This window comes from Nonomuraea muscovyensis (assembly GCF_014207745.1).
GTDB lineage: Bacteria > Actinomycetota > Actinomycetes > Streptosporangiales > Streptosporangiaceae > Nonomuraea > Nonomuraea muscovyensis.
The window spans coordinates 225,099-280,164 of sequence record NZ_JACHJB010000004.1; the positions used below are offsets into that span (position 1 = coordinate 225,099).

At 73.1% G+C, this 55,066-nt stretch carries 54 protein-coding genes (2 of these 54 only partly in view); 26 read left to right on the plus strand and 28 right to left on the minus strand.

All coding sequences use genetic code 11. The features are described from left to right. The 3 genes in view from FHU36_RS38955 to FHU36_RS38965 are tightly spaced (each overlapping or abutting the next) and all read right to left on the minus strand, a layout consistent with a single transcriptional unit that may run on beyond the window. Window positions 1-1,021, minus strand: partial view of an acyl-CoA dehydrogenase family protein gene (locus tag FHU36_RS38955; protein WP_185089138.1) — the 5' portion only. It extends 38 nt beyond the left edge of the window; 1,021 of the gene's 1,059 nt are visible here — the first part of the coding sequence; it begins with the start codon at window positions 1,019-1,021; its stop codon lies beyond the left edge, outside the window. Continuing rightward, window positions 1,018-2,199 carry an acyl-CoA dehydrogenase family protein gene (locus FHU36_RS38960; protein WP_312892143.1) on the minus strand — a complete coding sequence of 394 codons (1,182 nt, stop codon included), beginning with the start codon at window positions 2,197-2,199 and terminating at the stop codon, window positions 1,018-1,020. The genes FHU36_RS38955 and FHU36_RS38960 overlap by 4 nt, the downstream gene beginning before the upstream one ends. After that, complete coding sequence (locus tag FHU36_RS38965; RefSeq protein WP_185089139.1) at window positions 2,196-3,398, minus strand: acyl-CoA dehydrogenase family protein; 1,203 nt, start codon at window positions 3,396-3,398, stop codon at window positions 2,196-2,198. The genes FHU36_RS38960 and FHU36_RS38965 overlap by 4 nt, the downstream gene beginning before the upstream one ends. 105 nt (window positions 3,399-3,503) lie before the next feature. On the opposite strand from FHU36_RS38965, the gene FHU36_RS38970 reads away from it, so the two are divergent. Further along, window positions 3,504-4,082, plus strand: a complete 579-nt coding sequence (locus FHU36_RS38970) for a GNAT family N-acetyltransferase (protein WP_185089140.1) — start codon at window positions 3,504-3,506, stop codon at window positions 4,080-4,082. 64 nt (window positions 4,083-4,146) lie between these two features. Then, a complete protein-coding gene (locus tag FHU36_RS38975) occupies window positions 4,147-6,648 on the plus strand; it encodes an nSTAND1 domain-containing NTPase (RefSeq protein ID WP_185089141.1) in 2,502 nt (833 codons plus the stop codon). Between the two features lie 174 nt (window positions 6,649-6,822). Here FHU36_RS38975 and FHU36_RS38980 read toward each other — a convergent pair whose 3' ends face one another. Continuing rightward, window positions 6,823-7,416 carry a TetR/AcrR family transcriptional regulator gene (locus FHU36_RS38980; RefSeq protein WP_312892144.1) on the minus strand — a complete coding sequence of 198 codons (594 nt, stop codon included), beginning with the start codon at window positions 7,414-7,416 and terminating at the stop codon, window positions 6,823-6,825. A 100-nt stretch (window positions 7,417-7,516) separates the two neighbouring features. On the opposite strand from FHU36_RS38980, the gene FHU36_RS38985 reads away from it, so the two are divergent. Then, window positions 7,517-8,791: an FAD-dependent monooxygenase gene (locus FHU36_RS38985; protein WP_185089142.1), complete on the plus strand. Its 1,275-nt coding sequence runs from the start codon at window positions 7,517-7,519 to the stop codon at window positions 8,789-8,791. On the opposite strand, the gene FHU36_RS38990 is transcribed toward FHU36_RS38985, so the two are convergent. From FHU36_RS38990 to FHU36_RS39000, 3 genes are all read right to left on the minus strand, one after another. Then, entirely contained in the window at window positions 8,694-9,563 is an 870-nt protein-coding gene (locus FHU36_RS38990) for a DMT family transporter (RefSeq protein WP_246503225.1), read from the minus strand. The genes FHU36_RS38985 and FHU36_RS38990 overlap by 98 nt on opposite strands. Window positions 9,564-9,674: 111 nt before the next feature. Next, window positions 9,675-10,049 carry a VOC family protein gene (locus tag FHU36_RS38995; RefSeq protein ID WP_185089144.1) on the minus strand — a complete coding sequence of 125 codons (375 nt, stop codon included), beginning with the start codon at window positions 10,047-10,049 and terminating at the stop codon, window positions 9,675-9,677. Window positions 10,050-10,103: 54 nt separating this feature from the next. Further along, window positions 10,104-10,544, minus strand: a complete 441-nt coding sequence (locus tag FHU36_RS39000; RefSeq protein WP_185089145.1) for an Lrp/AsnC family transcriptional regulator — start codon at window positions 10,542-10,544, stop codon at window positions 10,104-10,106. A gap of 80 nt (window positions 10,545-10,624) precedes the next feature. On the opposite strand from FHU36_RS39000, the gene FHU36_RS39005 reads away from it, so the two are divergent. Further along, window positions 10,625-11,380: an AzlC family ABC transporter permease gene (locus FHU36_RS39005; protein ID WP_221497281.1), complete on the plus strand. Its 756-nt coding sequence runs from the start codon at window positions 10,625-10,627 to the stop codon at window positions 11,378-11,380. Next, window positions 11,373-11,699: a branched-chain amino acid transport AzlD family protein gene (locus tag FHU36_RS39010; RefSeq protein WP_185089146.1), complete on the plus strand. Its 327-nt coding sequence runs from the start codon at window positions 11,373-11,375 to the stop codon at window positions 11,697-11,699. Before FHU36_RS39005 ends, FHU36_RS39010 begins: the two co-directional genes overlap by 8 nt. A 69-nt stretch (window positions 11,700-11,768) precedes the next feature. On the opposite strand, the gene secA2 is transcribed toward FHU36_RS39010, so the two are convergent. Both secA2 and FHU36_RS39020 read right to left on the minus strand, forming a co-directional pair. Continuing rightward, window positions 11,769-13,919: an accessory Sec system translocase SecA2 gene (gene secA2 / locus FHU36_RS39015; protein ID WP_312892145.1), complete on the minus strand. Its 2,151-nt coding sequence runs from the start codon at window positions 13,917-13,919 to the stop codon at window positions 11,769-11,771. 231 nt (window positions 13,920-14,150) lie between these two features. Further along, complete coding sequence (locus FHU36_RS39020) at window positions 14,151-15,038, minus strand: DMT family transporter (RefSeq protein ID WP_185089147.1); 888 nt, start codon at window positions 15,036-15,038, stop codon at window positions 14,151-14,153. 255 nt (window positions 15,039-15,293) lie between these two features. On the opposite strand from FHU36_RS39020, the gene FHU36_RS39025 reads away from it, so the two are divergent. Then, window positions 15,294-15,638, plus strand: a complete 345-nt coding sequence (locus tag FHU36_RS39025) for a PRC-barrel domain containing protein (RefSeq protein ID WP_185089148.1) — start codon at window positions 15,294-15,296, stop codon at window positions 15,636-15,638. Between the two features lie 54 nt (window positions 15,639-15,692). On the opposite strand, the gene FHU36_RS39030 is transcribed toward FHU36_RS39025, so the two are convergent. Next, entirely contained in the window at window positions 15,693-16,289 is a 597-nt protein-coding gene (locus tag FHU36_RS39030) for a nucleotidyltransferase (RefSeq protein WP_185089149.1), read from the minus strand. A gap of 166 nt (window positions 16,290-16,455) precedes the next feature. On the opposite strand from FHU36_RS39030, the gene FHU36_RS39035 reads away from it, so the two are divergent. Together FHU36_RS39035 and FHU36_RS39040 are read left to right on the plus strand one after the other, a co-directional pair. Next, a complete protein-coding gene (locus FHU36_RS39035; protein WP_185089150.1) occupies window positions 16,456-16,941 on the plus strand; it encodes a DUF1360 domain-containing protein in 486 nt (161 codons plus the stop codon). 140 nt (window positions 16,942-17,081) lie between these two features. Continuing rightward, window positions 17,082-17,231 carry a GPGG-motif small membrane protein gene (locus FHU36_RS39040; protein WP_175593845.1) on the plus strand — a complete coding sequence of 50 codons (150 nt, stop codon included), beginning with the start codon at window positions 17,082-17,084 and terminating at the stop codon, window positions 17,229-17,231. 146 nt (window positions 17,232-17,377) lie between these two features. Here the strand turns inward: FHU36_RS39040 and FHU36_RS39045 are convergent, their stop codons facing one another. Together FHU36_RS39045 and FHU36_RS39050 are read right to left on the minus strand one after the other, a co-directional pair. Continuing rightward, window positions 17,378-18,085: a metallophosphoesterase family protein gene (locus tag FHU36_RS39045; protein WP_185089151.1), complete on the minus strand. Its 708-nt coding sequence runs from the start codon at window positions 18,083-18,085 to the stop codon at window positions 17,378-17,380. 1 nt (window position 18,086) lies between these two features. After that, on the minus strand, window positions 18,087-18,335 hold the full coding sequence (locus FHU36_RS39050) for a BON domain-containing protein (RefSeq protein ID WP_185089152.1): 249 nt from the start codon (window positions 18,333-18,335) through the stop codon (window positions 18,087-18,089). A 225-nt stretch (window positions 18,336-18,560) separates the two neighbouring features. Between FHU36_RS39050 and FHU36_RS39055 the strand changes: the two genes are divergently transcribed. From FHU36_RS39055 to FHU36_RS39065, 3 genes are all read left to right on the plus strand, one after another. Then, window positions 18,561-18,815, plus strand: a complete 255-nt coding sequence (locus FHU36_RS39055; protein WP_185089153.1) for a hypothetical protein — start codon at window positions 18,561-18,563, stop codon at window positions 18,813-18,815. A gap of 2 nt (window positions 18,816-18,817) precedes the next feature. After that, window positions 18,818-19,891, plus strand: coding sequence for an SDR family oxidoreductase (locus FHU36_RS39060; RefSeq protein WP_185089697.1), 1,074 nt, complete (start codon window positions 18,818-18,820; stop codon window positions 19,889-19,891). A 123-nt stretch (window positions 19,892-20,014) separates the two neighbouring features. Further along, window positions 20,015-21,841 carry a transketolase gene (locus tag FHU36_RS39065; protein ID WP_185089154.1) on the plus strand — a complete coding sequence of 609 codons (1,827 nt, stop codon included), beginning with the start codon at window positions 20,015-20,017 and terminating at the stop codon, window positions 21,839-21,841. Window positions 21,842-21,962: 121 nt separating this feature from the next. On the opposite strand, the gene FHU36_RS39070 is transcribed toward FHU36_RS39065, so the two are convergent. After that, entirely contained in the window at window positions 21,963-22,349 is a 387-nt protein-coding gene (locus FHU36_RS39070; RefSeq protein WP_185089155.1) for a ChaB family protein, read from the minus strand. Window positions 22,350-22,410: 61 nt separating this feature from the next. Continuing rightward, the gene (locus FHU36_RS39075; RefSeq protein ID WP_185089156.1) at window positions 22,411-22,692 is read right to left on the minus strand and encodes a hypothetical protein; all 282 of its coding nucleotides are present in this window, start codon (window positions 22,690-22,692) and stop codon (window positions 22,411-22,413) included. Window positions 22,693-22,750: 58 nt separating this feature from the next. On the opposite strand from FHU36_RS39075, the gene FHU36_RS39080 reads away from it, so the two are divergent. The 3 genes from FHU36_RS39080 to FHU36_RS39090 all read left to right on the plus strand — a co-directional run bounded on the left by FHU36_RS39080 (window position 22,751) and on the right by FHU36_RS39090 (window position 25,304). After that, window positions 22,751-23,251: a shikimate kinase gene (locus FHU36_RS39080; protein ID WP_246503283.1), complete on the plus strand. Its 501-nt coding sequence runs from the start codon at window positions 22,751-22,753 to the stop codon at window positions 23,249-23,251. Continuing rightward, a complete protein-coding gene (locus FHU36_RS39085; protein ID WP_185089157.1) occupies window positions 23,251-23,805 on the plus strand; it encodes a GNAT family N-acetyltransferase in 555 nt (184 codons plus the stop codon). Before FHU36_RS39080 ends, FHU36_RS39085 begins: the two co-directional genes overlap by 1 nt. A gap of 128 nt (window positions 23,806-23,933) precedes the next feature. After that, the gene (locus FHU36_RS39090) at window positions 23,934-25,304 is read left to right on the plus strand and encodes a serine/threonine protein kinase (protein ID WP_185089158.1); all 1,371 of its coding nucleotides are present in this window, start codon (window positions 23,934-23,936) and stop codon (window positions 25,302-25,304) included. A gap of 148 nt (window positions 25,305-25,452) precedes the next feature. On the opposite strand, the gene FHU36_RS39095 is transcribed toward FHU36_RS39090, so the two are convergent. Then, window positions 25,453-26,253 (minus strand): hypothetical protein, encoded by an 801-nt coding sequence (locus tag FHU36_RS39095; RefSeq protein WP_246503284.1) that lies wholly within the window; start codon window positions 26,251-26,253, stop codon window positions 25,453-25,455. 110 nt (window positions 26,254-26,363) lie between these two features. Between FHU36_RS39095 and FHU36_RS39100 the strand changes: the two genes are divergently transcribed. Then, entirely contained in the window at window positions 26,364-27,191 is an 828-nt protein-coding gene (locus tag FHU36_RS39100; RefSeq protein ID WP_185089160.1) for a helix-turn-helix domain-containing protein, read from the plus strand. Window positions 27,192-27,276: 85 nt separating this feature from the next. Here the strand turns inward: FHU36_RS39100 and FHU36_RS39105 are convergent, their stop codons facing one another. Next, window positions 27,277-28,230, minus strand: a complete 954-nt coding sequence (locus FHU36_RS39105; RefSeq protein WP_185089161.1) for a LysR family transcriptional regulator — start codon at window positions 28,228-28,230, stop codon at window positions 27,277-27,279. Window positions 28,231-28,394: 164 nt separating this feature from the next. On the opposite strand from FHU36_RS39105, the gene FHU36_RS39110 reads away from it, so the two are divergent. Continuing rightward, on the plus strand, window positions 28,395-30,920 hold the full coding sequence (locus FHU36_RS39110) for a collagenase (RefSeq protein ID WP_185089162.1): 2,526 nt from the start codon (window positions 28,395-28,397) through the stop codon (window positions 30,918-30,920). Between the two features lie 145 nt (window positions 30,921-31,065). Here FHU36_RS39110 and FHU36_RS39115 read toward each other — a convergent pair whose 3' ends face one another. Both FHU36_RS39115 and FHU36_RS39120 read right to left on the minus strand, forming a co-directional pair. Beyond that, window positions 31,066-31,572 (minus strand): hypothetical protein, encoded by a 507-nt coding sequence (locus FHU36_RS39115; RefSeq protein WP_185089163.1) that lies wholly within the window; start codon window positions 31,570-31,572, stop codon window positions 31,066-31,068. A gap of 167 nt (window positions 31,573-31,739) precedes the next feature. Then, on the minus strand, window positions 31,740-33,116 hold the full coding sequence (locus FHU36_RS39120; protein ID WP_185089164.1) for a chymotrypsin family serine protease: 1,377 nt from the start codon (window positions 33,114-33,116) through the stop codon (window positions 31,740-31,742). Between the two features lie 132 nt (window positions 33,117-33,248). Between FHU36_RS39120 and FHU36_RS39125 the strand changes: the two genes are divergently transcribed. Next, window positions 33,249-34,424, plus strand: a complete 1,176-nt coding sequence (locus FHU36_RS39125; RefSeq protein ID WP_185089165.1) for a winged helix DNA-binding domain-containing protein — start codon at window positions 33,249-33,251, stop codon at window positions 34,422-34,424. On the opposite strand, the gene FHU36_RS39130 is transcribed toward FHU36_RS39125, so the two are convergent. The 3 genes from FHU36_RS39130 to FHU36_RS39140 are packed head-to-tail and all read right to left on the minus strand — an operon-like array spanning window position 34,395 to window position 37,395. After that, window positions 34,395-35,216: a carbohydrate ABC transporter permease gene (locus FHU36_RS39130; protein WP_185089166.1), complete on the minus strand. Its 822-nt coding sequence runs from the start codon at window positions 35,214-35,216 to the stop codon at window positions 34,395-34,397. The genes FHU36_RS39125 and FHU36_RS39130 overlap by 30 nt on opposite strands. Next, the gene (locus FHU36_RS39135) at window positions 35,216-36,145 is read right to left on the minus strand and encodes a carbohydrate ABC transporter permease (RefSeq protein WP_185089167.1); all 930 of its coding nucleotides are present in this window, start codon (window positions 36,143-36,145) and stop codon (window positions 35,216-35,218) included. Before FHU36_RS39135 ends, FHU36_RS39130 begins: the two co-directional genes overlap by 1 nt. Next, window positions 36,142-37,395 (minus strand): extracellular solute-binding protein, encoded by a 1,254-nt coding sequence (locus FHU36_RS39140; protein ID WP_185089168.1) that lies wholly within the window; start codon window positions 37,393-37,395, stop codon window positions 36,142-36,144. The genes FHU36_RS39135 and FHU36_RS39140 overlap by 4 nt, the downstream gene beginning before the upstream one ends. Window positions 37,396-37,517: 122 nt before the next feature. Here FHU36_RS39140 and FHU36_RS39145 point away from each other — a divergent pair, with 122 nt between their 5' ends. The 3 genes from FHU36_RS39145 to FHU36_RS39155 are packed head-to-tail and all read left to right on the plus strand — an operon-like array spanning window position 37,518 to window position 39,707. Then, entirely contained in the window at window positions 37,518-38,282 is a 765-nt protein-coding gene (locus FHU36_RS39145; RefSeq protein ID WP_185089169.1) for an IclR family transcriptional regulator, read from the plus strand. After that, entirely contained in the window at window positions 38,279-39,232 is a 954-nt protein-coding gene (locus FHU36_RS39150) for a sugar kinase (protein WP_185089170.1), read from the plus strand. Before FHU36_RS39145 ends, FHU36_RS39150 begins: the two co-directional genes overlap by 4 nt. A 7-nt stretch (window positions 39,233-39,239) precedes the next feature. Continuing rightward, complete coding sequence (locus FHU36_RS39155) at window positions 39,240-39,707, plus strand: cupin domain-containing protein (protein ID WP_185089171.1); 468 nt, start codon at window positions 39,240-39,242, stop codon at window positions 39,705-39,707. Here the strand turns inward: FHU36_RS39155 and FHU36_RS39160 are convergent, their stop codons facing one another. Beyond that, the gene (locus FHU36_RS39160) at window positions 39,708-40,190 is read right to left on the minus strand and encodes a DUF4232 domain-containing protein (protein WP_185089172.1); all 483 of its coding nucleotides are present in this window, start codon (window positions 40,188-40,190) and stop codon (window positions 39,708-39,710) included. It lies immediately after the preceding gene. A 408-nt stretch (window positions 40,191-40,598) separates the two neighbouring features. Between FHU36_RS39160 and FHU36_RS39165 the strand changes: the two genes are divergently transcribed. Beyond that, window positions 40,599-41,354 (plus strand): hypothetical protein, encoded by a 756-nt coding sequence (locus FHU36_RS39165; protein WP_185089173.1) that lies wholly within the window; start codon window positions 40,599-40,601, stop codon window positions 41,352-41,354. A gap of 364 nt (window positions 41,355-41,718) precedes the next feature. Further along, entirely contained in the window at window positions 41,719-43,143 is a 1,425-nt protein-coding gene (locus FHU36_RS39170; protein WP_185089174.1) for a PepSY-associated TM helix domain-containing protein, read from the plus strand. A 57-nt stretch (window positions 43,144-43,200) separates the two neighbouring features. Here the strand turns inward: FHU36_RS39170 and FHU36_RS39175 are convergent, their stop codons facing one another. After that, window positions 43,201-44,181, minus strand: a complete 981-nt coding sequence (locus FHU36_RS39175; protein WP_185089175.1) for a DsbA family oxidoreductase — start codon at window positions 44,179-44,181, stop codon at window positions 43,201-43,203. Window positions 44,182-44,257: 76 nt separating this feature from the next. Here FHU36_RS39175 and FHU36_RS39180 point away from each other — a divergent pair, with 76 nt between their 5' ends. Together FHU36_RS39180 and FHU36_RS39185 are read left to right on the plus strand one after the other, a co-directional pair. Beyond that, entirely contained in the window at window positions 44,258-44,818 is a 561-nt protein-coding gene (locus FHU36_RS39180; RefSeq protein WP_185089176.1) for a TetR/AcrR family transcriptional regulator, read from the plus strand. Between the two features lie 155 nt (window positions 44,819-44,973). Next, window positions 44,974-46,386: a glycoside hydrolase family 6 protein gene (locus FHU36_RS39185; protein ID WP_312892146.1), complete on the plus strand. Its 1,413-nt coding sequence runs from the start codon at window positions 44,974-44,976 to the stop codon at window positions 46,384-46,386. 166 nt (window positions 46,387-46,552) lie between these two features. On the opposite strand, the gene FHU36_RS45250 is transcribed toward FHU36_RS39185, so the two are convergent. The 5 genes from FHU36_RS45250 to FHU36_RS39210 form a co-directional block, all read right to left on the minus strand. Continuing rightward, the gene (locus FHU36_RS45250; RefSeq protein WP_246503228.1) at window positions 46,553-48,196 is read right to left on the minus strand and encodes an AbfB domain-containing protein; all 1,644 of its coding nucleotides are present in this window, start codon (window positions 48,194-48,196) and stop codon (window positions 46,553-46,555) included. 138 nt (window positions 48,197-48,334) lie between these two features. Beyond that, complete coding sequence (locus FHU36_RS39195; RefSeq protein WP_185089178.1) at window positions 48,335-49,243, minus strand: carbohydrate ABC transporter permease; 909 nt, start codon at window positions 49,241-49,243, stop codon at window positions 48,335-48,337. Continuing rightward, a complete protein-coding gene (locus FHU36_RS39200; RefSeq protein ID WP_185089179.1) occupies window positions 49,240-50,106 on the minus strand; it encodes a carbohydrate ABC transporter permease in 867 nt (288 codons plus the stop codon). Before FHU36_RS39200 ends, FHU36_RS39195 begins: the two co-directional genes overlap by 4 nt. 51 nt (window positions 50,107-50,157) lie before the next feature. Next, window positions 50,158-51,480 (minus strand): ABC transporter substrate-binding protein, encoded by a 1,323-nt coding sequence (locus FHU36_RS39205; RefSeq protein WP_185089180.1) that lies wholly within the window; start codon window positions 51,478-51,480, stop codon window positions 50,158-50,160. Window positions 51,481-51,521: 41 nt separating this feature from the next. After that, complete coding sequence (locus FHU36_RS39210; RefSeq protein WP_185089181.1) at window positions 51,522-53,102, minus strand: glycoside hydrolase family 43 protein; 1,581 nt, start codon at window positions 53,100-53,102, stop codon at window positions 51,522-51,524. A gap of 227 nt (window positions 53,103-53,329) precedes the next feature. On the opposite strand from FHU36_RS39210, the gene FHU36_RS39215 reads away from it, so the two are divergent. Both FHU36_RS39215 and FHU36_RS39220 read left to right on the plus strand, forming a co-directional pair. Next, a complete protein-coding gene (locus FHU36_RS39215; protein ID WP_185089182.1) occupies window positions 53,330-54,322 on the plus strand; it encodes a hydroxyacid dehydrogenase in 993 nt (330 codons plus the stop codon). Between the two features lie 69 nt (window positions 54,323-54,391). Further along, window positions 54,392-55,066, plus strand: the 5' portion of a protein-coding gene (locus tag FHU36_RS39220; RefSeq protein WP_185089183.1) for a LacI family DNA-binding transcriptional regulator. The gene runs 396 nt beyond the window's last position; the window shows 675 of its 1,071 coding nt (coding positions 1-675); its start codon is at window positions 54,392-54,394; its stop codon lies beyond the right edge, outside the window.

A 55,066-nucleotide genomic window follows, 5' to 3' on the forward strand; every position in this document is an offset into this window, starting at 1 on the left:
CCTCGCGGTGGTCGCCGGGCGTGCCGAACGCGATCTCGGCGGCCTTGGCCCGTTTGAGGAACAGATGCAGGGGGTGCTCCCAGGTCATCCCGATCCCGCCGTGCAGTTGCAGCGCCTCCTCGGCCACGTGGACGGCGACGCCGCTGTTCCACGCCTGGGCGACGGCCACGGTCAACGCGGACCCGTCGGTGGCGGCGGCGCGGGCGGCGGCCCTGGCCCTGACCACGTCGAGCCACAGGTCGGCCAGCCGGTGCTTGATCGCCTGGAAGGAGCCGATCGGGCGGGCGAACTGGCGGCGTTCCCTGACGTAGGCGAGCGTCGTGTCGAGGCACCACTCGGCCACGCCGAGCTGCTCGGAGGCCAGCAGTCCGGCCCCGTAGCGCAGCACCCCGGCCAGGTCCACGGCGCCGAGGCGGGTGGCGGGGGCGCCGGCGAACGTCACGGTGGCGACCGGCCTGGTCAGGTCGAACGACGGCGCCACCTCGATCCGCGCCGCCGCCGGGTCCACGCTGTAGAGGTTTCCGCCCGCGGGCACGAGCAGCACGTCGGCCACCTCGGCCCCGGCCACCCCCGACACGGTCCCGGACAGCCGCCCCTCCGCGGCGGTGACCGACGAGCCGCGCCCCGGCCGGTACGGCGAGGCGGCCAGCGACACGGCGAGCGCGGCCGTGGCGCGGCCCTCGGCGAGCCGCCCGAGCAGCTCACCGGCGCTGTCCCGGACCTCCAGCAGCGCCCGCGTGGCCAGCACCGCGCTGGTGAGGAACGGCACCGGCGCCACGCCGCGGCCGAGCTCCTCCAGCACGACCGCGGCCTCCCGCGCCGACGCGCCGGCTCCGCCGTGCTCCTCGGGGACGAGCAGCCCGGCCACGCCGATCTCGACCGCCAGCGTCTTCCACAGGCCCGGGTCGTAGGCGTCGGACTCGGCCCGCTCCAGCACCGCGGCAGGCGGGCAGCGGTCGGCGAGCAGGTCGCGCACGGCGGCCCGCAGCTCCTCCTCGACCTCCGAATACAGCAGCGTCATCGCGGCAGGTCCTTCCAGGGCACGTCCTTGTCGGCGCGGGGCTCGGCGGGCAGGCCGAGCACCCGCTCGGCGATGATGTTCCGCAGGATCTCGGAGGTGCCGCCCTCGATGGAGTTGCCCTTGGCCCGCAGGTAGCGGTAGCCGGGCCCGCGGCCGTAGAAGTCGACCGTGTCGGAGCGGCGGAAGGTCCAGTCGTCGTAGCCCAGCTCGCGCCGCAGCTCGACGTCGAGGCCGGACAGCGCCTGGTTGAGCCTGGCGAACGACAGCTTCATGCCCGAGCCCTCGGGCCCGGGCTGGCCCGCGGCGAGCTGCTCGCGCAGCCGCGCGCCGGACAGGCGGGTCACCTCCGCCTCCACCCACAGCGCCAGCAGCCGCTGGTGCAGGTCGTGGGTGCGCAGCTCGGGATGGGCACGCCAGGTGTCGAGCACGGCGCCGGCCATGCCGCCGCCCTGCCGCACGGGGGCCCCGCCGATCGCGACGCGCTCGTTCATCAGCGTGGTCTGCGCGACGCGCCAGCCGTCGCCCACCTCGCCCAGCCGCAGGTCGTCGGGAAGCCGCACGCCGGTGAGGAAGACCTCGTTGAACTCGGCCTCGCCGGTGATCTGCCGCAGCGGCCGCACGTCCACGCCCGGCGCGTGCATGTCGCAGACGAAGTACGTCATGCCGCGGTGCTTGGGCACGGCCGGGTCGGTGCGGGCGACGAGGATCGCCCAGCGGCTGTGGTGGGCGCCCGACGTCCACACCTTCTGCCCGTCGACCACCCACTCGTCACCGTCCCTGACGGCCCTGGTGGCGAGGGTGGCCAGGTCGGAGCCGGCACCGGGTTCGCTGAAGAGCTGGCACCAGATCTCCTCGCCGGTCCACAGCGGGCGCAGGAAGCGACGCCGCTGCTCCTCGGTGCCGAACGCCAGGATCGTCGGGGCGGCCATGCCGAGGCCGATACCCTGCACGCCGGTGTCGAGCTGCGGGGTGTGGGCCAGCTCGTGCTCGACCACCTGCTGCAGCTCGCGCGGCAGCCCGAGCCCGCCCAGCCCTTCGGGGAACCACACCCACGCCAGCCCGGCGTCGAACCGGGCCCGCAGCCACTCCAGCCGGTCGCCGCCGGGGTCGTGCCGGTCGAGGAGCGCCGCGACGCGCTCCCTCAGCCGCTGCTCGTGCACGAGATCCGCCTCTCTCACAGGTACTTCTTCAGCTCTCGGTAGGCCAGCGACCGCTTGTGCACCTCGTCCGGGCCGTCGGCCAGGCGCAGCGACCGCGCGCCCGCCCACAGCGCGGCCAGCGGGAAGTCCTGCGAGACGCCGCCCGCCCCGTGCACCTGGATGGCCTTGTCGAGGATCCACTCCACGGTGATCGGGGTGGAGATCTTGATCGCCTGGATCTCCGTGTGGGCGCCCTGGTTGCCGACGGTGTCCATGAGCCAGGCCGTCTTGAGCACCAGGAGGCGGAGCTGCTCGATGCGGATGCGCGACTCGGCGATCCAGTCCTGGACGACGCCCTGCTGGGCGATGGGCTTGCCGAACGTGGTCCGGCCGAGCGCCCGGCGGCACATCAGCTCGACCGCGCGCTCGGCCATGCCGATGAGGCGCATGCAGTGGTGGATGCGGCCGGGGCCGAGCCTCGCCTGGGCGATCGCGAAGCCGCCGCCCTCCTCGCCGACGAGGTTGTCGACCGGCACCCGTACGTCCTCGAAGACGATCTCGGCGTGGCCGCCGTGGTCGGCGTCGCTGTAGCCGAACACGTGCATGCCGCGCCTGATGTGCAGGCCGGGCGTGTCACGGGGGACCAGCACCATGCTCTGCTGGCGGTGTGAGGGCGCCTCCGGGTCCGTCTTGCCCATGACGATGAGGATCTTGCACTCGGGGTTCATCGCGCCGGAGATGTACCACTTGCGGCCGTTGATGACGTACTCGCCGCCGTCCCGGACGATCGAGGTGGCGATGTTGGTGGCGTCGGAGGAGGCCACGTCGGGCTCGGTCATCGCGAACGCCGAGCGGATCTGCCCGTCGAGCAGCGGCTGGAGCCACTCCTTGCGCTGCCACTCGCTGCCGAACATGGAGAGCACCTCCATGTTGCCGGTGTCGGGCGCGGCGCAGTTGGTGGCCACGGGCGCGATGTGCGGGCTGCGGCCCATGATCTCGGCCAGCGGCGCGTACTGGAGGTTGGTCAGCCCGGCCCCGTGCTCCCCCGGCAGGAACAGGTTCCACAGGCCGCGCTTCCTTGCCTCGTCCTTCAGGTCGGCCAGCAGCGGCGGCGCGCTCCAGCCGCTGGTGGCCACCTGCTCGGCGAAGGCGGCCTCGACCGGATGGACGCACTCGTCCATGAAGCGCAGCAACCGCTCGCGCAGGTCCTCGGTGACGGTGTCGAAGGCGAAGTCCATGCCGCGAGCCTACCGACCGGCCGGTATGAGGTCCACAGGTGGTCGCCCGCAAAAACGGACGTGTGGCACTCAACGTGACCGCTGGGCGTCCCTAGAGTGGCCGCCATGACCGCGAAGCTCCCCACGCCCGTGGTGCTCGAGAACGACGTCGTACGGCTCGAACCACTCGCCCTGTCCCACGTCCCCGACCTGTTCGCCGCCGGAGGCGGGGACGACGACGTCTGGCGCTGGCTCCCCGTCGCGACGCCGCGCAGCGAGTCCGAACTGGCGCAGATCGCCCGGGACCTGGTGGCCGACGACGCGCACGTGCCCTTCGCGGTCGTCGTCCGGGAGAGCGGCCGGGCCGTCGGCTGGACCGCCTACGCCGACGTGCCCGGCTTCGCCGAGAGCATCGAGATCGGCTGGACCTGGTACGGCCGGTCGGTCTGGCGCACCGCCGTGAACACCTCCTGCAAGCTCCTGCTGATCGACCACGCCTTCGACAAGCTCGGCCACAACAGGGTGCTCCTCAAGACCGACGTGCTCAACACCCGCTCGCAGGACGCGATCCGCCGCATCGGCGGCGTGCACGAGGGCACGCTGCGGCGCCACCGCAGGCGGCCCGACGGCACCTGGCGCGACACCGTCTATTTCGGCATCCTCGAAGAGGAGTGGCCCGGGCACCGGGCCCGGCTGGGCGGCTAGCCGCGAGGCCGAACCGTTAGCCGGCGGGCCGAACCGCCGGTCGGGAGGCGGCGTCCTAGTGGACATGACTGACCGGCTGGGAGGCTACTGGCTCGGCGCCCGGCTCGGCGGGCGCGCCCACGAGGTCTACGACGAGCCGGGCGTCCGCCGGGTGCTCACCCGGCTGTCCCCGCCCCTGGACGCCGGCGACCGCGCCGCGGTCGAGGCTGCCGGGCGGGTGCGCTCCCTGCGGGTCGCCGCGCTGACCGATTCCCTCCTGGACGGCGCGACCCCGTACGTGGTCGGCGAGTACGTCGAGGGGCTGAGCGTGCGGGAGGCGGTGGCCCGGCACGGGCCCTTCGCCGGCGACGACCTCTACCGGCTGGCCACCGCCACGGCCACCGCCCTGGCCGCCGTGCACGAGGCGGGCACGGCGCACGGCAGGCTCACGCCGGACCGGGTGCTGCTGACCGCCGAGGGGCCGCGGGTCGTCGGGCTCGGCGTCCCGCCCCGTGACCGTACGCCGGCTGACGACGTACGCGACTGGGGCGAGCTGATGCTCCGCGCCGCCGGCGACTCGGCGGTGCCCGACCGATTATGCGTCGAACGGGCGCTGTCCGAGCTGGTCATGGCGGCGCGCGGCGACGATCCCGCGTGGCGGCCGGACGCGCGCCGGCTGCTGGTGTCGCTGCTCGACGCGCCCTCGTCGCAGCAGGGCACGCTCCTTCCGCCCGAGCCGGTGCACGACCCGCCGCTGGGGGCCCGCGCGGAGACGGTGTACCTCCGGCTGGATCGGACGGAGCAGGACCTGGCGCCGGAGATCTTCCTGCGGCTGGTCGGCCTGGACGCCGCCGGGATCGAGGGCCGCCGGGCCGCCGCCCGCGCCCGGCTGGTCTCCGGCCGCACGCCCGACCAGACCGCCGCCGTAGACCGGGTGCTGGCGGCGTACGAGGAGGAGGGCCTGCTCACCCGGGCCGGACCGCCGGACCTCGACCCTCACCCTCACCTCCCCGACCGGCCGCAGGTCACGTCGCACGACGGGCGCGGTGATGGTGACGGGCAGGGTGACGGGCCGGTGGTGGTGGCGTACGGGGCGCTGCTGCGGGCCTGGCCGCGGTTGCGCGAATGGGTGGACGCCGAGCGCGCCGGCCTGCCCGTGCACGAGGAGCTGGCCGCGGCGGCGCGGCGGTGGGAGGGGGACGGGTGGCGGGAGGCGGACCTGTTCCGGGGCGAGGCGCTGGACCGGGCGCTGGACTGGGCCGCGAACGGGCGGCGGCGGTTGACGCTGACATCGGTGGAGCGGGCGTTCCTGGACGCCGGGCTGACCCGGACCCGGCGGCAGGGGCGCCGCCGGCGGACGGCCGTGACGGCGCTGCTGTCGGCGGCGCTGGTGGTGACGCTGCTGGCCGTGGTGGCCGCCGTCAGGCGGGGCGGCGCCGCCGAGGAACGGCTGGAGACCGCGATGGCCAGGGTGGCGGCGTCCCGCGCCGATGAGCTGCGGCCGGGTCACCCGGTGGCGGCGAGCAGGCTCGCGCTGGCGGCGTGGCTGCTGTCACCCGTCGCCGAGGCTCGCGGCGCGCTGGCCCGGGCGGCGGCTGATCCGGCCGTGGACGTGTTCGCCGACCCGTACGCCGGCTCGGGGTCGGTGTACGCGCTCAGCCTCGACGGCGGCCGGCTGGCGGCGCTGGGTGACGGCGTGGTGCGCGTGTACGACGTGCGCTCGCGCCGGCAGGTGGCGCGGGCGGCGGCGCCGGCGCAGAGCGTCAGGGCCATGGCGTGGTCGCCCGACGGGCGGACGCTGGCGCTCGTGGGCGTCGACCGGTCGTACCTGTGGGACACGGCCTCGGACGCCGAGGTCGGGCCGCCGTTCGGGCGCGGTCTCGGGCCGCCGGGGCAGCAGGCGGCGTGGTTCAGCCCGGGCGGCAGGCTGCTGTTCGCGGCGGCGCGCCAGTCGGGCGAGCGGTGGGGCTGGGACCTGCGGGCCCGGCGGGCGGCCTTCGCCGGCGAGTACGCGGTGGTGGGGCCGGACGACCGGGTGGCGCTGGTGTTCGCGGGCAGGCGCTCGCAGCTCAGGCGGCTCGACACGGGTGCCCGCGTGGAACGGGCGTGGCTGGACAGGATGCCGTGGGAGTACACGACATTCGCGCCCGACGGTGAGCGGGTGGCCATCGCCGAGGAGAGCGGGGTGCAGATCTACGGCCTGGACGGCGTTCCGGCGTTGCCGGCGCGGCTGCGCCCGTCGCCCGGGGTGCCGCGGTTCAGCCCGGACGGCCGGCTGCTGGCCGCCACCGACAGCGCCCGGGTACGGCTGTGGCGGATCGCGGACGGCACGCTGCTCGTCGACCGGCCGATCCCGCCCGCCGCCGCGGACCGCCCCGCCCAGGCCGCACCCACGGCGGACGGCCGGTGGCTGCGCGTACTCGCCGGGCGGGGCACGGTCCTCACGCTGGACGCGGCGCACGCCGTGGACACGACGGACCCGGCACGGGTGGCGGCCTCGCTCTGCGCCCGCCACGGCGGCCCCTCCCCCGCCGAATGGGCCCGCCATCTCCCGGAGCTCCCCCACCGCGAGGTGTGCGGCGGCTGACGAGGGCGACGCCTCGCAGGAGGCTCCCGCGGGCCGGGCGCGGACTCGGTGTCCCTTGGCCGAGGGGTTGCGGACCCGCCGTCCCCTGACCGGGGGGCTGCGGACCCGGCGTCCCCTGGCCGAGGGGCTGCCGACCCGCCGTCCCCTGGCCGAGGGGCTGCGGACCCGGCGTCCCTACGGACGGGTGGCGCGGCGGCCGCCCGTGTCCGGGTCGCGGTCGAGCATGCCGGACAGGAGTTCGCGCATGGCCTCGCGGAGGTCGGCCCTGGACGGCGTGGTGCCGGCGCCGGCGACCGCGTCGAACATCATGCCCTCGCCGAACGCCACCACCTGGCGCGCGTGCCGCGCCGGGTCGCGGGAGCCGGCGGCGGCGAGGAGGGCGACGGCGGGGTCGCGGAAGCGGCGGCCGGCCCGGTCGTAGATCGCGCGCAGCTCCGGCCGCCTCGTCGCCTCCAGGGCGAGCTCGTAGCGAGCCAGGGTGCGCCGGCGGTCGGCGATCTGGACGCGCACCGCCTCGGCCAGCACGTCGGGAAGCTCCTCGCGGGACGGCAGGCCGCCGGTCATGGCGGGGGCCAGGGCGCGTTCCTCCAGGGAGGTGAGGCGGGCCAGGGTGAGTTCGAGCAGGGCCGCGCGGGTACGGGCCAGGTTGGAGGTGGATCCCGGTGGCAGGCCGGCGGCCTCGTCGACCGCCCGGTGCGTCAGCCCGCGCATCCCCCGCTCGGCCAGCAGCGTGATCGCCGCCTCCGCGACCGTGTCTGAACGCTTCACGGGCACCGATCCTACGCGTTCGACTACACCCGTAGTGAGGGCGGACTACGGGTGTAGTAGCGTGGGCGTACTACAGGCGTAGTGAAGAGGAGGCAGGGACATGCCGGAAGCAGTGGTGATCGGCGCAGGTGTGGGCGGGCTCGCGGCGGGCGTCGCGCTGCGCCGCGCGGGCTGGGACGTGACGGTGCTCGAACGCGCCGGACGGCTGGAGAACGTCGGTTCCGGGCTCGCCGTCGCGGCCAACGCGCTGCGGGCGCTCGACACGCTGGGGCTGGGCGACCGGGTGCGTGAGCTGTCCCGGGTGCAGGGCGAGCTGGGGGTGCGCCGGTGGGACGGCCGGTGGCTGGTGTCCACCACGGAGGACAGGGCGCGCGAGCTCTACGGCGACTCGGTGGTCCTCATGCCGCGCGCCACGCTCGTCGGGCTGCTCGCCGAGGCGCTGGGCGGGGAGCGGCTGCGGCTCGGCGTCGAGGTGACGGGGGTGGACGCGGACACCGGCACCGTGCGCACCTCACCGGCCGAGGGAGCGGACGGCGGGCGGACGGATGCCGGGCGAACGAATGCCGGGCGTGCGGGTGCCGGGCGTGCGGGTGCCGGGCGTGGAGCCGCCGGACACGAGGGGGTGGGTGAGGTGCGGGCCGATCTGGTCGTGGCCGCCGACGGGATCCACTCGGCGACGCGGCGCGCGCTCTTCCCCGGCCATCCCGGCCCGGTGTACTCCGGGGTGACGGCCTGGCGCGGGCTCGTGCCGCGCCCGGACGTGCCGGTGGCCAGCACGGAGACCTGGGGACGGGGGCTGGTCTTCGGCGCCCACCTGCTCGCCGGCGACCTCGTCTACTTCTACGCCACCGACGTCTCGCCCCCGGGCGCGGTGCACGCGGACGAGCGCGAGGAACTGCTGCGCAGGTTCGGCGGGTGGCACCAGCCGATCCCGGCGCTGCTGCGCGCGAGCGAGCGGGAACGGATTCTGCGCAACGACGTCCACCACTTCGCCGCTCCCCTGCCCGCCTTCCACCGGGGCCGGGTGGCTCTGCTGGGCGACGCCGCCCACCCGATGACCCCGAACCTCGGCCAGGGCGCCTGCCAGGCCATCGAGGACGCGGTCGTGCTCGCGCACGTGGCGGGCGAGGGCCGGGGGCTGGCGGCCTACACGGCCGCCAGGCTGGACCGGACGGCGGCCATCACCCGGCGCGGGGTGTCGATCTGCCGGGCGACCCGGCTGCGCAACCCCGTGGCGGTGCGCCTGCGCGACACCGGCATGAGTCTGGCCGCGCGGCTCAGGCCCGATCTGATGTTGCGCTCAATGGACGAGGTGCTGGGGTGGCGTCCACCGGCTTCGGCTGCGAATGGTCGGGAGCCAGCCGGCCCAGCGTGATCGTGCCGCCGATGGTGAGCGCCCCGGCGAGCAGCGCGGGAACGGCCGTGGACGGGCTCGCAGGCAGGGGCTCGCCCAGCAGGATGGCGCCGGCCAGCACGGAGGTGATCGGGTCGATGACCTGGACGCCCGCGTAGGCGATGCCGAAGTAGCCGACCGCGTAGGAGCGCTGCAGCAGCACCACCGCGCAGACCAGCAGCACCGGCACGGCGAGGGTGAACCAGTGCAGCAGCCTCCCGAGGTCACCCTCCAGGCCGCCGCCCACCACGCGGACGAACGTGGACACGCTCGCCGTCGTGGCGCCCGCCCCCACGGCGAGCAGCAGCGCCCGGCCGGGCCCGTGCAGCCGGTTGGCGAGGAGCTGCGCGACCAGCACGATCACGCCGATCACGCCGACGAAGCCGAGTGCGGCGCCGTCGCTCAGGCGCGGCGTGACGTTGTGGGACGGCACCAGCAGCATGAGCCAGAGCAGCCCCACGGCCACGGCGACCGACCCCAGGATCTCCGCCCGGTACGGCCGGCGCCCGTACATGAACGCGGCCAGCGGCACCGCGAACACGAGCGTGGCCACGCTGATCGGCTGCACGGCGACCAGCGGCGCCAGGCTCAGCGCCACGGCGTGCAGGCAGGCCCCGGTGAACCCGATCGCCCCGCCGATCCACCAGCGGGGGCGCCGCACCAGCTTGAGAGAGGCGCCCTGCGCCACGGCCTCGTACTGCTGTAACGCCGCCCCGAGCGCGTATCCCAACGCGCCCACGAGGGCGATGAGCATGCCGGCCCACGTCATCGGCGGCCGCGCAGGGGCATGGATCCTTCCAGGAGCATTGCCCCAGCCTAGAGGGCAGACGGCGCCGGGGAATCATCCTTTAGGCTGAACGTCCCCTTACGACCGGTCAGGGCAGACGCAGATGAGATGGCCCTCCGGGTCCTGCAGCACGACCCACCTGACGCCCTCGTCGGTCACGCCGGGCTGGAAGTCGGGCCTGGTGGCTCCGAGCGCCACGTACTCCTCGACGGCCTGCTCCACGTCCGGGACCAGGACGTCGAGGTGGAACTGCTTGTCGTCGCTCGGCCAGGTCGCCGGCTTGCGGCCGGGGATGCGGCCGAAGTAGATGGACAGGGTGCCGTCGCCCACCGCGGCGTACTCGTCCTCGGCGTGCTGGATGTCCATGCCGAGGACCTGGTGGTAGAACTCGGCCAGTTTCTTGGGCTCCGCGCAGTCGAGGGAGACCGCGAGGAGCTTCGCCTTCGTCGTCATGCGACCAGCGTTCCAGCCGTACCTGCCACCTCCTGTCAGGTACGGCGGGGAAGCTCAGCGAGCCGGCTTGACGTTCTTCATCGTGAAGTGCGAGGTGATGCCCCGGACGCGCGGGATGGTCATGACGTGCCGGCTCAGGAAGGCCTCGAAGGCGGCCAGATCGGCCACGGCCACGCGCATGAAGTAGTCGGGATCGCCGAACAGCCGGCGCAGCTCGACGACCTCCTCGGCCCGCGCCAGGGTCTGCTCGAAGTGGTCGACGGTCGCCGCGTCCTGGGCGTCGAGGGTGAGGTCCACCAGCACCTCGAAGGACCGGCCCACGGCGGCGGGATCGATGACGGCCCGGTAGCCGCGGATGACGCCCTCGGCCTCCAGCCGTTGCACGCGCCGCAGGCACGGCCCGGTGGTGAGCCCGACCCGCTGGGCCAGCTCGACGTTGGTCAGGCGTCCGTCACGCTCCAGCTCGGCGATGATTGCTCTGTCTATCGCATCCACACGCAGAAGATTGCTGCATGAACCCGGTGGAGCGCAATTTCCGCAACCACATGGCGCGGCTTCTGAGAGACCATGGAGGGGTGCAACACCACGCTCCCACTCGACCGGTCGCGCCGGCTCCGATCCAGGCGCCGGTCACCCGGCGGCAGCGGATCACCGACGGCGTGCGCGACTCCTTCTCCGCCGGGCTGGGCATCTTCCCGCTGGGCGTCGCTCTCGGCCTGATGGTCGTCCAGGCGGGCCTTCCCTGGTGGCTCGCCCCCGCCCTGTCACTGGCCGGGTTCGCCGGCTCCCTCGAACTGCTGCTCGTCGGCATGATCGCCACGGCCACGCCGCTCGGCGCGGTCGCGCTGACCGTCCTGGTGGTCAACTTCCGCCACGTCTTCTACGCCTTCTCCTTCCCGTTGCACCTGATCAGGAACCGGTGGGCCAGGGCCTACTCCGTCTACGCGATGATCGACGAGGCCTTCGCCGTCAACGCCTCGCTGCCCGCTTCGCAGCGCTCGGCGCCCCGGGTGCTGGCGATGCAGGTCGCCTGCCAGACCTACTGGGTCGGTGGCGGCCTGGTCGGCGTCGCCGTCGGCGCGGCACTGCCCGCGCCGATCAAAGGGCTGGAGTTCGCCCTGTGCGCGCTGTTCACCGTGCTCACGCTGGACGCGTTCCGCACCCGCGGCGAGATCCCCTCGGTGCTGCTCGCCGGCGCGAGCGTGACCGTCGCCCTCCTCCTCACCCCGGACGTCGCGATGTTCACCGCGCTGCTGCTGTTCGTCGCCCTGCTGCTGGTCCGGCACGCGCTCACCGTCCACCGATCCGCCCCGGTGGCCGCCGATGCCTAGCATCACCTACCTCGCCGCCGTCCTCGCGATCGTCTTCGGCATCACCTTCGCCCTGCGCGCCGTTCCCTTCGCGGTGCTGCGCACCCTGCGCACCTCGGCGATCGCGCGGCGGCTGGCGGTCTGGATGCCGGTCGGCATCCTCGCCATCCTCGCCGTCACAGCCCTGCACGGCACCATCGCCGCCGACCCGCACGCGACGCTGTACGCGCTGCTCGCGGTCGCCGTCACCGCGGGGGTGCACCTCGCGTCCGGCCGCCGCGCCATCCTGAGCGTCGGGATCGGCACCGCCGTCTACGTCGCCCTCGTCAACGCCTTCTGACCGTGATGACGCGGCGGCATACCCACGGCGGGACGCGGGACGACTCGCCGGAGAGGACCCCGCGACGGGCTAGCGGCGGCGGGCGGCCGAGCCGACGCGCTTGATGATCCGGTCCCACTCCGTGCCGAACGGGTTGTCCTGCACCATGTACGTCCACGTGGCCGTGGGGCGGCCGAGGTCGGGCTCGGGCGCGTCGAACGCCGCCAGCGAGCGCCGCTCCACCTCGGCGAGCATGGCCTTGTACTCGGCCACGGCCTCCCGCTGGAACTCGTCGATCGGGCTCATCCGGCCCAGCGCCCGCAGGTGGATGCCCTCGCGCAGGTCGGTGAGGAAGGCCAGGTGCTCGGTCCAGCACCGGTCGATCGCGTGCAGCACGATCTGCCGGGCCGTCTCCTCGCGGGTGTCCTCGGGCAGCTCCGCCCAGCGCCGCGGGTCGCCCTCGGCCAGCGCCCGCGCGGCGGCGTCGCCGTGCAGCACCTTGTCGCGCCATTCCAGGATGAGCTCGCGCTGGTGCTCCAGCAGGCGGGTGTAGCGCCAGGTGTTGCGGTGGATCTGCAGGTTGACGCCCTCGGCGACGCGCTGCGCGTGACCGACGAGATAGGCGCCGCGGCGATGGCGGACCAGGCCGTCGGCGTCGGCGGCCGGCGGCCGCTCGTCGGGGACGAACTGGGTGACGAGGTCGTCCTGCATGCTGACGAAGAACACCGAGCCGCCCGGGTCTCCCTGGCGGCCCGCCCGGCCGCGCAGTTGGTCGTCCAGGCGGCTGCTGGCGTGCCGGCCGGAGCCGATCACGTACAGGCCGCCCAGCTCGGCGACGCCCTCGCCGAGGCGGATGTCGGTGCCGCGCCCGGCCATCTGCGTGGAGACGGTGATGGCGTCGCGCTCGCCCGCGCGGGCGATGATCGCGGCCTCCTCGGCGTCGTTCTTGGCGTTGAGCACGACCGGTTCGAGGCCGCGCCGCTGCAGCAGCTTGGCGAGGTTCTCCGACTCGGCCACGTCGAGGGTGCCGATGAGGATGGGCCGGCCGGTGGCGTGCACCGTCTGGATCTCCTCGACCAGCGCCGCGTCCTTGTCGGGCACCGTCGGGTAGACACGGTCGGGCTCGTCGATCCGGACGCACGGCCGGTTGGACGGGATGACCGCGACCTTCAGCCCGTAGAACTCGCCGAGCTGCTCGCTGACGGCCACGGCCGTGCCGGTCATGCCGCAGATCCGGGGGTAGCGGCGGACGAGGCCCTGCACGGAGATGGAGTCGAGGATCTCGCCCTTCTCGCTGGGGGCGAGGGCCTCCTTGGCCTCCACGGCCGCCTGCAGGCCGTTGGGCCAGCGTTGCAGCAGCGCGACCCGGCCGCGGGAGGCGTTGATGAGCTGCACCTTGCCGTCGCGCACGATGTAGTCGACGTCGCGGGTCAGCAGGGCGTGGGCGTGCAGGGCGAGGTTGAGCTCGATGAGGGTGCCCGGCTCGTTCTCGTCGTAGAGGTCGACGCCGAGCAGGTTCTCGACGGTGTCGGCGCCCTTGGGGGTCAGATAGACGTTGCGCGCCTGGTCGTCGATCTCGTAGTGGTAGCCGCGGACGAGCTGCCTGGCCAGCGCGGCCATCTCGGGCACCGCGTCGCCCGCGTCGGACGCCCCGGCCATCACCAGCGGCACCCGGGCCTCGTCCACCAGCACGGAGTCGGCCTCGTCGACCAGCGCCACCTCGGGCTCGGGAACGATGATCCGGCTCGCGTCGGTGCGCAGCCGGTCGCGCAGCACGTCGAAGCCGATCTCGCTGACCGCGCCGTAGGTGACGTCACTGGCGTAGGCTTCGCGCCGCTCCTCGAAGGTGGAGCTCTGCCCGACCCAGCCGACCGTGACGCCCATCGCCTCGTAGAACGGCGCCATCCACTCCGCGTCGCGCCGGGCCAGGTAGTCGTTGACGGACATGACGTGCACCCGCCTGCCCTGCAGGGCGTGGCCCGCCGCCGCCATCGCGCCGGCCAGCGTCTTGCCCTCGCCGGTGGCCATCTCGGCGATCTTGCCGTCCAGGAGGGCGAGGGTCCCGAGGAGCTGCGCGTCGTACGGCCTCAGCCCCAGCGTCCGGTCGGCCGCCTCGCGCGCGACGGCGCAGAAACGGGCCAGATCGTCCATCGGGGGCCTGGGCGGCTCGCCCAGCTTCCCGACCTCTCCGGCCAGCTCACCGGCCGCCTTGACGATCTTCTTGTACGGGCTAAGGCTCACCCCTCCTGGACGGTCCAGGAGGTTTCTGAGGATTCCGGTAATCGACGCCACAGTCCCTCCAACGCGCGCTCTGCCGGCACCGTTCCCCTCGTACCCCGCCGCTGGTCGGCACTGCTCGGTCCGCGGGAGCGGAGCGACGGTACGGCATGCGTCGCCGTACCGGACCCTAACCCATGCGGTGGGCCGGACGTCTCATGCGACCTCCGGCGCCGCCGCCCCGCTCCCGGACCGTCAGCCCTCGCCCGGCCGGACGGTGAGCACCACCACGGCGGCGATCAGCAGCGCGCACCCGGCCCAGGCCGTGAGCGTCAGCCGTTCGCCGAACAGCAGCACGCCCAGCACCGCCGCGCCGGCGGCCTCGCCGAGCGAGATGACCGACACACTCGCCGCGCTGAGCGTGGTGAGCGCGCGGAAGAACAGCGCGTAGGCGAGCGCCGTGGGCACCGCTCCGAGATAGATCAGCAGGGCCACGGACGACAGGCTGAACGCGGGCAGCGCCCCACCGGCCAGGGCGAACGGCGCCAGGCAGGCCGCCGCCACGACGAACCCGCCCACGGCCATGCCCTGGGGGTCGTCGCGGTGGCGCCGGGAGTAGAGCGTGACGGCGGCGTACCCGGCGGCCGACAGCAACGCGAACCCGATCCCGGCCCCGACCCCGCCGCCCGCGGGCCCGGTGGCGGAGCCGAGCAGGCTCTCGGAGGTCAGCAGGACCAGCCCGGCCAGCGCCGCGGCCAGGGCGGCCACGCCGGGCCGGCCCAGCCGCTCGCCGAGCACGAAACGGCTGCCCAGCGCGGTGATGACGGGGGTTGCGCCCATCGTCACCATGGTCGCCACGGCCACGCCGGAGCGGGCGATGGCGGCGAAGTAGGCGGCCTGGTAGACGGCCATCCCGACGCCCACGGTGACCACCCGCGGGTCGAGCCGGGCGGGCAGGCCGCCGGTGAGGCTGAGCAGGGCGAGCAGGAAGGCGGCGCCGAGCAGGTAGCGCCACAGGGACACGCCGACGGGGCCGAGGCCGCCCGACTGGAACAGCAGCAGGCCGGCGGTTCCGCCGGTGCCCCAGGCGGCCGCGGCCACGGACACGTAGAACGCGCCCCGCCGCGCGGAAACAGGGGTCATGACAGGTCTCTCCGATGGAGTGGTCGTGAAAAGGGCCCGGTGCGCGGGCAGCGACCACCCCCGGATCGGTCAGACCCGGAGTTCGTGCGACAGGCCGCCCGCTACGGGGCGGGCGGCGGGGAGCAGATCAGAAAGCGCGGCACGTCACCCACCCTAGCGACTGCGCTTCCGCCCGGGCGACAGGTTTGGGCGGCGTCGTGCGGGTAGCCGAGGGGATGCCCGGAACATGACGGAAGCAGAGAGGAGAGGAGCTCCATGGAGCTCTGGGACTATCGACCTGACGTCTACGCCCGTGGCAGCGGCCTGGACCTCGTGGGTTACCACGTCCAGGCGACCGACGGGAAGATCGGGACCGTGGACGAGGCGACGTACGAGGTGGGCGAGAGCTACCTGGTCGTCGACACCGGTCCGTGGATCTTCGGTAAGAAGGTCATGCTCCCGGCCAGGGTGGTGACCAGGATCGACCCGCAGGAGCGCGAGGTGCACGTCTCGCGGACCAAGGCGGAGATCAAGGACTCGCCCGAGTTCGACGAGGCACGGTTCAAGGAGCCCGAGTACCGGACCGTGATCGGCGACTACTACGGCCGGTTCACTTACTGATCCGTCGGAGACGAGGAAGGGCCGCGCCCCTCGGGGTGCGGCCCTTTCCGTCCGTCACGGCCAGGCCGGTTCGCCCTTCGGTGTGACGGGCGACTCAAGGACCCCGAGGCGTTCCAGGAGGGTGATGAAGGTGGCGGCGTACGGCGAGCCGGCCGTCACGGCGGCGACCCGCGCCCAGTCGACCTGCTCGCGCAGGGCCCGCACCTGGGGCAACAGGGCTCCGTAGTCGCAGGCGTGCTCCGACAACGGCAGCAGCCACGAGATCACCAGGTCGGTCGCCTCCAGCACGGGCACGATCACGGCCGAGGCCGTCATCGGCTCGGCCCGGTCGAGCAGTTCGTCCGTGATCGGCCGGTCGGAGACCCGGAAGATCAAATCGACCAGCCGGCCCTCGTCGAACGCCTTGACCAGCCAGTCCTCGGGGGGCTTGGCCGTCTCGAAGCCGAGTGAGCGCAGCGCCTCCAGCGCGGCGGGCACGTCGTGCTCGGTGATCACGAAGTCGACGTCGTGCAACGAGGGCGCCGCTCCCCGGGCGTAGGCCGCGCACCCGCCCGCCAGGGCGAACTTCACCCCGGCGTCCTTCAACCCCGAACTGGCACGTTTCAGTGTGTCGAGGATGGCATCGGTTACCGCATGACTGTGGCTGCTCATGAGACCGGGCTACCCGCAGGCGTGGCGAATAGGCGTTCCGCGGGCGCCTCCCACGGGCTTGCGCCCGCCCGGACGCGGCCCTGTCCGATCACGTCCAGGTCCGCCGCGCGAGCGCCCCTCGCCCGGCCGCGCGTAGGCCTCCTGCGCGGGGGTAGCGCCAGGCCGTATGACCGACTTCCTGGAGAAGACCGAGCAGGAGTACGCGGGCGAGCACGACCGGCCGATCCGCGGCTACCTGCGCATCCTGGCCGTGTACGGCGGAGCGGTGGCGGCGGCGGTGGGCGCGGCCGCGCTGACCGGGCGGCGCGCACCCGACCGCATCGCGCTGCTGGACCTGGCGCTGATGGCGGCGTGCACCCACAAGGTGTCGCGGCTGCTCGCCAAGGACCCGGTGACGAGCCCGCTGCGGGCGCCGTTCACCCGCTACGAGGGGGTGAGCGGGCCGGCGGAGCTGAAGGAGGAGCCGCGCAACCCGGTGGGCGAGCTGGTCTCCTGCCCGTTCTGCCTGGCGCAGTGGACGGCCACCGCCTACGCGGCCGGCATGGTGTTCGCGCCCCGCTTCACCCGGCTGGCCGGGGCCACCATGACCGCCGTGGCCGCCTCCGACTGGCTGCAACTGGCCTACGCCCGGCTCATGCAAAAGGCCTCCTGAGCACGAGCGGCTCGACGTGGCGCGGCAAAGAGGAAATGGCCGGATGCCGTCATGGGCGCCGGCTTCCCGCGGCCGCCGCAAAAACCGCAGGTCGTCCAGAAAGCATGTTAAATGCCTGCGGCCCGGGGCAGTAGCGGGTCATGGCTACTTTGCTTTGGATCATCGCAGTCGTTCTCGTCATCGCCGGGATCTACGTCATCCTGGCCCGTCGCGATCTCCTGTGGGGGATCGTCCTGATCGTCCTCGGTTTCCTCGTGGGGCCGGGCGGCGTCAGCATCTTCAATGTATAGCGGCGTGCTGAGCGCCTTTCCGTCGCGCCGGTTATGCACGGGGAAACGCGAAGTGTGATCGGCTCCTTTAACCATAACCGACCAGAGAAACGGCCGCTCCCGGAAGGGAGCGGCCGTTTCGTTTCCACGTATTCGCCGAGTGGTGCTCAGTCCAGGCAGTAGACCGCGTACGCCTTGCCGAGCACGGGCAGCGCCACGTTGCGCACGCGTATCCCGCCGGGGGTGAGGCCCTTCTCGCTGCCCTTGTGCGCGTGGCCGTGCAGGATCAGCTCGGCGCCGACGGTGTCGACGGCCTCGGCCAGCAGGTAGGAGCCGAGGAAGGGGTAGATCTCCAGCGGCTCGCCGTGCAGCGTCTCCTTGACGGGGGAGTAGTGCGACAGCACGACTTTGCGGTCGGCCTGTATCTCCTTCAGCGCCAGCTTCCACGCCTCGGCGATGGAACGGGTGTGCGCCACGAAGTCCTTGATCTCGCGCTCGCCGAACTCGCTGGCGCACTTGCCGGCGAACCCGCCGCCGAAGCCCTTGCCGCCCACGACGCCCAGCTTGGTCTCGCCGCAGTCGAGCACGACGCCGTCGTCGTCCAGCACGATCACCCCGGCGTCGCGCAGCTCGTTCGCAATCGCGTGCTGCCGGTCGGAGTGGTAGTCGTGGTTGCCGAGCACGGCGACGACGGTCACCGGCAGGTCGCGCAGCTCGTCGGCGACGAGCCTGCCCTCCTCCAGCGTGCCGTGCCGGGTCAGGTCGCCCGCCAGCATCAGCACGTCGGCGCGTTCCTCGATGCCCTCCAGTCTCTTGCGGTACTCGCCGCGGACGTCCTCGCCCAGGTGGATGTCGCCCACGGCCGCTATGCGCACGTTAGTCAAGGTGCTCATCCTCTCCGGGTTCGCTGACGACGACGACCTTGATCTCGTTGTGCATCCTCAGGCCGGGTGCGGCCTCGTGGGCCACCTGGCCCAGCCGTTCGCGCTGCTCGCTGCCGCTCACCTGCCCGCGCAGGAACAGCTGGTCGCCTCGCACGTCGACATGGATGCCGAGCTCGTGGGTGCGCGTGTCCTCCGCCAGCGCCTGCTGGATCCGGGCCGCGACGTACTGCGGAGCCTCCATCGCTTCCTCCTTCTCCAGACGCCGCATGCCCGGGGGCGAAAAGCTCAAACGGCGCGTACGAGGTCCACAACGGCACGTTCCACGGGGCCGTGGGTGGCCCACCCGCCGAGGCCGCCGACCCGGAAGAAGCCGATGTCCAGCTCTGGTCACTCGGACGCAGCTCAGGCACGCGCCCGCGGCTACCCCGAGCGTTAGGCGGCAAACGGCAGGGGCAGGTGACGCCCCATGTCTGAGAACCAGTGGGAAGAAGGGCGTTCGGAGTCGGGCAAACCGATGGTCCCCGCGACGCCGCGTGACGTCGTGCACATCAGGGCGGGATCCTTCATCCTCGTCTTCGCGTTCGCGGTGGCCGCGCTGGGGCTGGTCGCCTCCGCGCCGGTGCTGACCGGGATCGCGGTCGTGGTGGCCGTGATCACGGTCGTCGACATCGTGCTCGCCGTACGCCGTCAGAAGAACCGCACCGTAGGAGAGGCAGGGTGAGCATGCCCCCGCAGCGAACCGAAGTGCTTTCGGAGTCCCCCTCAGCGAGCGAGTCGCCCGAGCGGCCGCACGACCTGCGCGGCCGGGTCGTCGTCGTGACCGGCGCGAGCGGCGGCGTGGGGCGGGCCGTCGTGCGTGAGCTGGGCGCCAAGGGCGCCAAGGTGGCGTTGCTCGCGCGCGGCACGACCGGGCTGGGCGCCGCCGCCGTGGACGTGGGCGCCGCCGGCGGAGTGGGCCAGGTCTACGAGGCGGACGTCGCCGACTACGAGCAGGTACGGCAGGCGGCCGAACGGGTCGAGGCCGAACTGGGCCCGATCGACGTGTGGATCAACGTGGCGTTCTCGTCGGTGTTCGCCCGGTTCACCGACATCACGCCGGAGGAGTACGAGCGGACCACCGCCGTCACCTACCTCGGCTACGTCTGGGGCACCCGGGTGGCCCTCGACCTGATGCGCCCGCGCGGCCGGGGCACGATCGTCCAGGTCGGCTCGGCCCTGTCGCAGCGCGGCATCCCGCTGCAGTCGGCATACTGCGGAGCCAAGCACGCCGTCAAGGGCTTCACCGAGGCGGTGCGGACCGAGCTGCTGGCCGGCCGGAGCGGCATCGACATCACGCTGGTGCAGCTCCCGGCCGTCAACACCCCGCAGTTCGACTGGGTGCTGTCGAAGCTGGGCCGGCACCCGCAGCCGGTGCCGCCCATCTACCAGCCCGAGGTCGCCGCCCGCGGGATCGTGTACGCGGCCGAGCACCCGGAGCGCAAGGAGTACTGGGTCGGCATCACCACGGCCGCCACGCTCCTCGCCCAGCGGGTCGCCCCGGCCCTCCTCGACCGCTACCTGGCGCGTACCGGCGTGGACTCCCAGCAGACGACCGAGCAGCCGCCGAGCGGCGTGGCGAACCTGTGGAAGCCGGCCGACGAGGCCGACGACTACGGGGCGCGGGGCAGCTTCGACCACCGCTCGCACGCGCGCAGCCCGCAACTGTGGCTGTCGCACCACCGCCGGCCGGTCGTGCTGTCGCTGGCCGCGGCGGGTGCCGCCGGGCTCGCCATGGCGGTGCTCCGGCGCCGCGGCTGACGGCCCGGAGGCCGCGCTGACCGCACATTGACCGCACGTTGACCGAATGTCAACCGGCGGGTTGACCATCGCGTTAACCGGGCGAGAAGGGGTAGGCGGCGGGGGAACCAGGAGGAGGCCCTCATGCCCGAACGCGATCTGCGGTTCCTGACCGAACTCGCCGCCCAGTTGCGCGTGGACTCCGTGCGCAGCTCGGCCGCGGCGGGCTCCGGTCACCCCACGTCGTCGTTGTCCGCCGCCGACCTGATGGCGGTGCTGTTCGCCTGCCATCTGCGCTACGACTTCGACCGGCCGGACGAGCCCGCCAACGACCATCTGATCTTCTCCAAGGGGCACGCCTCACCGCTGCTGTACGCCCTGTTCCGGGCCGCGGGTGCGATCGGCGAGGAGGAACTGCTGTCCTTCAGGAAGCGGGACAGCCGGCTGGAGGGACACCCGACACCGCGGCTGCCGTGGGTGGACGTGGCCACGGGATCGCTCGGGCAGGGGCTGCCCGTCGGTGTGGGGATGGCGATGGCGGGGCGGCTGGAGCACCTGCCGTACCGGGTGTGGGTGCTGTGCGGCGACGGCGAGCTGGCCGAGGGGTCGGTGTGGGAGGCCGCCGAGCACGCCGGTGACGAGGGCCTGGCCAACCTGACGCTGATCGTGGACGTGAACCGGCTCGGGCAACGGGGCCCCACCCGGCACGGCTGGGACACCGGCGCGTACGCCCGCAGGTTCGGCGCGTTCGGCTGGCGCACGATCGAGATCGACGGCCACGACCCCGGCCAGATCGACTTCGCGCTCGGCGACGCGCGCAACACGCGCAGGCGGCCCACGGTGATCCTGGCCAAGACCCGCAAGGGCGAGGGCGTGCTGGAGGTGGAGAACCGCGAGGGCGCCCACGGCAAGGCGCTGCGCGACCCGGAGACGGCCATCGGGGAGCTGGGCGGCCCCCGGCACGTCGAGCTCCGGGTGCACCCGCCGGAGGTCACGTCCGCGCCGCACCGGTTCGAGGACGGACCGCTGACGCTGCCCGAGTACGAGGTCGGCACCCGGGTCGCCACGCGCACGGCGTTCGGCGAGGCCCTCGCGGCGCTCGGCGCGGCGCGCGGCGACGTGGTGGCGCTGGACGGCGAGGTGGCCGACTCCACCAAGGTCGAGGAGTTCGCCAAGGCGTTCCCCGAGCGGTTCTTCGAGATGTACATCGCCGAGCAGCAGCTCGTGGCCGCCGCCGTGGGCATGCAGGTGCGCGGCTGGGTGCCGTACGCGGCGACGTTCGCGGCGTTCCTCACCAGGGCGCACGACTTCATCCGGATGGCCGCGGTGAGCAGGGCGTCGATCAGGCTGGTCGGCTCGCACGCCGGCGTGGCCATCGGCGAGGACGGCCCCTCCCAGATGGGGCTGGAGGACCTGGCCATGATGCGGCCCGTGTACGACAGCGTCGTGCTCTACCCCTGCGACGCCAACCAGACGGCGGCCCTGACCGCCGAGATGGCCTCCGTGTCCGGCGTGTCCTACCTGCGGACGACGCGGGGCGACACGCCCGTCGTGTACCGGCCCGGCGAGCGCTTCCCCGTGGGCGGCTCGCGGGTGCTGCGCCACTCCCCCGCCGACCGGGCGACGATCGTGGCCGCCGGGGTGACCGTGCACGAGGCGCTGGCCGCGGCCGACGAGCTGGCCGAACGGGGCGTGCCCGTGGGCGTGATCGACCTGTACTCGGTCAAGCCGGTCGACGTGGCCGCCCTGACGGCGGCGGCCACCACGACGGGCACCCTCATCACGGTCGAGGACCACCGGCCCGAGGGCGGGCTGGGCGACGCGGTGCTGGACGCCGTCAGCGAACTGGGACCCCGGGTGGTGAAACTGGCCGTACGGGGGCTGCCGGGGTCGGCCACGCCGCAGCAGCAGCTCGCGGACGCCCGGATCGACCGGCGGGCCATCGTCGAGACGGTCAAGCGGCTGCTCTGAACCGGCTTCGCGATGGGCACCGGGTCTTCGACGGCCGGGCACAGACGGGCACCGGGTCTTCGACAGCCGGGCACGAGAAAACGGCGGGCCTCGTCAGGGCCCGCCGATCTCAGCGAGCGGGTCAGCGGCGGGCCTTCGCGGTGGCCCGCCGGTTGGCCTTCCTGATGGCGTCGACGAGCTCCTGCTTGGTCATCCTCGACCGGCCGCGCACGCCGAGTTCGGCGGCCACGTGCTGCAGGTGCTCCTTGGTGGCGTTCGCGTTGACGCCCTCGGCGGTCCTGCCGGACCGGTCCGTGGCGCCCTGGTCCGACGGGCCCTTCTCCGGCTTGGGCTCCCAGTGGTCACCCACCTTCTCGAAGGAGTGCTTCAGGGCCGCGAAGGCCGTCATGTGAGCGCGGCGGCCCTCGCCGTACGTCTCGACGGCGGAGTCGTGGGCCTTCATCCACGTCTCCTGCGCCTTCTTCGGCGAGCGTCGCAGGGTCGACGGCAGCTCCTGGCTGGCCGGCATGTCGTTCACCTCTTCCCTGGTGTGGTTCCCTGGTGTGGCGTCGCCGCGGCGACGGGGGTCGCTACAGCGGCGGCTCGTTGTAGGGGCGGCGCTCCTCGTACACGGTGGTCCGGCGGGCCTCGGGCGTCTCGTAGACCTCGTGGCGCTGCACCGGCTCGTCGATCGGGCCGACCGCCCTGCGGGTGACCCGGATGCGGTAGATGCCGAACGCGAGCCCGATCAACCCGCCGAGCATGAGAATGACGCCGACGACGTTGATGTCCAGGCCGGCGAGGTCGAACTCGACGGCCCAGGTGAGAATCGCGCCGAGCATGATGAGGATGATGCTTCCGGCGATGGTCATGATTACCTCCTTGACACGAGGAACCTCTATCCACATGGCAAAAAACAAACCAGTAGTGATGGTCGGGCTTATGGGCTCGGGCAAGACGAGCGCCGGACGCCTGATCAGCCAGGCTTTGGGCGTGCCGCTCAGCGACAGCGATCCGTTCCTGGTCGACACCTACGGCGGCACCGCCGCGCAGATCGCCGCCCGCGAAGGGGCGGACGTGCTGCACGGGCGGGAGGCCGAGCACGTGCTCGCCGAGCTCGCCGGCCGCGTGCCCAAGGTGATCACCGCGGCGGCCAGTTCCGTCGAGGATCCCCGGGTGCGCGCGGCGCTGCGGGAGGCGTTCGTGGTGTGGCTGGACGCCCCCGACGCGGTGCTGGCCGAGCGGATGCGCTCCGACGACCATCGGCCCGCCTTCGGCCCGGCCGAGATGCGGGCGCGGCGGGGGGCCTACTTCCGGGAGGTGGCCGACATGACGTGCGACGTGAGCGTCATGTCGCCCGAGGAGGTGGCGGAGGCCGTGCTGCGGGAAATCCGGTTGCCCGCCCGGGACCGGCAGGGTAGTCAGGGGTGATGTTCGCCGAGAAACCCACCCTGCGGGGCGAGCGCGTGACGCTGCGCCCGGTCGGCCCCGAGTACGCCGAAGACCTCTACGCGCTGGTCACCGATCCCGAGGTGCGGCGGTTGACCGGCTCGCACGGGGAGTTCGACCTTGAGGCCGCCCGGCGCTGGTACGCCACCAGGGGCGCGCAGGCCGACCGGCTCGACCTGGCGATCGTGGCGGACGGCGGCTACGTGGGCGAGATCGTGCTCAACGAGCTCGACGCCGACAACCTGTCCTGCAACCTGCGGATCGCGCTGGTGGGTCCGCGGGTGTTCGGCAGGGGCTACGGCACCGAGGCCATCAGGCTGACGCTCGGCCACGCGTTCGCGACGACGCCGCTGCACCGGGTCAGCCTCGGCGTCCACTCCTTCAACGAACGGGCCGCCCACGTGTACAAGAAGGCAGGCTTCGTGCAGGAGGGCGTGCTGCGCGACGCGCTGCTGTGGGAGGGCCGGTGGCACGACTCGATCACCATGTCCGTGCTGCGGACGGAGTGGTCCGGGGGGTCTGCCGCCCTGCAATAATGATCATGACGCACGGGTCCTCCGAGGCGCGCGGGGGGCCTGTGGCGTCTTTTTCCATCCATGTCCGCGGTCTCCGGTGCAACCAATCCCGCTTCGGCCGCATCTAAGCAGCAGTGACGATGTGCTTGGTGCCCGGTGATCCGCGGACCCTCGGCGGCTACTGGCTGGCGGGGCGGCTCGGCGCCGGAGGGCGGGGGGTCGTCTACGACGCCTACGACGACGAGGGACGCAGGTTCGCCGTCAAGGTGCCGAGAGGCGAGGTCACCCAGCAGTTGACCGACGCGGTCCTCCGGGTCCGGCCGTGCCAGCTCGCCAGGGTGGTCGACGTGGGCGTCGACGGGACGGTGCCGTACATCGTGAGCGAGTTCGTCGAGGGTCCCGACCTGAGGCGGGCCGTGGCGCGGCACGGGCCGTACGGAGGCGCGGAGCTGCGCGTGCTGGCCGTCGCCGTCGCGACGGCGTTGCGCTCGCTGCACGCGATCGGCGTCGCGCACCGCGACCTGCGGCCGGAGAGCGTGCTGCTCTCCCCCGGCGGCCCCACCCTGATCGACCTGGGCGCGGCCGGCGTGGGGACGGTCGGCACACCCACCTACCTGGCGCCCGAGGTGATCATCGGGGAGCGGCCGGGGCCGGCGGCGGACGTGTTCGCCTGGGGCGGGGTGCTGCTGTTCGCGGCGACCGGGCGTGACCCGTTCCACGGGGAGAGCCTGGGCGGCGTGATGCACCGGCTGCTGGCCGTGGACCCCGACCTGGACGCGCTGCCCGACGGGCTGCGGGAGTTGGTGGGCCGGGCGCTGGACAAGCGACCCGCCGACCGGCCCTCCGCCGACGCCCTGCTGGCCGGCCTCGCGACCTTGCCGGCCACCGCCCCGAACCTCCGCGCGGTCCCGGACGCCGCTCCGGACACCGTGCCGGACACGGCTCCGGACGCCGCTCCGGACGCCGCTCCGGACGCCGCTCCGAAGAGCGTGCCGGACGCGGCTGCGGCGGGCTCCGGTGGGGCGGCCGTCACCGTGCTCCGGCCCGCGCCCCGCGACACGGCCCGCGGCGGAGGCAGGCCGGGGCTCGGGCTGGTGCCGCCGGACGGGTTGGCCGGGCCGCCGTCGCTGGGCGAGCTGGCCGAGCGGGTGTACGAGTCGCTGACCCCCCGCCAGCGCGAACGGCTGCCCGCGCTCCTGCTCCGCCTGCTCAACGGCTACCTCCCGGACGAAGGCTGTGCGTCACCCGCGCCGGGCGACGACGCCCCGGCCCTGGAGGGCCTGTCCGCCGAGGACGCGGACGAGAGCGAGGTGCTGACCCGGCTGACCGACGCGGGCCTGCTGGTGCGGCGCAGCGTTCCCGTACGGGCCACCCGGACCGAGGTGGGCACGCTGGTCGCCGTCAGCGGCGAACCCATCGCCCCCGCCGGCGCGGCCCTCGTCCGCGCCTGGCCCCGCCTGGGCGCCTGGACGGCCGAGACCCGCACCACCCGCCCCAAGGCCGCGGGCGGCGCAGGTTAGTGCCCCGATCAGGAGACGTTTGCCCTCTTCACGATGCGTCGTAGGCGAGGGTTGTCAGGTGTTGCGGTTTCGCCGGGTGATGTAGCAGCGGATCATGTCGCCAGTTCCTCCGCCCGTCCCGCTACCAGGCGGGCTCTTGGTCCATCGGTCAGCTGACCCAGACCGAGGCGTACACGCCGTCCTCGACGTTCACCTGGACCGGCCGCAGGCCGCGCGCCACGAGGCTGTCGAACCGGCGCTGGTAGGCGGAGCCGGAGGTGTCGATGTAGTGGTACCAGGGGCGGACACCGTCCTTGCGGTAGATCGCGGCGAACCGCGCCCCTCCCGGGGCCACCGCGACCGCAGTCGGGCGGAACCCCTCGGCGGTGCGCTCGTCGAAGAACTTCTTGTGCGCGGCGGACGACTTTCCGTACGAGAAGTACCATCCGCCCCCCTGGCTCTGCCGCCAGACCGCGACGTACCGGGGATCCGACGACGTGCCGTACACGTCAATCGAGACCGGTACGTACCCGTCTTCGTACGCCTTCCGGTTGTAGGCGGCGAACTGTGTCCCCGTGAGCCCCATGCGGGAGAAGAACCGTTCAGAGCGCTTCTCCCACAGCGCGGTGAACGTCGCCCGGCCGGCCGGACCCGTCGCGGACACCGATGTCGGCTGGTATCCCTGCGCGAGGTAGTCGTCGAACCGCGCTCTGAAGCCCGCCTCGGACATCCCGCTCCGCGAGATCCAGGCTCCGCCCCCGCCCTTGACCCAGACGGCCGCGTAGCTCGGCCCTTCCGACACGCTCACCGTGATCGGCCGGTAGCCCTGGCGGCTCAGGCTCTCGAAACGGGCCTGGTGCGTGCTCTCGCTCGCGCCCGAATACGCGCGGAAGGCCACCCCCATGGCGGCGTGTGCGGGCGCCGCGACGCCGCAGGTCCCCATCGCCACCGCGGCCACCGCCGCGAACATTCTCTTCACTCGCGCCTCCTCAGACGACTGACTTGCCTGGTACGGCTCATCCTTGCGACGATTTGATTGATCACCACCGATCGGACACCTGATCAACGAGGCGGGGTGAATTGGGCAGGCCAGAACGCGAACTCGATCCCGGCAGCGGGTTGATCGAACGCTTCGCGTATGACCTACGCCAGTTGCGCGTGGCGGCGGGGAATCCGACTTACCGGATCATGGGCTCCCGGGTCGGTTGCTCGCCGAGCAGGCTCTCCGAAGCCGCCAAGGGACTCCGGCTGCCGAGCCTGGCGGCTACCGTCGATTACGTACGCGCCTGCGGCATGACGGACACCGCCGAGTGGGAGCGGCGCTGGCACGAAATCAACAGCCAGATCCCGCAAAATACCCAGGCCGCCCGCGAACCTGAGCCCAGCGAATCAGCCATGGCGGACGAAGCCCACAGCCAGGAGCAGAGGCCACGCGCTCTCTGGAGGGTTGTGGCGGTCATCGGTACGGCGCTGGCACTTGTCACGGCCACCGCGGCGTCCATCCGGGCCACGGGCGATGCCGTACCAGACATACCCACGCGGTGCCGCTCGCCCGTGGTCGAGGTGCGCGTGCCGATATCGGTCCAGCCTTGTGTCGAGGTGACCGACGGCGCCGTGGTCACCTCCCTCGCCCTGCGCGCGGTCCAGGCGGTCGACGGCACGGTCGCCTACGTCTGGTTGTACGACATCGAATCCCGCGTACCGCTGGCGAAGACCCTCCGGACGTGCGAACTCGGTACCCTGACAGCAGGTCAGGCGAGCACCTGCGGGCCGTTCCCACAGGAGGTGCCGCCCGGACGCTACACCACTGCGGTCGCGGTGGAGCCTGGCCCGCGGCAGAGCGCGCCGCCGCACTGGCGTAGCGGTGCCACCGGAACTCAGAGCCAGCGGGTCGACACCGGGCCGTGAAATCGCCACGCGAAGCCATCACGACCGAGGTCCGTCGGCTCATCTTCACGGTCCAGCAGGAGGCTGATGCGGCACTGGTTCCCGCTCAGAGGGGATGCGTCTCGGGGTGGGCGTCCCACCAGCGGCGGAAGACCGGGTTGTCGTCCACGTGGTCGCGGAAGGCCGTGGCCAGGCCGCGGTAGACCGCCGACGCCGCCGTTGCGCTGAGCCGGTCGCGCCGCCAGGCGACGACGAGGCGGGCGACCTGGGGTTCCCCGGCGAGCGGGCGGACGACGGTGCCGGGCGGCGCGGGCCAGGTGGGGTCCACCAGCCGGACACCGTGGCCCGCGGCCACCAGGTGGTGCCCGCCCCCGCTCGGGGCGTCGTACCGGACGTCCGGCTCGAATCCCGCCGCCCGGCAGGAGGCGCGCAGGGCCGCCAGGGACCCGTCGTCCGCGCCCGGCGGGCTGATCCAGGATTCGCCGCGCAGGTCGGCGAGCCCGATCTCGGCCCGTCCGGCGAGCCGGTGCCGTTCCGGCAGGGCGACGAAGATCGGGTGCTGCGGGATCAGGGTCCGGCTGACGACCGGGGCGCGCAGCGGGACGTCGAAGCCCTCGATCATGCCCACGAGCGCCGCGTCCAGCGTGCCGCGGGCCAGGGCGTCGGCGAGGAGCACGGCCGACGGCTCGATCCGCAGGGAGATGAGCCGGCCGGGCAGGGCCTCGCCCACCCGGCCGACGACGCTCGCCACGCAGGCCGTGTGCACGCTGCCCAGGTGGAGGCGCGTCCCCGGGGCGCGGACGTCGCGCAGGTCGCCGAACAGCCCGTCCATCTCCGAAAGCACGACGCGGGCGCGGGCGATGACCTGCGCCCCCAGCAGGGTGGGGACGGCGCCGGAGCGGCTGCGCGCGAACAGCTCGCCGCCGACGATCTCCTCGACCTTGCGTAACTGGACGGTCAGGGCCGGTTGCGACAGGCCGAGCCGGGCGGCCGCCCGGGTCACGCTGCCCGTCTCCGCTATCGCGCAGAGCATCCGGAGATGCCGGAGCTCTAGCTCCATAACGGAACATTATGTGACATGCCACCGAAGGGGGTGAGGCGTTCCGATGAACGCATAGTCAACATTTATGCCGGGCGCTATGACCGGCGGCTCCGCCCCGGCCGCACACTCGGGGACACCTCACAGCCAAGCGGACACCCCCCGGAGGTCCCCCTGTGTCCAGCATGCCCAGGCGATTACTGCTGCCGCTGATCACCCTCGCTCTCCTCCTCCAGCCGGTCTCCCCCGCGTACGCGACCGTGGAGGCGCGCACGACGCAGGGCACGGCCGCGGCCGATCCGCCGCCCGCCGCGTCCCTGTCCGGCACCGGCGACCAGGAGCACGTGCGCGAGTCGCGCAGGGACGTCAGCGAGCGGGCGCCGCTGCCCGCGTCGGCGGACGCGCTGCGCCGCGACTACGACGACCCGCGCCCCGCGCCGCACCGCCGCCGCCCGTCGGCCGGGAACGCCACCGCCAGGGCGGCGGCCTGCGACGTCGCCGGCTTCACCGGCCGCACCGGCGGCGAGCTGGTGCGGCACATCAGGTCCGTCACCACCGACTGCGTCAACACGCTCTTCGGCCTGACCGGCGCGGACGCCCGCGGCGCCTTCCGCGAGGCGCAGATGGTGAGCGTCGCCGACGCCCTGCGCGCCGACGGCCCCGGTTATCCGGGCGACAACAGCGCCGGCACCGCCCAGCTCGTGCTGTACCTGCGGGCCGGCTACTACGTGCAGTGGTACCACCCCGATGACGTCGGCTCGTACGGGTCGCAGCTCAGGACCGCGATCCGGGCGGGACTCGACGCGTTCTTCGCGAACCCGCGCGCCTGGACGGTCAGCGACGCCAACGGCGAGGTGCTGTCGGAGGCGGTCGTGCTGATCGACAGCGCCCAGCAGAACGACCGCTACCTGGACGTCGTCGAGCGGCTGCTGAACGGCTACGACTCCTCCTACGACGCGTCGTGGTGGATGCTGAACGCGGTCAACGGCGCCTACACGGTGCTGTTCCGCGGCCACCAGGTGCCCGCGTTCGTCAGCGCCGTCCAGGCGGACACCGGCGTGCTCCGGACGCTCGAGTCCTTCGCCACCCGCCACCTCGCCCTGCTCGGGACCGAGCGCGGCTACCTCACGGCCAACGCCGGGCGCGAGCTCGCGCGGTTCCTCCAGCACGCGGCCCTGCGGGACACCGTCCGGCCGATGGCGCGCGGCCTGCTCGGGCGCAGCGCCGTCACGGGCCCGACCGCGCGGCTGTGGGTCGGCGTGGCCGAGATGGCCGACGCCTACGACCGGGCCAACTGCTCCTTCTACGGCACCTGCGACCTGGCCGCGCGGCTGGCCGCCGAGGTGCTGCCCATCACCCACTCCTGCGGCCCGGCGATCCGGATCCGCGCCCAGGCGATGACCTCCGGGCAGCTCTCCGGCACCTGCACGGGCCTCGCCGGCCAGGACGGCTTCTTCCACGACCTGGCCCGGGACGGCGGGCGGCCGGTGGCCGACGACCACAACACCACCCTGGAGGTGGTCGTCTTCGACTCCAGCACCGACTACCAGACCTACGCCGGCCCGATGTTCGGCATCGACACCGACAACGGCGGCATGTACCTGGAGGGCGACCCCTCGCGGGCGGGCAACCAGCCGAGGTTCATCGCCTACGAGGCCGAGTGGCTGCGCCCCGCCTTCCAGATCTGGAACCTCAACCACGAGTACACCCACTACCTCGACGGCCGGTTCAACATGCACGGCGACTTCACCGCCGGCGTCTCCACGCCGACCATCTGGTGGATCGAGGGCTTCGCCGAGTACGTCTCCTACTCCTACCGGAAGGTGATCTACGACGCCGCCATCACCGAGGCCGGCCGGCGGACCTACGCGCTGAGCACCCTGTGGGACACCACGTACGACCACGACAGCACGCGCGTCTACCGCTGGGGCTACCTGGCCGTGCGCTACATGTACGAGCGGCACCGCGCCGACGTCGACACCGTGCTCGGCCACTACCGCACCGGCTCGTGGAACGCCGCCCGCACCTTCCTGACCGGCACCATCGGCACCCGCTACGACGCCGACTGGACCTCCTGGCTGGCCGCGTGCGCCGCCGGGGCCTGCTCGGGCGGCGGGTCGAACCAGGCGCCGACGGCCGGCTTCACCGTCGCCGCGAGCGGGCTGACCGCCTCGTTCACCGACACCTCCGCCGATCCCGACGGCACGATCACGGCCCGCCGCTGGGAGTTCGGCGACGGCGCCACCTCGACCGCCGCGAACCCGGCGCACACCTATTCGGCGGCCGGGACGTACACGGCGCGGCTGACCGTCACCGACGACGACGGAGCCACCGGCACCGTCTCCCGCCAGGTGTCCGTCTCGGCGGGCGGCGGCCAGGCGCCCGAGTGCACCGACCCCGACACCCGGCGGCTCGATCGCGACTGCCGGCGCAGCGGCCTGTCCGCCCCCGCCGGGGATTACGCCTACCTCTACCTCTACCTGCCGGCCGGCGTCGGCGCCCTGACCATCACCGCCGCCGGCGGGACCGGCGACGCCGACCTCTACTACAGCGACCGGGGCTGGGCCACCACCTCGTCCCACACCCGGCGCGCCACCGGGGCGGGCAACCAGCACAGCATCACCGTCACCAGTCCCGCCGCCGGCTGGCACTACGTCAGCCTGCACGGCGCGGCGGCCTTCTCCGGCGCGGCGGTCACGACCGAGTACTGACCCGCCGTTCCCACGCCCGCACGACACCATCCCGCGCCCGCACGACCCCATTTCGCGCCCGCACGATGCCACCCCGGCGCCGTGCGGGCGCCTTGCCGTCCGCGCCGGGACGGGCGCTGACCGCGCGCGTCCCGGACCCGCGCGGTCAGCGCCTGAACGACCCCGGGTTGAACACCACGAACCCGTCGCCGCACGCCGGCAGGCCCCGCACCCGCGAATCGCCCGCCGGCCATTCGTCGCCGGCCGCGGTCACGGTGTCGCCGTCGAGCAGCAGGCCGAAGGACGGCCCCCGCACCCCCCGCCTGCCGCCGTCGGTCAGGGGCTCGGTGCCGGGCGGCCAGACCGGGGTGAGGGCGACGGCACGCCCGTCTCTGGTGGCTGTGACGACGAGGCAGCGGCCGTCCGCGCGGTAGGCCAGCCTGCCGCCCACCTCCATGTCGGCGCCGTAGGTCATGTTGTGCACGAGGATCGCGGGATCGCCGTCGCGGGCGACGATCCGGTCCGGTCCCGGTGTCGCCTCACCGGCGGCCGGGGCGGTGCCGCCATCTGTGCCGCCCGTGGGGCCGCTCGTGGGGCCGCTCGTGGGGCCGCTCGCGCAGGCGGCCGTGATCACGAGGAGCGGGACGAGTGCGGCGAGCGCGCTGCGGGCCACGGTGACCTCCAGGTGCCGTCGGGAGTGCGATGCCTGACGGGAGGACAACGGCCACCGCCTGCCCGGCGGTTCACCAGCCTGCCGGAGGAGGGCGGGGCGCGCCCGCCGCGGGGCGGGCCGGGCGCGTCGCCGTCATCGTGGTGCGCCGACGCGGGAGGGCGTCGCCGTCAGCGCGTCCAGACGTCGTACTTGCGGTTCTGGTAGAGGTAGGCGGGCGTGAACGCGGACTCGCCGCCGATCTTGCCGAAGTGGATGCCGTACGCCATGCCGCCGTAGTACCACGGGCCCCCGGAGTCGCCGCCCGCGCTGATGTCCTTGTCCATGACGACCATGTGCTTCTTGCCGCCGCTGGAGACGTCGCGGCGGGCCACCTTCGCGCAACTGGCTCCCGTCGCCTTGCCGAAGTGGCAGATGCGGGTGCCGACCGAGGGCATGCCCGACCTGCTGTCGGCGTAGCGCTTCTTGTTCCAGTCGTAGTAGAAGGTGCGGGTCGGCGACTTCGAGCCCACCGTGTAGTAGGCCAGGTCGCCCCAGTCGCCGACGTGCGCCCACACGCGCGACACGGACGTGGAGCCGCCGTCGCCGCTGTGGTTGGCGTAGGTGCGCGTCGCGGTGCTCTGCCCGCAGTGGCCGGCGGTGCCGTGCCGCTTGGTGTTGCTGGTGATGTACTTCAGGTTGAAGCCGGACGTGCAGGTGCCCAGCGTCCCGCCGCCGCGGATGTACTTGTCCTCCGGCTCGGCGGCCCTGTCGACGAGGGCGATTTCCACCCTGACTCCGGCCGCGAGCGCCTGCCGGGGCACGAGATCCGCCGCGGCCGCTGCACGGTCGGCGACCTGCCCGCGCAGCTGGGCCTCCACCTGGACGGCCCCGGTGCGTACGTCGTACGACGTGGAGGCGTCGGCCACCGTGTCGTTGCCGATGACCGCCTCGTGGGCGCCCGTGCCGGCGGCGGCGAGCTCGGCCTCGGAGTAGCCCCGGCCGGCGGCGAGGTCCACCCGCACCGGCAGCGTCCTGGCCAGCTCGACGGCCTTGGCCGGGACGTCACCCTTGAACCCGAACCAGGCGCTGTCGTCGTTCTTCACCGCGCCGGAGAACTCCGCCGGGAAGGCCGCGGCCAGCTCCGCCGCCACCTTCTCGAACTCGTCCTGCCAGGCGACCCGGTCGATCGCCTCGGCCAGGCCGATGCCCTCGGCGGCGGCGATGCGCCTGAGGTCCTCGATCTCCGCCGCGTGCATGTCGTCGATCATGACGTCGGGGACGTCTACGGGGCCGTCCGGCTGGTTGGCCGCGGCGGTGCGCTGGGCGGCGGCGGTGGTGGAGAGGTGGTCGGCGACGGCCTGCTCGAAGGGGATGCCGCGCTGCGCGGCCTGCTGCTTGATGGCTTCGAGGGTGGGGCGGTCGGGCTTGGGCTGGGCGTCGGCCGCGAGGGTGATCGAGGCCGACGCGGCAGGATCGGCGGACGCGGGCCACGGGGCCAGGGCGACCAGGGAGACGGTCAGGGTGATCGCGGCCGAGACCCCGCCGGCCGTGCGTAAGGTGGGCACGAAGCTGCCTCCACATATGGGGCGAAACTTGCATGACAGCGATCATGCTCACCCAGGTGACGATCATCGTCAAGGGACGGTTCCGCCCAACGCGGAACGTACTCTTCCGCGATGCTCCCTACCGTGGAGCCCATGGATCCCCTCATCAGCCGCAGGGCGCTGAACCGTGCCACCCTGGAGCGGCAGTTCCTCCTCCGCCGTACGGACCGGCCCGTGGTCGAGGTCGTCGAGCACCTCGGCGGCCTGCAGGCGCAGACCCCGCACACCTGGTACACCGGCCTGTGGAACCGGATCGACGGGTTCCGGGCGGATGACGCCTCCGCCCGGCTGGAGTCGCGGGAGCTGGTGCGGATCGCGCTGCAGCGCTCCACCATCCACCTGGTGAGCGCGCGCGACTGCCTGGCGATGCGGCCGCTGGTGCAGGTGGTCACCGAGCGGATGACGCGGACGACGTTCGGCCGGCGGCTGGCCGGGGTGGACCTGGACGAGCTGGCCGCGGTGGGACGGGCGCTGCTGGAGGAGCGGCCGATGACGTTCGCGGAGCTGGGACGGGCGCTGGCCGGGCGGTGGCCGGACCACGACCCGCACGCGCTGGGGCAGGGCGTGCGCTGGCTGGTGCCGCTGGCGCAGGTGCCGCCGCGCGGGCTGTGGGGCAGGAGCGGGCCGATCGCGCACGCACCCGCCGACACGTGGCTCGCGGGCACAGAAGCAGGCACAGAAGCGGGCACCCGAGCGAAGGCTCACGCGAGGGCTCAGGCGGGCGGTCAGGCGGGCACGGGAGTGGCCCCGATGACGCCGGCCGAGCTGGTGGTGCGCTATCTGGCGGCGTTCGGCCCGGCGACGGTCAAGGACGTGCAGACCTGGTCGGGGTTGACGCGGCTGGCCGAGGTGGTGGAGGGGCTCGATCTGGTGCGGTTCCGGGACGAGGACGGGCGGACGTACCACGACCTGCCGGACGCGCCGCGGCCCGGCGACGACGTGCCCGCGCCGGTGCGGCTGATGTACGACTTCGACAACCTGTTCCTGTCCCACGCCGACCGGTCGAGGGTGATCACCGAGGCCGGGTTCGCCGCCATGCGGGGCTTCATGGGGACGAACGTCATGCCCCGGCTCATCCTCGTCGACGGCTTCACCGCCGGCGACTGGACACTGACCCGGACCAGGGGCACCTCCACGCTCGGGCTCCACCTGTGGGAGCCGATCGCCGACCTCCGGGCGGTGGAGCAGGAGGGGCGACGGCTGCTGGAGTTCCTGGCCCCGGGCGACCGGCATGAGACATCAGTCTTTGACCGCCCCTCCAAGACCTGACACGAGCCGGCGCTGGACCGCCACGAAGAAGATCAGCACCGGGATCGTCATCAGCGTCGAGGCCGCCATGATCCCGCCCCAGTCGTTCTCGTCCGGTTTGAAGAAGACGAGCAGCGCGGCCGGCAGGGTCTGGTTGTCCTTGGCCGAGATGATGAACGTCCTGGCGAAGACGAAGTCGTTCCAGGCCGTGATGAACGAGAAGACGGCGGTCGCGACCAGACCGGGCGCGACCAGCGGGAACAGGATGCGCCACAGCACGGTCGCGCGGCTCGCGCCGTCGATCAGCGCCGCCTCCTCCAGCGCCTCCGGCACGGCGGCGACGAAGCCGCGCATCATCCAGACGGCGAACGGCAGCGAGAACGCCAGGTGCACGAGCACCAACGAGGCGAGGGTGTTGAGCAGCCCCGCGTCGCGCACCACGAAGAACAGCGGGATCGTCAGCGCCTCCACCGGCACCATCTGCGCCACCAGGAACATGATCAGCACCGTGGTGCGGAACCGGAAGGCGAACCGGGTGACCGCCACGGCGGCGAGGAAGGCCACCAGGGCCGACAGCACCACGACCGACAGCGCCACGACCGCGCTGTTGACGAGGTAGCGGGCGAACCCCTCGCCGGTGAGCACCCGAGCGAAGTGCTCCAGGGTCGGGTGGAGAGTCCACGGCCGCACGTCGAGCGACTGGATCTCCCCGGCGGGTTTGACCGCCGACAGCGCCATCCAGTAGATCGGGAAGGCGGTCAGGAACGCCACGACCAGCGCCACCGCGTTGGCCGCGTGCCGAGTGGTGCGCACTAGAGCCTCTCCCCCGTCCGGTGCAGCGCCCGGATGTAGAACATGGTCACGACGAGCAGGATCGACGTCATCACCACGCCGATGGCCGAGCCGAGCCCGTACTCCGAGGAGCCGAAGGCGGTCTGGTAGGCGTAGACGTTGAGCACGGTGTTCTGCCCGGCGATGCCGCCGCCGTTGGTCATCACGTAGATCTGGGTGAAGATCTTGAAGTCCCAGATGACCGACTGGATGACGACGATGGTGATCAGCGGCCGCAGCATGGGCACGATCACCCGCCGGAACGACTGCCAGGCGGACGCCCCGTCCAGCGCGGCCGCCTCCAGCACCGAGCCGGGCACGGCCTGGATGCCCGCGTACAGCGTCACCATGACGAACGGGAAGGAGTGCCACACGACGGTGGCGCCGACCACCCCGAACGCCACCCACCTGTCGAAGAACCAGTTGAACCCCTCCATGCCGAGCACCTGGTTGACCAGCCCGAGGTCGGCGTCGAAGAGGAACATCCACACGGTCGAGCCGGTCATCGCGGGCGCCGCCCAGGCGCCGAGGGCGGCCAGCGACAGCGCCGCCCTCGGCACGGTCCCGACGCGGGTCATGAGCACGGCCAGCGCCGCGCCCACGGCCAGGGTGGCGACCACCAGCGCGGCGGCGAACCCCACGGTCTGCAGCAGCACGCTCCAGAACCGGGCGTCGCCGAACAGGGTCGCGTAGTTGCCGATGCCGACGAACGTGGTCGGCTGCCCGCCGCTGACCTGGGCCTGCCGGTAGTCGAAGACCGACAGCAGGCCCAGCATGTAGATCGGGTAGCCGAACAGCGGCACGAGGACGGCGAGGGCGGGCAGCAGGTACAGCCACGGCCGCGGCCCGCCCGGCCCGCGCGTCGTGCGGGCCCGCCGCCGGGCGGCGACGGGCGTCGCCGCCGCGGTCACGAGCTGCCGAGGGCCGTCTTGACGGAGGCGGCCGCCTCCGTCGTGGCCTCGTCCACGCTCGCCTGCCCGGTGGCGGCCTTCTGCAGCATGGTCGGGATGACCTTGCCGTTGTCGATCTTCACCCAGCCCGGGTGGACGGGCACGAACCGGGTGCCCCTGGCGACGGTGTCGAGGAACGGCTTGAGGAAGGCGTCCTTGGCGGCCAGCTCGTCGCGGGCGGCGGTGAGGGTCGGCAGGTTGCCCATCGCCTCGTACATCTTGGTCTGGTACGTCTTGCCGCCGAGCAGCTTGACGAACTCCGTGGCGAGCGTGCGGTGCCGGGCGTTCCTCAGCACGCCGAGGTTGTTGCCACCGGCGAAGGCGGGCGCGACGGAGCCGGGCTCGAAGCCGGGCAGCGGCACCACCTGGTACTTGCCGGCCGCCGCCCCGGCGTCCACGGCCGAACGGCTGAAGTTGCCGAGGATGCCCATGGCCGCCTTGCCGCTGGCGAACAGCTCGACCGTCTTGCCGCCGGTCAGCGACGCGCACGCCTGCGGTGGGCAGACGGCGTCGGACAGCAGGCCGGTGTACGCCTGGACGCCCCTGCGCGACTCGGCCGAGCCGAGGGCGGTGATGTCGCCGCCCGCGGCCCACACGAACGGCAGGGCGCCGAAGGTGTACTCGCCGCCGACGGCGATGCCGTACAGGTCGGGTTTCTTCTCGCGGATGGTCCGGGCCGTCCTGGTCAGCTCCTCGACCGAGGTGGGCGGCTTGAGGCCCAGCTCCTCGAAGACGTCCGTGCGGTAGTACAGGGCGCGCACGCCGATGAACCACGGCAGGCCGTAGACCTTGCCGTCCACGGAGGCCGACTTCATCAGGTCAGCGTTGACGTCGACGCCCCGCAGGTCTGCCGCCAGGTCGGTGAAGCCGCCCGCGGCGGCGTACTCGGCGAGGTCGGTGTTGCCGTACTCGGCGACGTCCGGCGAGCTGGACGGGTCGTTGAAGGCGCCCTTGAACTTCTCGTGGCGGGCGGGCGTGGTCGGGATGTAGCTGACCTCGACCCTGACGTCCCGGTGGGCGGCGGTGAACTCCTTGATCGCCTCGCCGACGACCTTCTCCTTGGGGGCCCGGTTGGGCTCGTCGTAGAGCCACACGCGCAGCGTCCCGGTCTTGTCGTCTCCGCCGCCGGACGTGGGGGCGGTCGAGGGGGGCGCGCAGGCCGCCAGGGCCGCTAGGGCGGCGCCGGCCACGGCACAGTAAAGAAACTTCACTATTACCTCCTGGCGTAGAGACTAGGAACGGCCCGGGCGGCACGGAAGGGCTCCGCCGACTTGTTGTGCACTGCACAACGCTGTGCTGCAGATGCAGACGTCCGGCGAGACCACGGCCTAACATGATCGGCGTGCCCGAGCGCAACCAGTCAGCCTCCCTCCGCCGCGCGCTCGCGGTGCTGGACCGGGTGCGGGCCTCCAACGGCCTGACGCTCACCCAGCTCGCCGAGGCGGTGGGCCTGTCCAAGAGCACCGTGCTCCGGCTGACCGTCCCGCTCGTCGAGGCCAGGCTGCTCGAACGCGACCGCAGGACCGGCGCGTACCGGCTCGGCCACGGCACGCTGGAGCTGGGCCAGGCCTACCTCGCGGGTCTCGACCTGCGCGCGGTGGCGGCCGAGGAGTCGCACCGGCTGGTGGCCGAGGTGCGCGAGACGGTCCACCTCGTCGTGTACGAGCCGCCGCACGTCGTCTACATCGACAAGGTGGAGAACGAGACCAACGTGCGCATGGCCTCGCGCATCGGCAGCCGCGGCCCCCTGCACAGCACGGCCGTGGGCAAGGCCATCCTCGCCTGGCTGCCGGACGACACCGTGGACGGGCTCGACCTGGACGTCATGACCAGGCGCACCATCAGCGACCCGGCCAGGCTGCGCACGGAGCTGGCGAGCGTGCGCAGGCGCGGTTACAGCGTGGACGACCGCGAGAACGAACCCGAGGTGCGCTGCGTCGGCGCGCCGATCTTCAACCACACCGGCACCGTGGTCGCCGCCATCTCCATCTCCGGCCTGTCCTCGCGGATCACCGCCGCGCGGGTGCGGGAGCTGGGGCCGATGGTGGCCGCCGCGGCGTCGCGCATCTCCGGAAAGCTGGGTGGCTCCTCTCGATGACCGATCTGGTGACCTTCGGCGAGACCATGGCACTGTTCGCCGCCCGCCGGACGGGGCCGCTGCGGTTCGCCCGCGACTTCGACCTGGGCCTGGGCGGGGCGGAGTCCAACGTGGCGATCGGCGTGGCCCGGCTCGGCCACAGCGCGACCTGGGTGGGCCGGGTGGGCGCGGACGAGTTCGGCGACCTGATCCGGGCCACGCTCCTGGGCGAGGGCGTGAACACCGAAGCCATCGCCGACCCCGGCGCGCCCACCGGGCTGATGATCAAGGGCAGGCGCACGGCCGACCTCATCGACGTCAGCTACTACCGCGGGGGCAGCGCCGGCTCCCGGCTCGCCCCCGCCGACCTCGACCCGGCGCTCATCCGGGGCGCCCGCGTGCTGCACCTGTCGGCCATCACGCCGGCGCTGTCGGCCTCCGCCCGGGAGGCGGCACGCCACGCCGTCGCCGAGGCGCGGGCCGCCGGGGTGCTCGTTTCACTCGACGTCAACTACCGGCGGGCGCTCTGGTCGCCGGAGGAGGCGGGCACGTGGCTGCGCGACACGATCGGGGACGTGGACGTGCTGTTCGCGACCGTGCCGGAGGCCCGCCTGGTGGCCGACGGCGGCGTGCCGGCCGAGCCCGTCGCGCTGGCCGAGGCGCTGGCGGCGCTCGGGCCGCGGCACGTGCTGATCAAGTCGGGCGCCGAGGGGGCCATGGAGCTGTCCGACGGGGTCGTCCGGCACGCGGAGCCGTACGAGGTGACCGAGGTGGACCCGGTCGGCGCGGGAGACGCGTTCGCGGCCGGGTGGCTGGCCGACTGGCTGGCCGGGGCCACGCCCGGGCAGCGGCTGCGGACCGCGTGCGCGGCGGGGGCGTTCGCCGTCACCTCCCAGGGCGACTGGGAGAGCCTGCCCCGGCGCGGCGACCTGAGCCTGCTGCGACGCGGCGCGGACGGCGTCAGCCGATAATGCTCGGGTGACCGATGACAAGATGCCGGGGCCGCGCCCGTTACTGCGCCGTCCCGAAGACGGTGAGCTGATCGACGTCGCGGGAGTGGCGCACTTCTTCCGGCTGACGGGCGAGCACACCGGCGGGCGGTTCGCGTTCGAGGAGTTCACCCTCGCGGGGGGCGTGGTCGGGGCCCGGCCGCACGTGCACCACGGGCACGACGAGTACTTCTACGTCCTCGACGGGGAGCTGACCCTGCACCACGGCGACGGCGAGGTGACGGCGGGGCCCGGCCACCTCCTGGCGGCGGTGCGCGGGACTCCGCACGGCTTCCGCAACGCCGGCACCGCTCCGGCGCGCGCCCTGTGCCTCTACACGCCCGCCGGGTACGAGGGCTACTTCCGTGAGGTGCACGCGGCCGTGGCGGCCGGAGCGGAGGTGACCGACGAGCTGCTGGCGGAGTTCCGCGCCCGTCACCGCACCACCTCGGCCTGACTAGCGGACGGGGGTGACGTCGAGCGCGCCGCACACCCGTCCGGCCGGGAACGGGAGCGTCGTGGCGGCGCCCTGCCCCGGCGGGGTGACCAGCAGCGCGGACGCGTCGGGGCAGTCGTCGGCGGTGACCGTCCAGTGCAGCACCGCCCGGGCGCTGCCGCCGGGCTCCAGGGTGACCGTCTCCCCAGGCCCCTCGACGGCCAGCACCCCGCCCGGCAGCGGGTCACCGGAGGCGTCGAGCACGACCAGGGCCGGATGGCCGCGCAGGGTGCATCCGGCGCCGGAGCCGTTGGTGAACACCAGCGGCGCGTACCGGTTGCCCGCTCCCGGATCGACCCGGTCCAGCCGCACGTCGAGCTGGGCCGGGGAGCAGCCGCCCGGGTCCTCCGCCGCGCCCGGCACGGGCTCGCGGGCCAGCGCGGGCGCGGCGCCGCCCGCCAGCAGCAGCCCGCTCACGATCCCGGCGATCCTGAATCCCCTCATCGGCACGCCCCGTCACTTTGTCACCTTGCTGGGGGTATTTCCGTTGGCCAGGCGGCTTACACCGGGCGCGCCGTCAGAGGTCGAGGACGGCCTTGCCGGCCACCCGGCGGCCGACCGGCGCCTCGGCCGCCGCGTGCGCGCGCGGCGGCCCACCCGGAGACGAGGAGGTTGCTCGCCGCCACCCCGGACATGCTCGGCGAACGCCCGGCGTGACCATCCTCCCGAACACGACCGGCGCCCCGCGTGACCACAGTCCCGGACCCACGACCGGCGCCCCGGCGTGGCCGCGGTCCCTGGGACACCCGCCGGGGCGCGGATGGGATCCACGGCGAGAAATCCGTCGCGGCGTTGAGCCGGACCGGCTCGCGGGCCGTATCTCCGGGCGAGGCGAGAGGAAAGGAGCAGGCGATGGCTGCGCGACCGGGCCCGTCCCCCGGAGGCGGGGGCGCCGGTCGCGGCTGCCGTGACGGCGGGCCACACGTGGGCCATCCGCTGATCCGGGCACTGCGCGCCGGTGTGTTCGCGGTCGTGTGCGTGCTGCTGTCGGCCGGGCTGCACACGGCCACCGGAGGCGGTCCGGTGGCCCTGCCGGTGCTGTCCGGTGCGACGGCGGCGACCTGGGCCGTGGCGTACGCGCTGGCCGCCCGCCGGCGCGGGCGCGGCACGCTGCTCGCCGCCTGCTTCGTCGCCCAGTACGCCCTGCACAACCTGTTCACCGGCCCGGACGCACCGCTGTCCGGCCCGATGACGCAGGCGGGCGGACCGGTGGCGCGGGCGGGCGGGCTCGGTGTGCGGCCGGCCGGGCCCATGGCGGAGCTGGGCGGGCACCACCACGCGTCCCCGACCGGCCTGCTCGCCCTCACCCCGGACGCCGCCGAGACGGGGGGCGGCACCGGCGTCTCGATGCTGCTGGTGCACGTGACCGTCGCGCTGGTCTCCGGCTGGTGGCTGGAACGGGGCGAGACCGCCCTGGCGAACCTCCTGCGCCTGGCCCTGGCCTCGGTGCGCGGGTTCCTGGTCCGGCTGCTGGTCGCGCTCACGTCGCCGGTCACCGTGGCCGGCCCGACCATCAGCGCCGCCTCGGCCGCCCCGGCGCCTCCCCCTCCGCCGCACGCCGCGGCGATCTCCCGGCGGGGCCCGCCCCTCGCGTTCTCCGTTCGCTGAACGGGCCCGCCGACGCCGGCCGGACGGCTCATGTCCGTCGCGCGGGCGGACGCCCGTCCCCACGCCGTGCCCGGCCCGCACCCCGTCCACGCCGAGTGCCACCCGGGATGCCACGCCGGCACGGCCCTGTCGCCGCGCCCGACCGCGTCCAGGAGCGCATCCCCGGCCCGCGTCCGAGACCCGCGTGCGGGTTCCCGCCCGACCGGCGTCCAGGACCCGCGTGCAGGATCCCGTCCGAGACCGGCGTCCAGGACCCGCGTCAGGAGCGTGTCCAGGGCCAGGGTCGGGCCCGGCGTCCCCCATCGCTCGTACGGCGACACGTGCGCGCCCCGCGTGCGCGCGTCCCGGAAACGGAGAACGCCCCATGTCCTCGATCCTCGAAGCCGAACCCACCACCGAGCCTCCCGGCCCGCCCGCGCCCCGCGGCGGGAGCTGGGCGGCGCTGCGCCCGCTCGTGCTGCGGCTGCACTTCTACGCCGGTGTCCTCGTCGCGCCGTTCCTGCTCGTCGCCGCCGCGACCGGCCTGCTCTACGCCGCCTCCTGGCAGGTGGAGGAGATCGTCTACAGCCACGAGCTGAACGCGCCCGCGCGACCGACCACGACGCCCCTCTCCCAGCAGGTCGCGGCCGCCCGCGCCGCGCAGCCGCGGGGCACCGTCATCGCCGTACGGACCCCGGCCGGGCCGGGACGCACCACCGCGGTGCTGATGGACGTGCCCGGCCTGGCGCCGAGCACCAAGCTGGCCGTCTTCGTCGACCCGCACACCGCCAAGGTGCGCGGCGCGCTGGAGAGCTACGGCAGCTCCGGCGCGCTGCCCGTCCGCGCCTGGATCTCCCACCTGCACCGCAACCTCCACCTGGGCGAGCCCGGCCGGATCTACAGCGAGCTGGCGGCAAGCTGGCTGTGGGTCGTGGCGCTCGGCGGGCTGGTGCTCTGGCTCAGCCGCCGCCGTCGCCCCGGCCGGCGGGTACGCCGCCTGCTCGCTCCCGAACCCGGCACCACCGGCCTGCGCCGCAGCCTGTCCTGGCACGGCGCGGTCGGGCTGTGGGCGGTGACCGGCCTGCTGTTCCTGTCGGCGACCGGGCTGACCTGGTCCACGTACGCGGGCGCGAACGTGGACGAGCTGCGCGCCGCGCTCAACTGGTCGACCCCGGCGCTGTCGACGGCCTCCGGCGGCGGCGATCACTCCGCGCACACGGGCTCCGACCATTCGGCTCACGGCGCGGTGCCCTCCGGCGCGGCGGTGGACCGGGTCGCGGGGGCCGCCGCCGGCGCAGGGCTGTCCGGGCCGCTGGAGATCGTCTGGCCGGAGGCCTCCGGAGGCGCCTACGTGGTCAAGGAGATCGACTACGCGTGGCCGCAGCGCCTGGACCAGGTGGCCGTGGACCCGGCCTCCGCTCGGGTCGCCGAGGAGCTGCGCTTCGCCGACCATCCGCCGGCGGCCAAGCTGGCCCGCTGGGGCATCGACGGGCACATGGGCCGCCTGTTCGGCCCGGCGAACCAGCTCCTGCTCGCCGTCCTGGCCGGCGGTCTGGTCTTCCTGGTCGGGTACGGGTACCGGATGTGGTGGCAGCGGCGGCCCACGCGCGGCTTCGCCCGGCCGTACCGGCGGGGCGCCTGGCGGCGGGTGCACTGGGCCGTCCTGGTGCCGGCGGCCGTGGCGGCCGTGGCGGCCGGGTGGTTCGTGCCGCTGCTGGGGGTGTCGCTGGCGGGCTTCCTGCTGGTCGACGTCCTGCTCGGGCTGCGCGCCCGCATCGCGTCGAGGCGGACGACCGGCACCCCGGCATAGCGGTCGCGCGCCCCGGCCCGGCCGGTGCTCGGTGGGGCGCGCAGCCGCCGGGGCGGGTCAGCTCGCGTAGGACGGGGTCATGACGGACGCCATGGCCAGGTGGGGCTCCGCCTCGCCGGGGCGGCCCTGCCGTTGCAGGGTGCGGCCGAGCAGGTGGCGGGCGTACGAGTCGTCGGGGGTCTCGGCCACCAGCCGCTCCAGCGTGGCCTCGGCCCGGCCGAGCTGCGCCGAGGCGTAGTAGGCGCGGGCGGCGAGCATGCGGACGCCGCGGTCGTCGCCGTGGTCGTCGAGCAGCGGGCGCAGCAGGGTGAGAGCGCCCAGCGGGTCGCGCTGGTCCAGCAGCGACTCGGCGTGGCGGAGCCGTTCGACCTCCGCCGGCAGCCGGCGGTGCGTCGATCCGCCCGCCCCCTCCAGGAACTCCCGGATCACCTCCGGCGGCTGGGCGCCCGTCAGCGCGCGGCCCGAGACGACGAGGGTGGGCGAGGTCCGCACCCCCGTGGCCTTGCCGACGAGCAGCGACTCCCGGACGCGCTCGTCGCCCCCGCCTTCGGCCAGCAGAGCCGCGCCCTCCACGAAGCCCGCACCGGCCGCGACACGGTCGAGCACCTCGGGGCGGCTCAGGTCGAGGGCGTCGACGAAGTGCGCCCGCAGCACCCCTTCGACCACGGCGTCCTGCAGGGCGGCGCCGCCCCGCTCGCACGCCAGCGCGATCAGCCGGTGCGCGTCGTGGCTGCTCGCCCGCCATGCCGGTCCCCACGGCGGGCCGAGCCCTTCGGCGGCGGCGATCCTGGAGACGAGCGTCCGGTTGTCCGAGGGCGTCAGGTCGGGGTTGCACGCCTGAAGCGCCTCGTCGACCCGCGGGTCGGTCAGCACCTCCGCGAGGGGTTCGCCCGGCACGGGCGCGGCCGGGTCGATGCGGAACGGCCGCCACACCACCTCGACCGGCTCCCCCTCCCAACCCGCCAGCGCCCGCTCCAGCCGCCTCTTCCCGATGTACGCCCAGGCGCAGACCATGTCGGCCCATATCTCGACTCGCATGCCCGGCACCTTAGACGACAACTGTCGATTAAGCAACATATGTCGTTTAAGCAACTACTGTCGTATAGTGTCCGGCGTGAACCCGGATGATCCACGCGCGCAGCGCACCCGCGCCCGGCTGCGGGCCGCGGTCCTCGACCTGGCGGCCGAGCACGAGTTCGGCTCGATCACGATGTCGGCGGTGGCCCGGCGCGCCGAGGTGAACCGCGCGACGGTCTACCTGCACTACCCCGACCTCGACTGCCTGGTCACCGACGCGATGGACGACACGATCGGCCACGTCGCACGCGCGGCGGCGCTGTGCCCGCTGGACAGCCCGCGCGACCGCGTGCCGGAGCCGCTGGTCACCCTGTTCGGCCACGTGGCGGCGCACGCGACCCTGTTCGAGCGCATGCTGGACGTGCAGGGCAGCGCCCGGTTCGCGGCCCGCCTGCGCGAGCGGCTGACCGCCGAGCTGGCCGGGCGCTTCGGCGGAGGCGCCCGGCCCGGCGGGTACGACGACGTGCCGCCGGAGGTGCACGCCGCCTACCTGGCCGGCGCCCTGACCGGTGTCGTGGCGCACTGGGTGACGTGCGGCAGCCGCACGCCGCCCGAGGAGATCGCCCTCGCCTTCTGGCGCCTCTTCCGGCCCGGCTAGAGCCCCAGCCTCGCCTGGAACGTGCCCACCGGGGGCAACGCTCCGCATCCGATCAGTTACCTCGACAGATTCCTCCAAAACGGCACAAACCATTCCCATCCCTGTGATATTTGATCAACGATCGTGATCTGACAGCCCAGGAAGGGACGCGTTTCGTGCGACTGTTAACCCGCCTCACGGCGATCACGGCCTCAGCTCTCACCGCCTTATCGGTGTCGGTCCTGCCGGTGTCGGCGGCCGGGACCGCCGCCGCGGCACCCGAACTGGTGGTCAACGGCACCTTCGCCAACGGCACCGCCCCCTGGTGGAACTCCGCCAACACCTCGATGGCGGTCGACTCCGGACGGCTGCGCGTCAGCGTGACCGGCGGCACCGCCAACCCGTGGGACGCCATGATCGGCCAGAACGACATCACGCTGGCCCAGGGCAAGTCCTACACCCTCTCCTTCGACGCCTCGGCCTCCACCGCCGTCTCCGTCGTGACGACCGTGCAACTCGCCGACGCCCCGTACACCAACACGCTCACCCAGCCGATCGCGCTCACCACGGCGAGCAAGCGCTTCAGCTTCCCCTTCACCTCCAGCCTCGGCACATCGGCCGGACAGGTGTCGTTCCAGCTCGGCAAGAACGCCGGCTTCACCTTCTTCGTGGACAACGTCTCGCTCACCGAGTCGTCCTCCACGACGCCGCCGGGCGACGGGCCGGTGGACATGACCAACGGCTTCTACGTCGACCCCGACTCCAACCCGGCGATCTGGGTGCGCGACAACTCCGGCGACTCCCGGGCCGCCCGCATCAGGTCGGCCATCTCCGCCAAGCCGATGGCGCGCTGGTTCGGCGCCTGGAGCGGCGACATCCGCTCGGCCGTCTCCAGGTACGTGGCCGCCGCCGACGCGGCCGACAAGCTGCCGGTCCTGGTGGCCTACAACATCCCCGGCCGCGACGCCTGCGGCGGGCACTCGGGCGGCGGCGCCGGCAGCGAGGCGGCGTACCGGACGTGGATCTCGGAGTTCGCGGCCGGAATCGGCGACCGCCCCGCGGTCGTCGTCATCGAGCCCGACTCCCTCGGCGACTTCGGCTGCATGGACGAGGCCGAGATCCAGGTGCGCACCCGCATGCTGAACCACGCCACCCAGCAGTTCCGCGACAAGGCCGCCAACACCTGGGCCTACCTCGACGCGGCCAACGCCGGCTGGGTGGCGCCGGCGACGATGGCGAACCGCCTGCGCGACGCGGGCGTCGGCAACGTCCGCGGCTTCGCCGTCAACGTCTCCAACTACTACACGACGGCCGAGTCCACGACGTACGGCAACGCCGTCGTCTCGGCGCTCGGCGGCGGCGCCACGTTCGTCGTCGACACCAGCCGCAACGGCAACGGCTCCAACGGCCAGTGGTGCAACCCGGCCGGCCGCAAGCTCGGCACCCCGGCGCAGCTCGGCGGCGGGGCCGAGATGTTGCTGTGGGTCAAGGTGCCCGGCGACTCCGACGGCCCCTGCGGCATCGCGCCGGACGTGCCCGCCGGCACGTTCAGCCCGGACCTGGCCATCCGCCTCATCGACGGCTCCTGACGCACCCGACCGCGAGGGCCGGTGACCCACACCCGGTCACCGGCCCCGCGCCCCGCCCCACCCGGCGCGTGACGGGCGGGTGCCGGACGAGCGTCACGAACGGTCGCGTGGCTCTCACCCTCGGAACGCGCGGCCATCGGACGTGAGTTCCGAGAGTGAGAGGTTCTCAGGCGGTGGTGGGCCGGAAGGTGCTGTCGGCGCGGAACGCGGCCGTGTCCTCGGCCCGGTCCAGCCACAGCCGGTGGCGCCGGTGCCGGACGAACCGGCCGGGGTAGTTGACCGACTCCAGCCGCACGGTGCCGGCCTCGGCCCCGGCGCGGGCGTGGAAGGTGGCGTCCCGCTCGAACAGCGTGGTCCCGTCGTCGGCGTCGAACCGCAGGCGGAAGTCCTTGTGCCGCAGGTAGCGGCCGTCGTCGTCGACGAGCGAGCAGCCCTTGGGGTCGGCCGGCCCGGGCACGATCCGCAGCGGCGCCGCCTCGCCGAGGACGCCCAGGGCGCCGGAGGCGGCCAGCCCCTCCGCCGGCAGGTTCACCGACCGGAACACCCGCGTCACCCCGGTCGGCAGCAGCCCGCCACCGGCGGGAGCGGCGGCGCGGGTGAACAGCAGCGTGCCGAAGCCGAGCTGGTCGTACCCGCCGCTGTTGGGCCCGTAGTCGCCGCCGCCGCCCTCGACCCGCACCCGCTCGGCGTACGCCTTCGTGTACGGCACCGACAGGCCGCGCCGGTTGGCGTAGTGGTGGTAGAGCAGCTCCCACACCGGCCGGTTCTGGCCCCGCGCCACCGCCGAGACGACGGTCTGCTCCCGCCGGGCGCAGGTGGTGCCGGTGCCCCAGACGTAGGGGGTGAAGGGCACGTCCTCGCCGAGGTTGTAGCGGGCGACGTACTCGGCCGCCCGCATGATGCGGTTGCCGGCGTGGCCGTACAGGTCGAGGCCCTGGTTCCAGGCCATCTCCGCGATGCTGCCGAGCAGGCCGAGGCCCATCATGGTGTGGCCCTGGTCGCGCCCGCTCTCCTGGAACTGGGCCAGCCCGCCCGGGTGCGCGAAGGGGATGGCGTTCATGACGGAGCCGTTGCCCTTGCCGTGCTCGAAGTAGTCGACGGCCCGCTCGAACTTCGCCCGGTCGTCGCAGAACACCCCGATGGCCATGATCGCGGCCATGTTGCACAGGTCCCAGTTGGCCCAGTAGTTGGTGATGCAGGCGCCGTTGTGCCGTACCAGGAAGTCGTCGCTGAGCGGGTAGAACACGGTCAGCAGCATCCTGCGGAATCTCTCGACGTCGAAGCCGGGATAGTCGCGCATCAGCTCGGCGGCGTTGGCGAACTGGTAGCCGTAGATGCCCGCGGCGAGAAACCTGTCGGCGTTGCCGGTGACCGTCTTCAGCGTGCCCGACCAGGCGTTCAGGATGTCGCGGGCGGCGTCGCCATGCGCCTTGTCCCCGCTGATCCGCCAGCGCAGCGCGTTCTGGTAGGCGGCGTGGACGTCGTTGTAGAGCTGCGGGTAGTTCTGCCCGGTCCCGCCGCGCACGACGGTCTCCAGCGGGCGTGCCCGCCACGTGCTCCTGGACCGCCCGTTGGCGACCAGTTTCTCCCATCCGGCCCGGTACGGCTGCGCCCCGGCCCGCACCGCCGCGGCGATCCGGTCGAAGTCCGCCTGGGTGTGCAGCAGCCCCGGGTGCCGGAGGGCGGCCGGCGCCGCCGACGCCCACGACGCGCTCGGCACCATGGGCAGCACGGCGGGCAGTACGGCGGGCAGGACGGCCATGCCCGCCGCTGTCCTCAGCAGGTTCCGCCGGCTGGTCGGAAGAGCCATGTCAGTCCTCTCGCGAGACGATCTCTCTCCTGGAGACGGCCACCGGGACGCCCGCATAACACTTTTCTGCCCGGACGAGCCCGGCGAAGCCGGCGCGGTCCGACCCCGCCCGGTCAGCCCAGGTCAGCCCAGGTCAGGTCACTTGAGGCTGCCCAGGGTCACGCCCGACTGCCAGTAGCGGCGCATGGCGATCATGAAGACGGCCAGCGGGACGACCGCCAGCAGCGACCCGGTCAGCACCAGGGCGGTCAGGTCGTTCTCGGAGTCGACCCGTTTGAGGTTCCAGGCGTACAGGCCGAGGCTGAGCGTCCACTTGTCCTCGCCGCGCAGCATGGTCAGCGGCAGGTAGAAGCCGTTCCAGTTGCCGACGAACGCCAGCAGGAAGACGGTGGCGGCGCCCGTCTTCATCAGCCGGGTGACGATCTGGAAGAAGATCCGCAGCTCGCCCGCGCCGTCCACCCGGGCCGCCTCCAGCAGTTCGGGCGGGACCGCGCCGTCGACGTAGACCTTGGCGAGGTAGACCGAGAACGGGCTGATGAACGACGGCAGGAGCACCGCCCACGCGGTGTCGACCAGGCCGACCTGGGCGAACAGCAGGTAGAGCGGCATGGTCAGCATCGCGCCCGGGATGAGGAACGAGCCGATCACCATGGCCAGGCCGAGGCCGCGCCCCCGGAAGGAGAAGCGCGACAGCGAGTAGCCGGCGGCCAGCGAGATCAGCGTGCACACCAGCGCGCCCGCCCCGGCGTAGAGCAGCGAGTTGGCCACCCATCGGAAGAAGACGCCGTCGTTGTAGGTGAAGACCTGCTCCAGGTTGCGGCCGAGGTTGAACTCCCCGAACCACAGCCCGTTGGTGTAGAGCAGGTCGCTCTGGTCCTTGGTGGCGGAGACGACCAGCCACCAGACCGGCGCGACCGAGTAGAGGGCGAACAGGGCGAGGCCCGCGAGCACGAACGCCTGCGAGAGCCTGGACCGGGTGGCGCCGACCGGCAGGCCGTCCATGGCGGACGTGGTGGTGGCCTTGCGGGGTGAGGCGAGAGACGTCATCGCGATGCCCTGTTCGTGAACCGGTAGAAGAGGAACGAGATCGCTCCGACCACGACGGCCAGCACGACCGACAGGGCGGCGGCGTAGTTGTAGTCGTTGCTGTCGAACGCCTCGTAGAAGATCATCATGATCGGGGTGAAGTCCTTGGTGATGATCTCCGGGACGACGTTCCGGAACAGCAGCGGCTCGTTGAAGATCTGCAGCATGTGGATGATCGACAGCATCCCGGTCAGCACGAGGGCCCCCCGCACGTACGGGATCTTGATGGAGACCGCGATGCGCAGCTCTGACGCGCCGTCCACCCGGGCCGCGTCGAACAGCTCGCGCGGCACCGACTGCAGCGCGCCGTAGATGATGAGCATGTTGAACCCGGCGCCGATCCAGGTGAGCAGGTTGCCCATGGAGATCCACACCAGGGCCGGCGAGAAGAAGTTCACGCCGGTCAGGTCGGTGAGCGGGCCAAGGCGCGGGCTGTAGACGTACATCCACATGAGCGCCGCCACGATGCCCGGGATCATGTACGGAACCAGGAAGGCGAGCCGGTAGCGGTGCGCCACCCGCCGCCTGGTCCCGTCGAGCAGCAGCGCCATCACCAGCGCGAACCCGAGCATGACGGGGATCTGCACCACGGCGAAGGCGAGCACCCGCCCGATCGAGGCCCAGAAGGTGCCGTCGGACAGGGCCCGGGTGAAGTTGTCCGCCCCGGCGAAGACCTCGACGCGCGGGCCGATGCCCAGGCCGGAGGTCCGCACGGTGTAGAGGCTCTGGTGGACGGCGTAGAGCAGCGGCAGCACGAACAGGGCCGCGAAGCCGACGAAGAACGGCGCGGAGAAGGCCGCGCCCTTGCGCTGGGTGACTGACACGAGAAGTCCTCCGGTACGGAGGGAGCGCGGCCGCCGCGCTCCCTCACCTGCTCATTCGACGACCTTGACACCCTTCTGCCTGAGGTCGTCGACGGTCCACTTCTGCATGTGCTCCAGCACGGCCTCGACCTTCATCTCGCCGTTCATCGCCTTGCCCCACTTGTCGGCGAGCTCCTCGTACATGGCGGTGGAGTTGGGCCCGTACACCCAGTCGGAGGCGAACTCGCCGGACTCGGCGATCACCTTGGCGCCGGCCGCGGCGTGCTCGCCCCACAGCTGCTTGGGCACGGTGGCGTCGATGTACGGGGCCGCGTCGGCGACGGCCGGGTACCAGCCGTTGCCGGAGACCGGGTCGGCCATGGCCTTGATCGGCGCGCTCTCGGTGGCCAGCCACAGGGCGGCCGCGACGGCCTGCTCCGGGTGCGCGCACAGGGACGGGACGACGAGCGCGGCGGTGTCGGCCGCCGACACGGGCGAGGTCCGGCCCTTGACGATGAGGTTGGGGCCGGCCTCCCAGTCGCCGAGGGAGTTCTTCATGTTCTTCTGGTGGCCGGCGAGCTGCCAGGTGGACACCTGCCGCATGGCGATCTTGCCCTGGTCGTACTCCTGCATCATGGCGGCGTACTCGGCGTAGGAGATCTTCTGCACGAGCTCGTCGTCGAGGAGCTGCTGCATGACGCCCGCAGCCCACTTCGAGGCGTCGTCGGTGAAGTTGATCTTCCAGGCGTCGCCCTGGATGGTGTACCAGCGGGCGCCCCCCTGCCAGGACAGGCCCATCAGCGTCGAAGGGTCCTCACCGGCCAGGTTGAAGACCGCGACGCCGTCCTTCTTCAGGTGCTTGCGGCCGAGCTCGATGAGCTCCTCCCACGTGGTGGGGTACGTCAGGCCGCGCTTGTCGAAGGTCGGCTTGTGGAACATGCTGAACAGCGGGTCACGCTTGTCGGGCACACCGTAGGTGACGCCCGCGAGCGTCAGCGCCTCCACCGCGCCGGGCGAGAACTTCGCGGACGCCGCGGAGACGTCCTTCGTCAGGTCCTTGATCACACCCTCGGCGAGGAGCTGGCCGCCGTTGCGGTTGTCGGTCTGCGCCAGGCACGGCATGGTGGCGGCGTCGCCGGCCTTGTGCGCGTTGCGCAGGTTCTTGACCAGGTCGACGCCGGGGACCTCGACGAACTTGAGGCGCACGTCCTGGTGCGCGGCGTTGAAGGCGGCCACGGCGCCCTTGGCGCCCAGCTTGTCGGTCCAGTACTCCAGGGTGACGGGCCCGGACTGCTGCTGTCCCGCGGGCGGCGCGGTGGCCTGCCCGCCACCGCCGCCGCAGGCCGCCGCCAGGGTGAGGATCGCGGCCGCGGCGAGCCATCGGCTTGTGTGCATGACTACTCCTTGGGGGATGAGGGGGGTGGGCGGCATTCCGGTCAGTCCTCCCGGTAGCGCGTGCGGTCGAAGACGGCCGAGCAGCCCTCGCCCGCGAGGTCCTGCACCCAGAGCCCGGCGAACGCCCCGGTGAACCCGAAGGTGCGCAACCGGCCGTCGACGATCTCGTCGGCGTACTCGTCGGACAGGATCGTGGCGTCCAGCTCGGCGGGCAGGTCACGGCCGTCGCGGGAAAAGCGGACGACCGGCCCGTCGAAGGTCACCGCCAGCACCGTCCGGGAGGGGCACGGCTCGGTGAGGTGGACGGTGCGGACGCCCCGGTCGCTCGTGGTGAGCACCAGGCCGTCGGTGGTCAGGGCGAGGTAGTGCCAGTTGAGCGCGTTGTAGTAGGCCACCAGGCCCGCCGACTGGTGGACGCCGCCCGGCTCGAACGTCACCCGCGCCTCCAGCGAGCAGCGGGACGCGGTGACGCGGCGGGCGAACAGGCTGGGGGCGCGCCGGCCGTGCGGCGACTGGCCGCCGGCGACGGTCAGCCGGTCGCCGGACACGCCCAGCCAGTCGGACGAGGCCGGGCGGCGCAACGTGCTCCAGTCGGGGTGACGGACCGGGCGCGCGCCGGACGGGCCGCGACGGGCCGGGCCCACGGCGGACGCACCGCGCGGGGGCGCGCCGGGTGGCTGGTCGGGCGGGTCCCACCCCGCGGCGGCGGCCGGCCAGGGGTGCGGCGGCAGCGCCGGGGCGGGCACCTCCACCGCGGGCACCCCGCCCGCGACCCGGGGCCAGCCGTCCACCCACTCCACCCGCTGGAGGGCGGTCTCCCGGCCGAGCACGCACCGCCCGCGGGGGGTGTAGGGGCGGGCCGCGAGGTGGGCGACGTACCACTCCCCCGCCTGCGTCTCCACCAGGCAGCCGTGCCCGGCCTTCTGCAGGGCCAGCGACGGGTCGTGCCTGCTGGTCAGCATCGGGCCGGCCGGATCCGCCTCGTACGGGCCGAACAGGTCGCGCGAGCGCAGCACGGTGATGCCGTGCTCGTAGCCGGTGCCACCCTCGGCGACCACGAGGTAGTGCCGGTCGCCGACGCGGTAGAGGTGGGGTCCTTCGGTGAGCCCGCGGTCGGCGAGGAGGGCGCGCGGCTCGCCGCCCGTGAGCGGCCGGATCTCGATCCCCGCGAAGCCCTTGCCCGGCCGGGAGTCGAAGACCATGTTCAGCAGCCAGCTCCCCTCGGCGGTGTGGAACAGCGAGGCGTCGAAGCCGCGGCCGGGCAGCCGGACGGGGTCCGACCAGGGGCCCTCGACGGTGGGGGCGGTGACCAGGTGGTTGGTGATGTCCTTGACCCCGTGGGCGTAGTTGTCCATCACGCCGTACACCAGGTGGAACAGGCCGTCGTGGTAGGTGAGGTCGGGCGCCCAGACCCCACCGGAGTCGGGCACGCCGGACAGGTCGAGCAGGCGCCGCTCGTCCAGCACCCCGCCGAGGGGCCGCCAGTGCACCAGGTCGCGCGAGTGGTGCAGGCGGACGCCGGGATACCACTCGAACGTGGAGGTGGCCAGGTAGTAGTCCGCGCCGACGCGCAGGATCGACGGGTCGGGGTGGAATCCGGGGAGGACGGGGTTACGGATCATTCGTGAGCAGCGCTCCGTCTCAGGTCGCCTTCCGGCAATAGAAACCGGTAGCTGCGAACGCTACGGGCGGAGGCCGCACATCTCAAGGCCGCGTTACAAATGCGTTACCTCAAGAATTCCACCACCAGCCCAGATCCACCGACGGCCGCTTCCTGTTGACCGGACCCCCCTCCCCTCCTACCGTAGACATCGGTTTCTATATGTTGCCTGGACGGAGGACCTCACTCGTGCCCCCACGCCCGAAGGCGCTGCTCGCCATGCGCGCGGAACACCTCGCGATGCTCTTTCCCCCGCCTCTGCTGCGGCGGCTTTCGGCGCTGGCCGACCTCGACGTGACGCTGGTCGCCGAGCGCTTCGACGACCCGCGGCTGGCCGGGGTGCTGCCCGGCGTGGAGGTCCTGATCACCGGCTGGGGCTGCCCGCCGCTCGACGGGGCCGTGCTGGCCGCCGCGCCCGCGCTGCGCGCCGTGCTGCACACGGCCGGGTCGGTGAAGGGCATGGTCACCCCGGCCTGCTGGGAACGGGGCATGCTCGTCTCCTCCGCCGCCGACGCCAACGCGGTCCCGGTCGCCGAGTACACGGTCGGCGCCATCCTGCTGGCGGGCAAGGGCGTGTTCGCGCTGCGCGAGCGCTACCGCAGCGAGCGGTCCTTCGTGCTCGCGGCGATCCAGCCCTCGGTCGGCAACTTCGGCCGCCGGGTCGGCGTCGTCGGCGCTTCCCGGATCGGCCGCCGGGTGCTCGCCCTGCTCGCGCCGTACGACTTCGACGTGTGCCTGTACGACCCGTACACGCGGGTGGAGGGGGTGCGGCAGGTCGGCCTGGAGGAGCTGCTGAGCACGTCCGACATCGTCACCCTGCACGCGCCGGGCACCGAGGAGACCCATCACCTGCTCGACCGTGACCGTCTCGCACTGATGCCCGACGGCGCGGTGCTCGTCAACACCGCCAGGGGGTCGTTGGTCGACACCGAGGCGCTGGCCGGCGAGCTGGCGTCGGGGCGGCTGTCGGCGATCCTCGACGTCACCGACCCCGAGCCGCTGCCGCCCGGCTCGCCGCTGTTCGACCTGCCGAACGCGTTCCTCACCCCGCACGTCGCCGGCTCCCACGGCAACGAGCTGGCCCGGATGGGCGCCTCCGTGCTGGACGAGCTGGACCGGCTGATCGCCGGGACGCCGCTGGCGCACCGGGTGACGCACGACGACCTGGAGCGGGCGGCCTGACAGCCGGATTGGGCGGCCGCCCCCGTGACGATCGCCATAGACTGCCACCGAGCTAGGGAAAGGTGCGCCTTGTCGCGAAAACTGACCGCCGAGGAGAGCGACCGCGCGACCATCCGGGACGTCGCGGCCAGGGCCGGTGTGTCCGCCTCCACGGTGTCCCGGGTGATCAAGGGCGACTACCCGGTGGCCCAGGCGACCCGCGCCCGCGTGGTGCGCGCGATGCGCGACCTCGACTACGTGCTGAACGTCCACGCGCGGGCCCTGTCGGGAGCCGGCACCAAGATGGTGGCGTTCGTCATCGACGACGTCACCGGCCCGTCCTTCGCCCACGTCGCCAAGGGCGTGGAGCAGCAGGCGACCGTCGAGGGCCGGCTGTGCATGGTCTGCACCACCCACGGCGACCCCTCCCGCGAGCTGGCGGTGGTGGAGGCCATGCGCGAGCAGCGGGCCGACGCGGTCATCCTGGTCGGCGGCGGCTCGGCCGACGACGCCTACCGCGAGCGCATGACCCACTTCGCGCACGCCCTCGACAAGGCCGGCTCGCGGCTGGTCCTGTGCGGCCGGCCGCCGCTCGGCGCCGACGTGCCGACCACCGTCGTGGAGTACGACAACGAGGTCGGCGCCTACGCCATGACCAGCCACCTGCTGTCCCAGGGCCACCGCCGGATCGTCTACCTCGGCGCCAACGGGCCCGGCGGCCTCAACCCCACCAAGCTCGACCGCGTGCGCGGCTACACCCGGGCC

Bases quoted from the DNA above. Each gene is read 5' to 3' on its own strand.
- FHU36_RS38965 (WP_185089139.1), bottom strand. From the start codon at position 3,398: ATGGACTTCGCCTTCGACACCGTCACCGAGGACCTGCGCGAGCGGTTG.
- FHU36_RS38970 (WP_185089140.1), top strand. From the start codon at position 3,504: ATGACCGCGAAGCTCCCCACGCCCGTGGTGCTCGAGAACGACGTCGTA.
- FHU36_RS38975 (WP_185089141.1), top strand. From the start codon at position 4,147: ATGACTGACCGGCTGGGAGGCTACTGGCTCGGCGCCCGGCTCGGCGGG.
- FHU36_RS38985 (WP_185089142.1), top strand. From the start codon at position 7,517: ATGCCGGAAGCAGTGGTGATCGGCGCAGGTGTGGGCGGGCTCGCGGCG.
- FHU36_RS38990 (WP_246503225.1), bottom strand. From the start codon at position 9,563: ATGCTCATCGCCCTCGTGGGCGCGTTGGGATACGCGCTCGGGGCGGCG.
- FHU36_RS38995 (WP_185089144.1), bottom strand. From the start codon at position 10,049: ATGACGACGAAGGCGAAGCTCCTCGCGGTCTCCCTCGACTGCGCGGAG.
- FHU36_RS39010 (WP_185089146.1), top strand. From the start codon at position 11,373: ATGCCTAGCATCACCTACCTCGCCGCCGTCCTCGCGATCGTCTTCGGC.
- FHU36_RS39020 (WP_185089147.1), bottom strand. From the start codon at position 15,038: ATGACCCCTGTTTCCGCGCGGCGGGGCGCGTTCTACGTGTCCGTGGCC.
- FHU36_RS39025 (WP_185089148.1), top strand. From the start codon at position 15,294: ATGGAGCTCTGGGACTATCGACCTGACGTCTACGCCCGTGGCAGCGGC.
- FHU36_RS39030 (WP_185089149.1), bottom strand. From the start codon at position 16,289: ATGAGCAGCCACAGTCATGCGGTAACCGATGCCATCCTCGACACACTG.
- FHU36_RS39035 (WP_185089150.1), top strand. From the start codon at position 16,456: ATGACCGACTTCCTGGAGAAGACCGAGCAGGAGTACGCGGGCGAGCAC.
- FHU36_RS39040 (WP_175593845.1), top strand. From the start codon at position 17,082: ATGGCTACTTTGCTTTGGATCATCGCAGTCGTTCTCGTCATCGCCGGG.
- FHU36_RS39050 (WP_185089152.1), bottom strand. From the start codon at position 18,335: ATGGAGGCTCCGCAGTACGTCGCGGCCCGGATCCAGCAGGCGCTGGCG.
- FHU36_RS39055 (WP_185089153.1), top strand. From the start codon at position 18,561: ATGTCTGAGAACCAGTGGGAAGAAGGGCGTTCGGAGTCGGGCAAACCG.
- FHU36_RS39060 (WP_185089697.1), top strand. From the start codon at position 18,818: ATGCCCCCGCAGCGAACCGAAGTGCTTTCGGAGTCCCCCTCAGCGAGC.
- FHU36_RS39065 (WP_185089154.1), top strand. From the start codon at position 20,015: ATGCCCGAACGCGATCTGCGGTTCCTGACCGAACTCGCCGCCCAGTTG.
- FHU36_RS39070 (WP_185089155.1), bottom strand. From the start codon at position 22,349: ATGCCGGCCAGCCAGGAGCTGCCGTCGACCCTGCGACGCTCGCCGAAG.
- FHU36_RS39075 (WP_185089156.1), bottom strand. From the start codon at position 22,692: ATGACCATCGCCGGAAGCATCATCCTCATCATGCTCGGCGCGATTCTC.
- FHU36_RS39080 (WP_246503283.1), top strand. From the start codon at position 22,751: ATGGTCGGGCTTATGGGCTCGGGCAAGACGAGCGCCGGACGCCTGATC.
- FHU36_RS39085 (WP_185089157.1), top strand. From the start codon at position 23,251: ATGTTCGCCGAGAAACCCACCCTGCGGGGCGAGCGCGTGACGCTGCGC.
- FHU36_RS39095 (WP_246503284.1), bottom strand. From the start codon at position 26,253: ATGTTCGCGGCGGTGGCCGCGGTGGCGATGGGGACCTGCGGCGTCGCG.
- FHU36_RS39105 (WP_185089161.1), bottom strand. From the start codon at position 28,230: ATGGAGCTAGAGCTCCGGCATCTCCGGATGCTCTGCGCGATAGCGGAG.
- FHU36_RS39110 (WP_185089162.1), top strand. From the start codon at position 28,395: ATGCCCAGGCGATTACTGCTGCCGCTGATCACCCTCGCTCTCCTCCTC.
- FHU36_RS39125 (WP_185089165.1), top strand. From the start codon at position 33,249: ATGGATCCCCTCATCAGCCGCAGGGCGCTGAACCGTGCCACCCTGGAG.
- FHU36_RS39145 (WP_185089169.1), top strand. From the start codon at position 37,518: ATGATCGGCGTGCCCGAGCGCAACCAGTCAGCCTCCCTCCGCCGCGCG.
- FHU36_RS39150 (WP_185089170.1), top strand. From the start codon at position 38,279: ATGACCGATCTGGTGACCTTCGGCGAGACCATGGCACTGTTCGCCGCC.
- FHU36_RS39160 (WP_185089172.1), bottom strand. From the start codon at position 40,190: ATGAGGGGATTCAGGATCGCCGGGATCGTGAGCGGGCTGCTGCTGGCG.
- FHU36_RS39165 (WP_185089173.1), top strand. From the start codon at position 40,599: ATGGCTGCGCGACCGGGCCCGTCCCCCGGAGGCGGGGGCGCCGGTCGC.
- FHU36_RS39170 (WP_185089174.1), top strand. From the start codon at position 41,719: ATGTCCTCGATCCTCGAAGCCGAACCCACCACCGAGCCTCCCGGCCCG.
- FHU36_RS39175 (WP_185089175.1), bottom strand. From the start codon at position 44,181: ATGCGAGTCGAGATATGGGCCGACATGGTCTGCGCCTGGGCGTACATC.
- FHU36_RS45250 (WP_246503228.1), bottom strand. From the start codon at position 48,196: ATGGCTCTTCCGACCAGCCGGCGGAACCTGCTGAGGACAGCGGCGGGC.
- FHU36_RS39195 (WP_185089178.1), bottom strand. From the start codon at position 49,243: ATGACGTCTCTCGCCTCACCCCGCAAGGCCACCACCACGTCCGCCATG.
- FHU36_RS39205 (WP_185089180.1), bottom strand. From the start codon at position 51,480: ATGCACACAAGCCGATGGCTCGCCGCGGCCGCGATCCTCACCCTGGCG.
- FHU36_RS39210 (WP_185089181.1), bottom strand. From the start codon at position 53,102: ATGATCCGTAACCCCGTCCTCCCCGGATTCCACCCCGACCCGTCGATC.